Origin of the sequence: Streptomyces varsoviensis (genome assembly GCF_000718635.1) — a bacterium.
GTDB lineage: Bacteria > Actinomycetota > Actinomycetes > Streptomycetales > Streptomycetaceae > Streptomyces > Streptomyces varsoviensis.
The window spans coordinates 1-53,690 of the sequence record NZ_JOBF01000036.1; the positions used below are offsets into that span (position 1 = coordinate 1).

The 53,690-nt window shown below is 71.7% G+C and carries 47 protein-coding genes and 1 tRNA gene; 19 read left to right on the plus strand and 29 right to left on the minus strand.

The window, feature by feature from the left end; translation table 11 throughout:
- Positions 1–1,491 precede the first annotated feature (1,491 nt).
- The 5 genes from IF55_RS33465 to IF55_RS33485 all read right to left on the minus strand — a co-directional run bounded on the left by IF55_RS33465 (position 1,492) and on the right by IF55_RS33485 (position 5,854).
- Entirely contained in the window at positions 1,492–2,511 is a 1,020-nt protein-coding gene (locus IF55_RS33465) for an AraC family transcriptional regulator (RefSeq protein ID WP_063764088.1), read from the minus strand.
- 99 nt (positions 2,512–2,610) lie between these two features.
- A complete protein-coding gene (locus tag IF55_RS33470) occupies positions 2,611–3,447 on the minus strand; it encodes an NmrA family NAD(P)-binding protein (protein ID WP_037966052.1) in 837 nt (278 codons plus the stop codon).
- A gap of 216 nt (positions 3,448–3,663) precedes the next feature.
- Entirely contained in the window at positions 3,664–3,873 is a 210-nt protein-coding gene (locus IF55_RS33475; RefSeq protein WP_030886354.1) for a tautomerase family protein, read from the minus strand.
- A 98-nt stretch (positions 3,874–3,971) separates the two neighbouring features.
- The gene (locus tag IF55_RS33480) at positions 3,972–4,916 is read right to left on the minus strand and encodes an SDR family oxidoreductase (RefSeq protein WP_048832992.1); all 945 of its coding nucleotides are present in this window, start codon (positions 4,914–4,916) and stop codon (positions 3,972–3,974) included.
- Positions 4,916–5,854 (minus strand): SDR family oxidoreductase, encoded by a 939-nt coding sequence (locus IF55_RS33485; protein WP_169767304.1) that lies wholly within the window; start codon positions 5,852–5,854, stop codon positions 4,916–4,918. The genes IF55_RS33480 and IF55_RS33485 overlap by 1 nt, the downstream gene beginning before the upstream one ends.
- A 78-nt stretch (positions 5,855–5,932) precedes the next feature.
- Here IF55_RS33485 and IF55_RS33490 point away from each other — a divergent pair, with 78 nt between their 5' ends.
- The 3 genes from IF55_RS33490 (at position 5,933) to IF55_RS33500 (ending at position 10,825) form a co-directional block, all read left to right on the plus strand.
- Positions 5,933–6,802 carry a helix-turn-helix transcriptional regulator gene (locus IF55_RS33490; protein ID WP_030886361.1) on the plus strand — a complete coding sequence of 290 codons (870 nt, stop codon included), beginning with the start codon at positions 5,933–5,935 and terminating at the stop codon, positions 6,800–6,802.
- 546 nt (positions 6,803–7,348) lie between these two features.
- Positions 7,349–9,814 carry an SdrD B-like domain-containing protein gene (locus IF55_RS33495; RefSeq protein WP_245661618.1) on the plus strand — a complete coding sequence of 822 codons (2,466 nt, stop codon included), beginning with the start codon at positions 7,349–7,351 and terminating at the stop codon, positions 9,812–9,814.
- 285 nt (positions 9,815–10,099) lie between these two features.
- Positions 10,100–10,825: a hypothetical protein gene (locus IF55_RS33500; protein WP_037966057.1), complete on the plus strand. Its 726-nt coding sequence runs from the start codon at positions 10,100–10,102 to the stop codon at positions 10,823–10,825.
- An 18-nt stretch (positions 10,826–10,843) separates the two neighbouring features.
- On the opposite strand, the gene IF55_RS33505 is transcribed toward IF55_RS33500, so the two are convergent.
- The gene (locus IF55_RS33505; RefSeq protein ID WP_030886370.1) at positions 10,844–12,091 is read right to left on the minus strand and encodes a right-handed parallel beta-helix repeat-containing protein; all 1,248 of its coding nucleotides are present in this window, start codon (positions 12,089–12,091) and stop codon (positions 10,844–10,846) included.
- A gap of 234 nt (positions 12,092–12,325) precedes the next feature.
- Here IF55_RS33505 and IF55_RS33510 point away from each other — a divergent pair, with 234 nt between their 5' ends.
- Positions 12,326–13,525, plus strand: a complete 1,200-nt coding sequence (locus IF55_RS33510) for a Dyp-type peroxidase (RefSeq protein WP_030886372.1) — start codon at positions 12,326–12,328, stop codon at positions 13,523–13,525.
- 51 nt (positions 13,526–13,576) lie between these two features.
- Here IF55_RS33510 and IF55_RS33515 read toward each other — a convergent pair whose 3' ends face one another.
- Positions 13,577–14,482, minus strand: a complete 906-nt coding sequence (locus tag IF55_RS33515) for an alpha/beta hydrolase family protein (RefSeq protein WP_030886373.1) — start codon at positions 14,480–14,482, stop codon at positions 13,577–13,579.
- A 1,064-nt stretch (positions 14,483–15,546) separates the two neighbouring features.
- Here IF55_RS33515 and IF55_RS33520 point away from each other — a divergent pair.
- Positions 15,547–16,371, plus strand: a complete 825-nt coding sequence (locus IF55_RS33520) for an SAM-dependent methyltransferase (RefSeq protein ID WP_030886376.1) — start codon at positions 15,547–15,549, stop codon at positions 16,369–16,371.
- Positions 16,372–16,591: 220 nt separating this feature from the next.
- Complete coding sequence (locus IF55_RS41545; protein WP_398243691.1) at positions 16,592–16,858, plus strand: DinB family protein; 267 nt, start codon at positions 16,592–16,594, stop codon at positions 16,856–16,858.
- Between the two features lie 289 nt (positions 16,859–17,147).
- Here the strand turns inward: IF55_RS41545 and IF55_RS33525 are convergent, their stop codons facing one another.
- Positions 17,148–17,699, minus strand: coding sequence for a hypothetical protein (locus IF55_RS33525; RefSeq protein ID WP_169767308.1), 552 nt, complete (start codon positions 17,697–17,699; stop codon positions 17,148–17,150).
- Positions 17,700–18,165: 466 nt separating this feature from the next.
- Here IF55_RS33525 and IF55_RS33530 point away from each other — a divergent pair, with 466 nt between their 5' ends.
- The gene (locus IF55_RS33530; RefSeq protein WP_030886382.1) at positions 18,166–19,695 is read left to right on the plus strand and encodes an NHL domain-containing protein; all 1,530 of its coding nucleotides are present in this window, start codon (positions 18,166–18,168) and stop codon (positions 19,693–19,695) included.
- Between the two features lie 68 nt (positions 19,696–19,763).
- On the opposite strand, the gene IF55_RS33535 is transcribed toward IF55_RS33530, so the two are convergent.
- The gene (locus tag IF55_RS33535) at positions 19,764–20,249 is read right to left on the minus strand and encodes a hypothetical protein (RefSeq protein WP_030886385.1); all 486 of its coding nucleotides are present in this window, start codon (positions 20,247–20,249) and stop codon (positions 19,764–19,766) included.
- Positions 20,250–20,291: 42 nt separating this feature from the next.
- Positions 20,292–21,386 (minus strand): hypothetical protein, encoded by a 1,095-nt coding sequence (locus tag IF55_RS33540; protein ID WP_030886386.1) that lies wholly within the window; start codon positions 21,384–21,386, stop codon positions 20,292–20,294.
- 291 nt (positions 21,387–21,677) lie between these two features.
- On the opposite strand from IF55_RS33540, the gene IF55_RS33545 reads away from it, so the two are divergent.
- The 4 genes from IF55_RS33545 to IF55_RS33560 all read left to right on the plus strand — a co-directional run bounded on the left by IF55_RS33545 (position 21,678) and on the right by IF55_RS33560 (position 25,152).
- A complete protein-coding gene (locus IF55_RS33545) occupies positions 21,678–22,397 on the plus strand; it encodes a hypothetical protein (protein WP_030886389.1) in 720 nt (239 codons plus the stop codon).
- A gap of 66 nt (positions 22,398–22,463) precedes the next feature.
- Complete coding sequence (locus IF55_RS33550) at positions 22,464–24,293, plus strand: FG-GAP-like repeat-containing protein (protein WP_030886393.1); 1,830 nt, start codon at positions 22,464–22,466, stop codon at positions 24,291–24,293.
- Between the two features lie 137 nt (positions 24,294–24,430).
- Positions 24,431–24,757, plus strand: coding sequence for a hypothetical protein (locus IF55_RS33555; RefSeq protein ID WP_030886395.1), 327 nt, complete (start codon positions 24,431–24,433; stop codon positions 24,755–24,757).
- 92 nt (positions 24,758–24,849) lie between these two features.
- On the plus strand, positions 24,850–25,152 hold the full coding sequence (locus IF55_RS33560; RefSeq protein ID WP_030886398.1) for a hypothetical protein: 303 nt from the start codon (positions 24,850–24,852) through the stop codon (positions 25,150–25,152).
- A 235-nt stretch (positions 25,153–25,387) separates the two neighbouring features.
- Here IF55_RS33560 and IF55_RS33565 read toward each other — a convergent pair.
- The 4 genes from IF55_RS33565 to IF55_RS41045 all read right to left on the minus strand — a co-directional run bounded on the left by IF55_RS33565 (position 25,388) and on the right by IF55_RS41045 (position 27,247).
- Positions 25,388–25,477, minus strand: a tRNA-Ser gene (locus IF55_RS33565).
- A gap of 67 nt (positions 25,478–25,544) precedes the next feature.
- Complete coding sequence (gene tadA / locus IF55_RS41040) at positions 25,545–26,111, minus strand: tRNA adenosine(34) deaminase TadA (RefSeq protein ID WP_398243693.1); 567 nt, start codon at positions 26,109–26,111, stop codon at positions 25,545–25,547.
- 136 nt (positions 26,112–26,247) lie between these two features.
- Complete coding sequence (locus tag IF55_RS33575; protein WP_030886407.1) at positions 26,248–26,769, minus strand: tRNA adenosine deaminase-associated protein; 522 nt, start codon at positions 26,767–26,769, stop codon at positions 26,248–26,250.
- A 232-nt stretch (positions 26,770–27,001) separates the two neighbouring features.
- Entirely contained in the window at positions 27,002–27,247 is a 246-nt protein-coding gene (locus tag IF55_RS41045) for a hypothetical protein (protein ID WP_398243695.1), read from the minus strand.
- 400 nt (positions 27,248–27,647) lie between these two features.
- On the opposite strand from IF55_RS41045, the gene upp reads away from it, so the two are divergent.
- A complete protein-coding gene (gene upp / locus IF55_RS33580; RefSeq protein WP_030886410.1) occupies positions 27,648–28,283 on the plus strand; it encodes a uracil phosphoribosyltransferase in 636 nt (211 codons plus the stop codon).
- Positions 28,284–28,444: 161 nt separating this feature from the next.
- On the opposite strand, the gene IF55_RS33585 is transcribed toward upp, so the two are convergent.
- The 6 genes from IF55_RS33585 to IF55_RS33610 form a co-directional block, all read right to left on the minus strand.
- Positions 28,445–29,098 (minus strand): LytR C-terminal domain-containing protein, encoded by a 654-nt coding sequence (locus IF55_RS33585; RefSeq protein WP_037966028.1) that lies wholly within the window; start codon positions 29,096–29,098, stop codon positions 28,445–28,447.
- A gap of 224 nt (positions 29,099–29,322) precedes the next feature.
- On the minus strand, positions 29,323–29,619 hold the full coding sequence (locus tag IF55_RS33590; RefSeq protein ID WP_003955420.1) for a type II toxin-antitoxin system VapB family antitoxin: 297 nt from the start codon (positions 29,617–29,619) through the stop codon (positions 29,323–29,325).
- A 329-nt stretch (positions 29,620–29,948) separates the two neighbouring features.
- Positions 29,949–30,569, minus strand: coding sequence for an HhH-GPD-type base excision DNA repair protein (locus IF55_RS33595; protein WP_030886417.1), 621 nt, complete (start codon positions 30,567–30,569; stop codon positions 29,949–29,951).
- A gap of 116 nt (positions 30,570–30,685) precedes the next feature.
- Positions 30,686–32,296: a glycosyltransferase family 39 protein gene (locus IF55_RS33600; protein ID WP_078645694.1), complete on the minus strand. Its 1,611-nt coding sequence runs from the start codon at positions 32,294–32,296 to the stop codon at positions 30,686–30,688.
- Positions 32,297–32,418: 122 nt separating this feature from the next.
- On the minus strand, positions 32,419–34,074 hold the full coding sequence (locus IF55_RS33605) for a hypothetical protein (protein ID WP_030886425.1): 1,656 nt from the start codon (positions 34,072–34,074) through the stop codon (positions 32,419–32,421).
- A gap of 67 nt (positions 34,075–34,141) precedes the next feature.
- On the minus strand, positions 34,142–35,062 hold the full coding sequence (locus IF55_RS33610; RefSeq protein WP_030886428.1) for a LysR family transcriptional regulator: 921 nt from the start codon (positions 35,060–35,062) through the stop codon (positions 34,142–34,144).
- A gap of 145 nt (positions 35,063–35,207) precedes the next feature.
- On the opposite strand from IF55_RS33610, the gene IF55_RS33615 reads away from it, so the two are divergent.
- Positions 35,208–36,668, plus strand: a complete 1,461-nt coding sequence (locus IF55_RS33615) for a DHA2 family efflux MFS transporter permease subunit (protein WP_030886433.1) — start codon at positions 35,208–35,210, stop codon at positions 36,666–36,668.
- A gap of 153 nt (positions 36,669–36,821) precedes the next feature.
- Here IF55_RS33615 and IF55_RS39015 read toward each other — a convergent pair whose 3' ends face one another.
- Positions 36,822–37,280, minus strand: a complete 459-nt coding sequence (locus tag IF55_RS39015; RefSeq protein ID WP_030886437.1) for a hypothetical protein — start codon at positions 37,278–37,280, stop codon at positions 36,822–36,824.
- A 540-nt stretch (positions 37,281–37,820) separates the two neighbouring features.
- On the opposite strand from IF55_RS39015, the gene IF55_RS33625 reads away from it, so the two are divergent.
- Positions 37,821–39,422, plus strand: a complete 1,602-nt coding sequence (locus IF55_RS33625) for an ABC-F family ATP-binding cassette domain-containing protein (RefSeq protein WP_030886441.1) — start codon at positions 37,821–37,823, stop codon at positions 39,420–39,422.
- A 38-nt stretch (positions 39,423–39,460) separates the two neighbouring features.
- Here the strand turns inward: IF55_RS33625 and IF55_RS33630 are convergent, their stop codons facing one another.
- The 5 genes from IF55_RS33630 to IF55_RS33650 form a co-directional block, all read right to left on the minus strand.
- Positions 39,461–40,222, minus strand: coding sequence for a class I SAM-dependent methyltransferase (locus tag IF55_RS33630; protein ID WP_030886445.1), 762 nt, complete (start codon positions 40,220–40,222; stop codon positions 39,461–39,463).
- A gap of 214 nt (positions 40,223–40,436) precedes the next feature.
- Positions 40,437–41,285 (minus strand): bifunctional 5,10-methylenetetrahydrofolate dehydrogenase/5,10-methenyltetrahydrofolate cyclohydrolase, encoded by an 849-nt coding sequence (locus IF55_RS33635; RefSeq protein WP_030886448.1) that lies wholly within the window; start codon positions 41,283–41,285, stop codon positions 40,437–40,439.
- Positions 41,282–41,902, minus strand: coding sequence for a cyclodeaminase/cyclohydrolase family protein (locus tag IF55_RS33640; protein WP_030886451.1), 621 nt, complete (start codon positions 41,900–41,902; stop codon positions 41,282–41,284). The genes IF55_RS33635 and IF55_RS33640 overlap by 4 nt, the downstream gene beginning before the upstream one ends.
- 82 nt (positions 41,903–41,984) lie before the next feature.
- Complete coding sequence (locus IF55_RS33645; protein WP_030886453.1) at positions 41,985–42,317, minus strand: helix-turn-helix domain-containing protein; 333 nt, start codon at positions 42,315–42,317, stop codon at positions 41,985–41,987.
- Complete coding sequence (locus IF55_RS33650; protein WP_030886455.1) at positions 42,317–42,700, minus strand: type II toxin-antitoxin system RelE/ParE family toxin; 384 nt, start codon at positions 42,698–42,700, stop codon at positions 42,317–42,319. Before IF55_RS33650 ends, IF55_RS33645 begins: the two co-directional genes overlap by 1 nt.
- 323 nt (positions 42,701–43,023) lie before the next feature.
- Between IF55_RS33650 and IF55_RS41050 the strand changes: the two genes are divergently transcribed.
- Positions 43,024–45,477 carry a HelD family protein gene (locus IF55_RS41050; RefSeq protein ID WP_030886457.1) on the plus strand — a complete coding sequence of 818 codons (2,454 nt, stop codon included), beginning with the start codon at positions 43,024–43,026 and terminating at the stop codon, positions 45,475–45,477.
- A 97-nt stretch (positions 45,478–45,574) separates the two neighbouring features.
- Positions 45,575–46,309 carry a class I SAM-dependent methyltransferase gene (locus tag IF55_RS33660; RefSeq protein ID WP_030886460.1) on the plus strand — a complete coding sequence of 245 codons (735 nt, stop codon included), beginning with the start codon at positions 45,575–45,577 and terminating at the stop codon, positions 46,307–46,309.
- Positions 46,310–46,402: 93 nt separating this feature from the next.
- On the opposite strand, the gene IF55_RS33665 is transcribed toward IF55_RS33660, so the two are convergent.
- Complete coding sequence (locus IF55_RS33665) at positions 46,403–46,801, minus strand: winged helix-turn-helix transcriptional regulator (RefSeq protein ID WP_048832996.1); 399 nt, start codon at positions 46,799–46,801, stop codon at positions 46,403–46,405.
- Between the two features lie 123 nt (positions 46,802–46,924).
- Positions 46,925–48,331: an aminotransferase-like domain-containing protein gene (locus IF55_RS33670; RefSeq protein WP_169767312.1), complete on the minus strand. Its 1,407-nt coding sequence runs from the start codon at positions 48,329–48,331 to the stop codon at positions 46,925–46,927.
- A gap of 170 nt (positions 48,332–48,501) precedes the next feature.
- On the opposite strand from IF55_RS33670, the gene IF55_RS33675 reads away from it, so the two are divergent.
- Together IF55_RS33675 and IF55_RS33680 are read left to right on the plus strand one after the other, a co-directional pair.
- Positions 48,502–49,770, plus strand: a complete 1,269-nt coding sequence (locus IF55_RS33675) for a Tm-1-like ATP-binding domain-containing protein (RefSeq protein WP_030886468.1) — start codon at positions 48,502–48,504, stop codon at positions 49,768–49,770.
- Between the two features lie 243 nt (positions 49,771–50,013).
- A complete protein-coding gene (locus IF55_RS33680) occupies positions 50,014–50,835 on the plus strand; it encodes a phosphoenolpyruvate hydrolase family protein (RefSeq protein ID WP_030886472.1) in 822 nt (273 codons plus the stop codon).
- Between the two features lie 123 nt (positions 50,836–50,958).
- On the opposite strand, the gene IF55_RS33685 is transcribed toward IF55_RS33680, so the two are convergent.
- Positions 50,959–51,867: an NmrA family NAD(P)-binding protein gene (locus tag IF55_RS33685; protein WP_030886475.1), complete on the minus strand. Its 909-nt coding sequence runs from the start codon at positions 51,865–51,867 to the stop codon at positions 50,959–50,961.
- Between the two features lie 240 nt (positions 51,868–52,107).
- Here IF55_RS33685 and IF55_RS33690 point away from each other — a divergent pair, with 240 nt between their 5' ends.
- Positions 52,108–52,992 carry a LysR family transcriptional regulator gene (locus IF55_RS33690; RefSeq protein WP_048832994.1) on the plus strand — a complete coding sequence of 295 codons (885 nt, stop codon included), beginning with the start codon at positions 52,108–52,110 and terminating at the stop codon, positions 52,990–52,992.
- Positions 52,993–53,690: the final 698 nt, after the last annotated feature.

Consider the following 53,690-nt stretch of genomic DNA (forward strand, 5'->3'; position numbering starts at 1 on the left):
GGGGAGGGGGCGGGGCTGGGGCGGGTTGGCCCGCTGCGCTGTGCTCCACCGCCGTGTGCTGCCGCAGGGGCGCTGTCGAGGAGGCCGTGGGCGTTACTCCTAGGTAGAGGCAGTTGCCACCCGATATAAGTGCCTTTTCGGACGCAGAATCGGGCGGCAGTCCCACCCCGTTGCCCGTTCAACCTCCCGGGCCGGGCATATCGGGCACGCTGGCCGTCGGAGGGGGTGGCCTGGGGTGAGGCGTGCGCCGCTGCGCTGAGCCGCTGGTCGCCGCAGCGAGGGGGCTGAGATTGGAGCGCTGTGGCAGGGCTTTGAGGTCTACTCGCAGGTAGGGTTGGTTTGCCGTCCGACGAAAGCGCCATTTCGGACGCAAAGTTGGGCGGTAACCCAACCCGGTTGCCTATTCAACCTCCCAGGCCGGGCATATCGGGCGCGTTGGGCATCGGAGGGGGCTTCCCCACCCTCACCCCCCGCCCCTTGTGGGCGGAAACGGCACCCGAACGGCCAGCGCCCCCGGCGCAGCGCAGCGCGCCGCCCCATCGGACTGCCGTGGATCACAGGCGAGCGCCTCTCCCCGAGCCGCACCCGACGGTCTCGCCGTGACCATTTCGCGGCAGCAGCCAGCGGCGAAGCGCAGCGAGCCTTCTTTGACCTCAGGCACCCACCGGCCGGCGGGCAGCGAACCGGACCTCAGCCCGGCCCCCTCCCCCCGCCGCTGCTAGCGCTTTGGACCCGGAGGGTCCGAGACGAAAGCCGCAGCCAACCGGGCGCAATACCGCCCCACCCAGCGACAAGCCGTGACACCCACCCCTCCCCGAACCGCAGGCAGCGAGCCAACCCCTGCCCACCCTTCGTCGCCGCTGGCCTGAACCTCAAGCCACAACGCACCCGCGCTCACAACCACCGGCGCAGCGCAGCGCGCCGCCCCCTGCCGGACTGCCGTGGATCATAGGCCCGCGCCCTCCCCCGAGCCGCGCCCGAACACCCCGCCGCGGCCACTTCGCGGCAGCAGCCAGCGACGAAGCGCAGCGAGTCCTCTCTGACCTCAGGCACCCACCGGCCGGCGGGCAGCGAGCCGGACCTCAGCCCGGCCCCCTCCCCTCCCGCTGCCAGCGCCTTGGGCCCGGAGGGTCCGAGACGAAAGCCGCACCCAGTCGGGCGCAATACCGCCCCACCCAGCGACGATCAGTGACGCCCGCCCCTACCCAAACCGCAGGCAGCGAGTCAACCTCTGGCCGCTGCTGGCATGAACCTTCAGCAGCAACGCACCCTGCAATCACCGGCGCGGCGCAGCGAGCATTCCCTGACCTCAGCTACAGCCCCACCTGCAGGCAGCGAACCGAGCCCAGCCCTGCCCCTCCCGATGCCGTTCTCCTCCACCCCCGGGACCTGCGGCGAATGCCGGGTGAGGCTGCTCAGCGAGGCGACGAGCTGGCCCGGTCCACGTGCCTGACCGCACAACAAAGGGCGGACGCCATCACCCCAAGGCGTTCACGCGCCCAACACCACGGTCTCCCCCGAGGAGGAGCCCTCCCCCAAAACGCCGCCCCCGCGCACCTGCGCGGAAACCTCCCCGCCCTCCTCCCGGAAGTGCCGCGGGCTCATTCCTCGGATGCGTTTGAAGGCGGCGCTCAGGGCGAAGGCCCCGCTGTAGCCGACGCGGTGGGCGGCTGTCTCCAGGGTCGTGTCCGGGTCGCGCAGCAGGTCGGCGGCGAGGGAGACCCGCCATTCGGCGAGGTACGCCATGGGCGGGTGGCCGACCAGTTCGGTGAACCGGCGGGCGAGCCCGGCGCGGGAGGCGCCGACGGCGGTCGCGAGCGAGGCCACCGTCCAGGGGTCGGCGGGCCGGTCGTGGAGCAGTCGCAGGGCCGGCCCGACCACCGGGTCGGCCTGCGCGCTGTACCAGCCGGGCGCCCCCGAACCCGGCGCGGCCAGCCAGGCGCGCAGTACGTCGACGAGCAAGAGGTCCAGCAGCCGGTCGAGTACGAGCCCCTGGCCGATCTCGTCCTTCCCGATCTCGTCGGCGAGCAGCCGCACCAACGGGCTGTCCGTCGCCCCCGCGGGCCGTACGAGCAGCGCGGGCAGCGCGCCCAGCAGCCGCCGCCCGACCTCGCTGGGCCCCTGGTACGTACCGCTGAGCATGACCGACGCCCCGGCCCGCTCCGCCTCGCCCCAGGTGCGTACGCCCAGCGCCGTGCTCTCGGTGACGTCCTTGCCGTCCGCGACGGTGCGGCAGCGCTGGTCGGGGCCCACGACGATCTGTACGGGCGTCCCGGGCCGGTCGGCGATGGTGTAGGCGTCGGGCCCGCGCAGCAGGGCGACGTCACCGGGGCGCAGCAGGCAGGGACGCGCGCGGTCCGGGTACACCCAGGCGTCGCCGCGCACCATGGTCGCCACGGAGATCGGCGCACGGTCCTCGATCCGGAGGGACCACGGCGGATGGAAGACCGTCTTCATCATGAACGCGTCACGGGCTTTTGGGCCGCCGAGCAGGCCCGCCATCGTGTCCATGCCGCCAGCCTAGACGGGGCGCGATCAGACGGGGCGCGATCAGACAGGGCGCGATCAGACAGGGCGCGAGCAGACGGGGCGCGAGCAGACGGGGCCCGCCTACGCCCAGGCGCCGGCCGCCGCCGCGTCGCGCGCGTACGCGGAGAAGTCGCGGGGCGCACGCCCCAGGACCTCCTCGACCCCGTTCACGAGATGGGCGTTACGGCCGTCGGTGATCAACGAGAACAAGTCGGCGAACTCGACCGGCACCCCGTGTTCCGCCAGGGCGGCGCGGTACGCGTCGAGGGTGACCGGCACGTAGTCGATCCGGCGGCCAGCGGCCTTCGACAACTCGGCGGCCACCTCGCCGAAGGTCAACAGTCGAGGGCCGGACAGTTCGTACGTCCTGCCGACGTGCCGGGCGTCGGTGAGCGCCGCCACCACCACGTCGGCGATGTCATCGGCGTCCACGAACGCTTCGGCGGCCTCCCCGGTCGGCAGCGCCAGCTCACCGGCGCGCACCGCGTCCCGGAAGAAGCCCTCGCTGAAATTCTGGTTGAACCAACTACCCCGTACGACCGTCCAGTCCGCCCCGGACTCCTTCATCCTCTCCTCGCTGACCCGCGCGCCCTCCTCGCCCCGCCCGGACAGCAGAACCAGCCGCCCCGCGCCCCGTTCCACCGCGAACCGCGAGAATTCCCCGACGGCCTCGGCCGCCCCCGGAAAGGCGAGGTCCGGGAAGTAGGTCACGTAAACACTCCCCACCCCCTCCAGCGCCGCACCCCAAGAACCCGCGTCCTCCCACACAAAGAGCCGGTCCCCTTTCCGGCTCCCCACCCGCACCTCGCGCCCCTGCGCGGCAAGCCGCTCCACGACCCGCCGCCCGGTCTTGCCCGTACCGCCGATGACGAGGGTCTTCGTCGCCGGCTGCTCCGCTGTCTGTTCCGCATTACGCATCATGACCACAGTCAATCCCCGCCCCCTGAGCCGGAACATGGCCCCGAATCTCAATCCCATACGCGCGCGTCCACGGCCTCACCGCCGATACGGCCTCACCGCGTCCACGACCTCACCTCGGATACGGCTTCGGTGGGCCCCGGCACCACGTTCAAGTGCAAGTGGTGCCGGGACCCACCCGGCGGAGGACGACGGTCAGACGTCAGACCTTAGGCGTCACGCTTCGCCGTTGAGCATGGCGGCGGTCAGCACGTTGCCGCCGACGCCCCAGCCGCCGTCGACGACCTCGTCGATCAGGACGACAGTGGTGGGCCGGGCGCGCTCACCGTAGATTTCCGCGTAGAGGTCGGTGGTGCGCTCGACGATCTTCTTCTTGTCCTCGGCGGTGACAGTGCCGGCGGGAACCTTGAAATTGGCGAAAGGCATGGCTTTTCTCCTTGAGTGGTTGATCAAAATGAGATCGGTGACCGATGGTCTGTGGGTGTTTTTTCTTCTGTTGGCGGAAGAAAACCGCTCCTCTTTGATCAGAGGCTCGCCTGCGGCGTCAGCAGTTCTTCGATGCCGACGCGGTGGTAGAACTCCGCGCGGACGCGGTCGTACACCGCCGACACCACCTCGCTGCCGTCGCGGCTGGGGTCGATATGGGTGCGGAAGGGGCGCTCGCCGTGCGGCAGGCCGACCACCCGGACGATGTCGTCGGCGACCTCGTCGGCCCCGTGCCCCGCCGGGAAGATGTCGCTCAGGGTGGTGGTCATGGTGTCCCTGAGTCGGCCGTACGGGGCGTCGTACGCGGTGGTCCGCGCGGTGTCGGCGGGGGTGCTCGCGTTGGCGAAGTGGTTGGTGCCGCTGGGGTACGCGCCGGGGACGACGATGGTCGTCTCGACGCCGAACTTGATCAGTTCGGCGGCGTAGCTCTCGGCGAGGGCGTCCATCGCGGCCTTCGCGGCGAAGTAGGGGCCGAGGAAGGGCGGGTGCCCGCCGCGGGTCGAGGACGAGCCGACCCAGACGAGCAGCCCTCGCTCCTGCTGCCGCATGACCGGCAGCACGGCCCGGTTCACCCGCTGCGTGGACAGCACGTTGATGTCGTAGACCTCGGCGAGCTGCTCGACGGTGAACGCCTCGGCCGGCCCGAGGACCATATGGCCGGCGTTGTGCACCACCACGTCGACGCGCCCCTGCTCCGCCAGCACGCGGTCGACGGCGCCGTCCACCGATCCCTGGTCCTGTACGTCCATCTCCACGGCGGCTATCCGTACGCCGCGGTCCTCGCCGAACCGGGCGAGCGCGGCGACGGCGGGCGCGTTACGGCCCGTGGTGGCGCGCATCCCGGCGTACACGACGTGGCCGGCCTCGGCCAGGGCCCGCGCGGTGAGGGCCCCGAAGCCGCTGGACGCGCCGGTGACCAGCACGACCTTCGGCTCCGCGGCCTCCCTGCCCGGCCGCTCCGCCCCTCCCTCACCCTGTGTCATCACACCATCCCCCCGTTCGCCCGCAGGGTCTGGCCGTTCACCCAGTGGCCCGCGGGGCTGGTGAGGAAGGCGACGACCTCGGCGATGTCCTCCGGGGTGCCCAGCCGCTCCAGCGGCGGGGTCTTCGCGAGCTGGTCGATCAGTTCGGGCGTCTTGCCTTCGAGGAACAGATCCGTGGCGGTGGGGCCGGGGGCGACGGTGTTCACGGTGATGTCCCGGCCGCGCAGCTCGCGGGCGAGGATCATCGTGAGCGTCTCGACGGCCGCCTTGCTCGACGCGTACGCGGCGTAGGCGGGGAACTGGGTGCCGACGACGGAGGTCGAGAAGCCCACGAACGAGCCGCCCGCGCGCAGCCGCCGGGCGGCCTGCTGGGCGACGGCGAAGGTGCCGCGGATGTTGGTGCGGTACACGGCGTCGAGCACCGTGAGGTCGAGGTCGGCGACCGGCGAGAGGGCGAGCCGGCCGGCGCAGTTCACGACGGCGTCGACGCCGCCGAACTCCTGCTCCGCCCGGTCGAAGAGCGCGGCGACCGCGTTCTCGTCCGCCACGTCGGCCCGTACGGCGATCGCCCGCCCGCCGGCGGCGGTGATCGCCGCCACCGTCTCCTCGGCGGCGGCCGCGTCGCTCGCGTAGTTCACGACGACGGCCAGGCCGGCCTGGGCGAGCTTGAGGGAGACCGCCCGGCCGATGCCGCGCGATCCGCCGGTGACGACGGCGACGCGCCCGGCTGCCGGGGGAGGGCTACCCGCCCGCGATGCCGAGGCCCCGGCTGCGGCGGAAGGGCTACCGGCCCCCGCCGCCGAGGCCCCCGCCGCCGGGGCCCCCGCTGTCGAAGCCCCCGCCGCCGAGGCCCCCGTCGCGGAAGGAATGGGATCGGACTGATCGGGCTGATCGGGCTGATCGGGCTGATCGGGCTGATCGGGCTGGTTCGTAGTCATGTCCTCCACGGTGCGCGGGGTCGGCCGGCGGAACCAGGGGATCTCATCCCCTGTGTCGCCGGCCCTGCCGGACGCAGAATGGGAGACATGGGTTCTGTTAAGTACGCCGAGATGGGCGCGTTCCTGCGCTCGCGGCGCGAGCGCATCCGCCCGGCCGACGTGGGGCTGCCGCACGGCCCCCGCCGCCGGGTGCCCGGGCTGCGCCGCGACGAGGTCGCCCACCTCGCGGGCGCCTCGGTGGACTACTACAACGAACTCGAACGCGGCGCCGGCTCGCAGCCCTCCGAGCAGATGATCGCCGCGCTGGCGAGGGCCCTGCGGCTGACCGCCGACGAGCGCGACTACCTCTACCACCTGGCCGACCGCCCGGTGCCCGTGCACGGCGGGCCCGCGTCGCACGTCCACCCCGGCATGCTCGACCTGCTGGGCCGGCTGACCTCGACGCCCGCCCAGGTGATCACCGACCTGCACGTCACCCTCGTGCAGAACCCGCTGGCCGTCGCGCTGCTCGGGGATCAGTCCGGCTTCCGCGGCCCCCGGGCAAGCTTCATCCACCGGTGGTTCACGGAGCCCGAGGCCCGGCTGCTGTACCCGGAGGCCGACCACGCGGACCAGTCCAGGGCCTTCGTCGCCGACCTGCGGGCCGCCGCTGCCCGCCGCGACGCCAAGGACGCCGAGGCCGGCTCCCTGGTCCGTACGCTGCTCGCCGTCTCCGACGAGTTCGCCGCACTGTGGGCCGAACACGACGTGGCCTTCCGGCGCGACGACCGCAAGCGCATCAACCACCCCGCCCTCGGCCTGGTCGAGGTCAACTGCCTCAATCTCTTCAGCGAGGACGGTCGCCAGCGGCTCCTCTGGTTCACCCCCGCCGTGGGCACCGACAGCGCCGACCTCCTCGACCTCCTCGCCGTCCTCGGCACCCAGGAAGTCTCCGGCCTGCCCCACTGAGAGCCAGAACCAGGGCCCAAGGGCCCAGGCCCCGGGGCCTTCTCCTCCCCCCCCGTCATGTGGCCCGTGGCGCGGAAAGTACGCGGAAAACCACAGGCATAACGGAGAAATCCACCGCCGTCGCAGATCTCCCGATGAATACCACGGATTCTGCTGGTGACGGTGGGGTCCAGCGGCTAAGATTCGCGCGCTCGTGGTGATGATCGGCGAGGTGGGCAGGGGGCGAGGGCGCCGTGATTGAGCTGCAAGAACCAGCAATTCAGGGCATTCTGCCCGATATGGCGAACGCGCGCTTACCTTTCCTGGCCCGCGGTGCCGGTAACGCACACGCATGTCCTCATATGACCATCACAAAGCGGTCCACGCAACGGCGCTGGGCCGCTTTTCTTCCCTGGGTAGCGAGAGACACGAGCAGCGAGAAGCGAGCGCTTCGTTTTCACGACAAGAGAACACGACAAGAAAACACCACAAGAGAAGAAGAGAAGTGTGGAGTGTGATGCCATGAACCGAGGCAGTAGAGACCCGCGCCGGTTAGCCGGGCGGCTCATGGAGCCGTCGGCGCGCATCGGTCTGTCTGTTCTGCTGCTGGCGGGCGGCGCCCTGGGGGCGACGGCCGGCCCGGCCGCCGCCGCGACCGCCGACGGCACGCTGACGGTCGAGGTGCTCCGCGACTTCTTCGGCACCGGCGTGATCAACGCGACGATGGACGTACCGCAGCGCGGCATGAAGGTGGCGGTCACCGACCCCGCCGGGCACGTCGTCAGCGGCGTCACGGATGCCACCGGCAAGGTCGTGGTGGAGCCGTCGGCCGCGCTGAGCGGCGGCCAGTACCGCGTCGACGTCAGCATTCCGGCCCCGTACAACGGCTATCTGCGGGCGGCGCCCGCGTCGACGAAGGAGAACCACTTCAGCAGCTTCACGTCGTTCGTCGACGTGTCGGACGGCAAGAACGCCTCGGTGGTGACGGGCGTGTGGAACCCGGCCGACTACACGCTGCCGGAGTCGCGGTACTTCGTACCGGTCCACAACGGTGCCAACGGGACCGACAAACGGGCGTTGGTGGCGTTCGGGACGGAGGTCCGGGGCACGTGTCCCACCAAGACGGCGTGTCCGGCCACGCTGGCCACGCAGGACCAGGTGGGCACGACGTTCGGGCTGGCGTACGACAAGGACCGGAGCCGGCTGTTCCAGAGCGCGTTCGCCCGCCGGTACGCCCCGTACGGGCCTCAGGGCGGGGGCGCGATCTACACGGTGCCGGTCAACGGCTCGGGCGCGCCGAAGCTGTTCGCGCGGGTGCCGGACGCCGCGGAGACGCGGCACGACACCGGCAACATGATCAAGGACGCCGGGTTCACCGACGTGCCGGGCAAGGAGAGCATCGGCGGCCTGGCCCTGTCGGAGGACGGCTCCACGCTGTACGCGGTGAACCTGCGGACCCGCAGCCTGGTGAGCTTCGACGCGACAGGCGGCACCGCCGGGGCGCCCCAGTCGACGGTCCCGATCCCGGACCCGGGGTGCGCGAGCCCCGAGGACTGGCGGCCGTTCGGGCTCCAGACCCACGACAACAAGCTGTACGTCGGCGGCGTGTGCAGCGCGGAGAGCACGCAGAAGCGCTCGGACCTGAAGGCATTCGTCTCCACCTATGACGGCAAGCGGTTCAGCACCGTCCTGAGCCACCAGCTCACGGACAAGCGCGGCAGCGTCTTCGGCGCCGGCGACAAGGCCACCCACTGGAACCCGTGGAACACCAGCCTGGACACGTGGGAGGACCGTAAGTCCGGCAACGTCTTCATCGACCCGCAGCCGGAGCTGTCCTCCCTCGCCTTCGGCCGCGACGGCTCGATCATCCTGGGCTTCCGCGACCGGTTCATGGACGTGATGAGCTGGGGCGGGCTGGACCCCCGACCGGGGAACGGCACGGCGGAGAACGGCATGTCCGGCGGTGACATCACCATGGTCTGCGCCACTCCCACCGGCGAATACCAGTGGGAAGGCACCGGGAGCTGCCCCAACCACGCCACCCCCGCCAACAGCGGCGGCCAGCCCGCCGACGTCGTCGAATACTTCCCGGGCGACTCCTTCGGCGGCGCGCACCAGGAGACCGCACTGGGGTCGGTGGCCTACATCCCGCGGCAGGAATGGGTCGTCAGCACGGAGTTCGACCCGGTCGCCGACGTCGCGACCTCCGGGACCGGGTACCACAACATCACCACCGGCGCGGGCCCGGGCAACGACCCGACCCACAACGGCTTCCAGTTCGTCAGCCGGGAACAAGGCGGCTTCGGCAAGGCCGGCGGGCTCGGCGACATCGCCTACGCGGCGGCGAACGCCCCGATCCAGATCGGCAACGTCGTGTGGTTCGACGGCGACCACAACGGAATCCAGGACCCCGGGCACGTACTGCTCCCCGGGGCGACGATCAACCTGCTGGACGCGGACGGCAAACAGGTCGCCACGACCAAGACCAACGCCGAGGGCGAGTACTACTTCGGCGGTGTCGGCGCCGCGTACGAGCTCACGCCCGGCGCGAAGTACACGGTGCAGTTCGACGTGTGCACCGCGGACACCAGCCGGGTGCCCGAGCAGCCCCCGGCGAGCGCGCTGAGATTCACGCTCCCGCGGGCCGGCGGCGACCGCGCGCACGACTCCAATGTGACCCCGCCGACCACCGGACGGCTGTGCAACGGCTACGCGCCCGTCACGGCGCCGGACAAGCCGGGCGGGGTCGACCACACCATCGACGCCGGGGTCTACATCCCGAAGGAGACCCCGACCCCGACGCCGACCCCCACCCCCACACCCACCCCGACTCCGACGCCGCCCGCGGCCTCCGTTCCGCCGTCGCCCGCGCCGCCCGCCAACCACCCGAACCCGGCTGGCGGCAGCGGAGGTTCGCTGGCACACACCGGTACGCCGGGGCTGGCGGAACTGATCGGCGCCGCCGGTCTGCTGGTGGGCGCGGGCCTGGTCATCGCGTACGTGACCCGGAACCGCCGCGCTCGGCAGCACTGACCGAACCGCGCAGCATTGAACGAGCCGCGCAGCACTGAACGAACCACGCACCACTGAATGAACCGCACAACGGTGGTCTGCCCGTCCGCGATCCGAAAGGTGCGGGCGGGCAGGCCGTCTTCAGGTGTGGTGATCGATCGGCGATCGGAAGGATGGATACGGAGCGTGCCAGCGTCGTACCGCGTACGGAGTGCGAGAACCCGGCAGGCCCCACCGGGTCGTACGGCTGACCGGCGCCGATGGCGTCCGCGGTCGCGCCGGGCCGCGGCCGTCATCGGCATCGGCATCGCGGCCGTCGCGGCGGCCGGGGCAGCCGCGTTCTTGATCGCCGACAGCGGCAACGGCTCCGGGGGCGGCTCCGGCGGCGATCCGCGCCCGCTGACCTCGGATGAGGCGGGCCGGCTCGCGCTCACGCGTTTCCTCAACTACCAGGCGCGAGGCCGCGCGGTGACGGTCACCGTGCCGGGCACCGGGGGCACGCTGACCGTCACCGGGTCCGTCGACTACCGGCGCAAGGCCGGTTACGGCGTGGTGCACGGCACCGGGCGCGACAAATCCAGCGACGGGCTGATCCAGTGGACGCCCGCCTCCGTGCGCGTCCTCCCGATGGCCAACGCCCCGGCGCAGGCGCCCGCCTCTCCGCCCCGCTCCGGCTGGTACGAACGCCCGCTGCTGTCGGCCGGCAGCACACTGGACACCTCCCTGTCCATCGCCCTCGGCCTCGGCGGCGACCGGCCGGACAACGCCCAACTGCTGTCGCAGAACGGTGCCTCCTGGCAGGGGCGGGAGCAGTTGGACGGGCACCGGGTGGACGTCATGACCGGCCCGTCCTCCCCTGGCCACTCCGGTACGGCGGGCACCGTGCGCTACTGGCTCGGCTCCGACGGCACCATGTACCGGGTACGCGTCAGCGTGCGTTCGCAGCCGGAGCCGGTGGTCATCGATTTCGACACCCACCAGTACGTGCCGGTCGAGCCGGCTCCCGGCACCGCCACCTCCCCGTTCAAGTAGTCTCTGCTCAGGCGCTGTTCAGGCGGCCTCCACCAGCGCGTACGCGGCGAGCAGGGACGCCTCCGGCAGCCGGATGCCGTCCGTCTTCGGCAGGTCCGGGACGGCCGGGACGACGGTGGCGCCCGCCGTGGCAGCGGCGGGGAACTGCGGCTGCTGGGGAGGCGCGGCGACCTCCGTGAACGGGATGCCGCCGGGCGCCTTCGGCGCCTCCCACGTGCCGGACGGCGAGGGCGGCCCAGTGGGGGAGGGCGACTCCCCCCGCGTAGCGGGGTCGGCCGGGGGCGGGCAGGCCGCGGTCGTCGTGAGCCGGTCGGGCACGGTCGTGCGCAGGTCGTTGTCCCGCAGGCAGTTGCCCCGGCCGCGGGTGGCGGTGGGGAACGTCCAGCCGACGTCGACGCCATTGCCGGTGAACGTGTTGTCCACGATCTGATTGCCGACCGGAGGCAGGTCGGCGGTCGCGGTGATCATCAGTCCCGCGTTGCGGTTGCCGACGACGCGGTTGCGGAGGAACCGGTTCTCGCTGCCGCCGTCGACGCCGACGCCGATGCCCCAACCGCCGTCCGCCTGCTCCGGGGTGGCCTGCTGCTGGTTGGCGGCGATCAGATTGCCCGCGATAACGGAGCCCTTCTGCGGAAGCAGCTTCTCCTGGTGGTCGGAGTTGGTGGTGAGCCCGACCCGGTTGCCGGTCAGGCGGTTGCCGACCACGTACATGTTCTCGCTGGCATTGGTGCCTTCGTAGCCGACCGCGTTGAGTTCGGCGACGTTGTCGCGCACCACGATGTTGCAGGGCTTGCACTGGCCGACATAGATCCCCGAGTCGGCGCCGCCCGACGCGTACGAGTGCTCGATGACACCGTTCTGGGCGGAGAACGCGTAGATGCCGTACAGCCCGTTGCGGGTCGCGGTCACGTGGGAGACCAGGAACGACTTCAGGAAGCTGACGGGCTCGGAGCCGGTGTCGTATCCGCCGCTCCCGCCCGGCAGGCCGGCCGCCGCCTTCGCCGAACCGGTGACCAGCACCCCGTTCTGCGTGTTGTTCCGCACGGTCAGGTTCTCCACGGACACCCCGGGCGCCGAGACGACGACGCCGTTCGGCTGGCGCAACCGCCCGTCGATGACGACCTTGTCCCGGGACAGCCCGCGCAGGGTGACGCGCGCCGTGCCCACCCGCACCGACTCGTGGTAGACGCCCGGAGCGACCAGCACCAGGTCGCCGGGGCGCGCCAAGGAAACCGCCGCCGAGATCGTCGGGGCGTCGGCGGGCACCCGGATCGTCACCCGCGCACCGTCCGGACGCCGACCCTTGCCCGACCCGCCATCGCCATCACCGTTGCCATCGCCGCCGCCGCAACCGGCCACCAATGCCAGCGTGCCCACTACGGCCGCCAACGCGCGAAGAGCTGATCTAGGCATGATCCCCAGTCTGGCATGGCGCCCAATTCCACACCAGAATCGCGCGGTTGAGCGCACGTACGGTTCCGGTGTGGCACTCTGCGCACCATGCGCCGAGCCGAACACCACCCGTCACGCCGTACGTTCCTCGATGTCACCGGCGCCATGATGGCCGCCGGCCTGACCGCGGGATGCGCGGCCGACACCGCCGAGCCGCCCCGGCGCACCCCTGATTCCGCGACCACACCCGTCCCCGCCTCCACCTCGACCTCCACTCCCACACCCGTTTCCGCGACGGGCCGCCACCAGGCGGGCATCACGCTTCCCCAGCCGGCCCAGCCCAACCTCCTCGCCGTAGTGGCCGACCTCGGCGCCACCGCGGACCCCGGCCCGCTGCTCGCCGAACTCGGCCAGGCCATCCTCACCCTCACCGCCGGGAACGACCCGCGGCTGATGGGCCTGCCACCGGGCGACCTCACCGTCACGGTCGGCGTGGGCCCCCGGCTCGTACGCGCGGCCGGCGCCTCCCTGCCCGGCGCGACCGACCTCCCGCGCTTCTCCCGCGAGCGGATCGCCTCCCGAGCCCGCGGCGGCGACCTGCTGATACAGATCTGCGCCGGCGACGCGCTGCTCTTACCGGTCGTCGCCGCCGCGCTCCTGGCCCAGGCCGGCGACCGCCTCCGCGAACGCTGGCGCCAGTCCGCACGCCGCGGTGCGAACGTGTCCGTCGGCAACGGCCTCACCGCGCCCCGCAACCCCCTCGGCTTCATCGACGGCATCGTGGGCCCGCACACGGCCGCGGAACAACAGCGCGACCTATGGCTGACAGGCCCCCCGGCGGTCGCCGGCGGCACCCTCGCCGTCCTAAGACGTATGGAACTCGACCTGCCGCGCTTCGCCGCCCTCTCCGTGGCCGAGCAGGAAGCGGTCTTCGGGCGGCGCCGGGCCAGCGGCGTCCCCTTCTCCGGCGGCGCCGCCGACTCGGGCCCGGACCTCGGAGCCAAGACACCGGACGGCCGCTACCTCGTCCCCGCCACCGCCCACGCGCGCCGCGCACACTCCACCGCTGTCGGAGTCGGTCTCATGCTCCGCCGCTCGTACACCACTGACGAGCCCGCCCCCGGACTGCTCTTCATCAGCTTCCAGAACGACCTGCGGACCTTCACCGCCACCCTCACTCACATGGAAACCTCCGACGCGCTGCTGCCCTTCACCACCACGACCGCCGGCGCGACCTTCCTGATCCTCCCCGGCTTCGACCGCCACCGCCCGCTGGGCTCCCAACTCTTCGGCCGACCGCCCGCGTAGCCACCGGGGGCAGGCCCCGCTGTCGGGAACGATGGCCGGGGTTTATGGAGGTCAGTCCTTGTGCCGCAGGACTGCCCCCTGCTCGGCCTCCGCCGCGGCGCGGAACGTGGACCAGGCGTCGGCGCTGACGCCGAGGGCGTCGGACAGGTAGGCGCTGACCGCGTCGGCCACCAGGACCACGCGCGCGGGGTCGGGGTCGGTGGTCTCGGCCACGGCCTCCCCGGCTATGCCGCCCAGGGTGTGCCCGCCGTTCGGTACGGTCATCAATCGCTTCGGCGCGGGGCTCAGGTGGTAGGCGTCGAGGAACCAGTCCGGGCCCCGGGTGGACATCTGCGACTGGTCCTTCTCACCGGCGATGATGAGCGCGGGGGTGCTCATGGTGCTGTAGTCCGGCCGCATGAAGGGCAGGTGCTCGACAGCGAACGGGGTCAGGGAGTCGCCCGTTCCGGTCGCGGCGATCAAGACGCCGGCCTTGACGCCGGGACGGGAGAAGTCCTCCCCGGGGTGGCCGGCGTCGTCGACGATACGGGCGCCGAGAAGCGTGCCCACGGTCTGGGCGCCCCAGGAATGCCCCACCAGCGCCACGCGTGCCCGGTCGACCCGGTCGGTGAGCCCAGCCTGCTCCATGACGTGGCCGAGGTGGTCGAGCACCCCGTGGAGGTCGGAGATCCGAACCCGCCAGATGGTGCCGGAGCGCGGGTCGTCGAACCCGATGCCGTACCGGCGGGAATCGAGATGCGTGGGCTGGACGACGACGAAGCCCGCGGCGGCCCAGCGGTCGACCAGCGGCTCATAGCCGTCCATCGACCACGCGTTGCCGTGGGAGAACACGATGACGGGCAGGTCGGCGCCCTGGACGGGGGCGGTCACCTTCACCTGAAGCTCGAATTCCCGTCCCTCGGCGGGAACGATGATCGGCTTGATCGCGATCGTCTGGTGCTGTGCGGGAGTGGACATGGGCGCTGGCTTCCTCACGACGGGACGCGTACCGCATACTCTTAGCGGAACCTCGTTCCGGAACTGTACCGGAACAAGGTTCCGCTACGCAAGAGCTTCAGCCCCGCCGAAAAAAGTTGTCCGCGCGCCACCCCCTCGCTCGCCGGAGCCCGCACGGCGCCGCGTCCACAACCCGCCTCAGACCGGACACGTCGCCCGCCTCCCGCCCGCCTCCCGCCCGCCTGGGCACCCCACCGCACCGCCGTGTTGCGCGCGCAACACGCAAACACCCCCTGGCCGCGTTCCTGCGGACGCCATCTCGCACCCACTCGTAAGGCCGCAACTCGGGTGGTGTTGTTGTGAGTCACTGAGTCCGGTTGCCCCCAGCGCGTACATCCGCTGCCCGCCGGGGTGTTGGCGGCCGGTGATACGATCATGGTTCGGCGTCTCCGTTCCCGGTCGTCCGGTGACCAGTCACTCCAATCCCTTTCCGTCAGAAACGCGAGCCCAGTGCCCGGACCTTGTCAACCATCGACAAGCCGGCTAACACCGGGTCAACTGGGGGCGACCACTGCGGGCTTCACCCGTGGCCCCTGCTCCGCCTACGCACCCTCGCGGCAACACGTACCGGTGGTGGACACCGTCCCTCCCCCGATCGGGATGAGAGTGTGCTTGGTCACCCGGTACGAGGAAATGCTGCTCGAAAACGCCGCCGGGCAGCCCGAGTTCGAGCTCGACACCGTACTGGCGCGGTCGTTATCGCCCCTGCTGTTGTGTGAGCTGTTCGGATTCCCGCTGGCCGACGCCGACGATCTGCGCGGTTGGGCGGGGGCCTGGGTGCGAAATCAACCGAGATGGCTGCGGGCTTCGTCGACGCCGGACGCACTACGCCGCGGGCCCCGCACCTGCCCACGCCGAGGACGAGATTGTGCTGGGCGAGTTGGTGACCCGGTACCCGGCGGTTCGGCCGACTTGGCGCGCCGGCGAGGTGCACCGGCGAGGTGCACCGGCAGTTCACGCTGCTTCTGCGTGGTGTGGGCAGCCTGCCCGTTCGTATCAACTAATCACTCATAGAGAAGAAGGACATGACTGATAAAGCCACCACCCAGCCGGTTTCGGACCTCTACGACGTGTTCACCCACATGCTCCTGCGGTTCTGGAGTGAGAACCTGCACTACGGCTACTGGCTTTCCGACGACGATGACAGTTCCGTGGACGTAGCTACAGATCGGCTCACCGACCTGCTCATCGAGCGTCTGGCGCTGCAGCCCGGCCAGCGGATGCTCGATGTCGGCTGCGGTATCGGCATGCCCGCGCTCCGTCTGGCCGGCACGGTCGAGGCGGACATCACCGGTGTCACGATCAACTCAGGACAGGCGCAGGAGGCCAACGCCCGCGCCGCGGCGGCGGGCCTTTCCCATCGCGTCCGGTTCGATCACGCCGACGCGATGGCGCTGCCCTATCCGGACGACTCGTTCGACGCGGTCTGGGCGTTCGAATCGCTGATGCACATGGAGCGTTCCCAAGCGCTGGCGGAGATGAAGCGTGTGCTGCGCCCCGGCGGCCGACTGGTCATCGCGGACACGTGCCAACACGAACCCACCAAGCCGGAGTACCAGGACGCACTCGACGACGCGCAGGCGAATTTCGCCATCGTCGACCTTCCCAGCATCGACGGCTACCGCGACCTGATCACCGGCGCGGGCCTGGAGTTGGACGAGCTGCTGGACGTCAGTGAGCACACCAAGCGAACGCTGGGACTCATGGCCGATGGCGCGCGAGAGCACCGTAGCGCCCTGGAGGAACAGTTCGGCGACGAGGCCCGCCAGTTGATCGAGGTCCTGGTGCACCCAGTGTCCCTGCAGCCGGAGTTCGGCTACCTCGTGGCCACGGCGCGCAAGGCGTCGTAGCCACATCGCCACCGACAGGCGCCCCCGCCGACGCCGCCATGGCAACGACTCGGCGAGCCGACACGCTCACCGCGGACGTCAAGCCCCCCGATAGCGGCAAGCCGCCCGACGACGAATCGCCCGACGACGAACCGCAGGAGAACGGGCCGAGGTCGGGCGGCGAGCGAGCGACGAGCGGGCGACGCTCGCCGAGCCGTTGCGCCGGCAACGCCTCACGCTGGTGGCGAGGTGCGCGAGTCCCGACACGGAAGCCCTGGCACGGCGCGCCGCTGAGCCGTCGACGATGCCGCTGCTCGGACTGGTGAGCCACCTGGCCGAGATGGAGCGGCCGACGTTCCGGAGGATGACGACCGGGGTAGGCCGCGCCACAACCGTTCTGCCCCGAGCACGCCACATGGGTGCAGTTGCCCCGGGTCGGGCACCCCAAGGGGCGTATCGGGGTTCCCGGCGCGGCGTCCGGGCCGAGCGATCACCTGAAAATCGATAGGACCCCCAATTCGATCCAGCCCAGTCCTCCTCAGCCCTGCTCGAACGGGATTTGTGCTGCACGTGCAGCACATGCCGCGACTGGCGTCTGGAGGCTCCGCGAACCGCGGAGGCCGCGGCCTTCCTGCTGAGGCTATGCCTGTCGTCGGGCGGCCCGCTCGTGGCGTCTCGTCGCCTTCTGGGTGGAAGTAGGTCGGCTCGGATTAGCGAGAAGTGGTCACGGTAAGTGACTGAAGTGGGTCGGTTCTCGGCAACAACGGGAGGGACCTGTCTGACGAAACCAACTTGCCCTACTTGAACGCGTTAGGGATCTTCCGGCAGCGTGGGACGGCGCCCTCGTCTCCGCCCTCACACCGATCACCCGTGAGACCGTTGTCGAGGACGATCTCGACGGCCTTGACGGCCTTGATGTTCTTCCGGTGCTCCTCGGGCATCAGCGCCGACCACTCGTAGGCGGAGCCGTAGTGGAAACCCGCTATGTCGGCCATTTCCATGTTCGCCTTCGTGGCACCGGAAGGAAGAGAAGTGGCCACTTTCAGCACGCCGCCCTCGAACGTAAACGACTTGGTGTATTTGCGGGGGTCGTAGGCGGCGGGTTGGCCCAGGGCGGCGACTTCGCCGGGGGCCTCGTCACACGCGGTCCCCTGGTCCATTGAGCAGGTTTCCTTGTCGAACGCCTTCATGGACGCGATGATCTTCTCGGGATCAGCCACCCGTTTCGGCTTGGGCGGCTTCTTGTCCTGGGCCTTGGCCCCCGCTTCCGGGGAATGTGACGAAGATTCGGCGGGCTCGACAGCTTCCTTTGTCTTCTCGTCGGAGTCGGCACACGCCGTCAGAGACACGGAGAGTACGGCGGCGGCGAGAGACGCCACAACGGCCTTGCCAGCGAAACGCAACCTTGCTCCCCCACGAGGCGACATCGGGGCCGGGGCCCCGAGAACGGCATTACGTTACTCCTTTGTGGATCAAGCCTCGGGGCTGGCCGGTACAACCGGACGGCCCGCCTCGTGAAAGCGCGAGGTGAGGAGGGGGGAGGCACGTCGGCGGCACGGGCGTGCACTGCCGTGGGCCGTGTGTCGGGTGTGTCGGCAGGTACCGGCTTGGTTGGTAGTGCCACTGGACCACTCGAAAGGCGGGTTTGCCCATCGGCGGGTCGGGCGGGGGCTGATGGGCCCCAGCATGGGAGCAGCGCACCACCGGTGGTCCGGTGCCTCGGTGGTGCGGGCTATGTGCAGCCGGCCGGGGCCAGGTGGCCGGCAGCGAGGACCCGCGAAGGGCTGCGGGTGGGCGAACGGTGGAGGGACAACGATGAGTACTGCCGTCGAGACAGGCACGGGTGGCGAGGGCCTTCCGGCCCCTTCGATCAGCACGGTCGCGGGGACCGGGGAGGCGGGCTTCAGCGGGGACGAGGGGTTTGCCCTGTCGGCTCGGTTGAATCATCCGTACGGGGTGGCGGTGGACAGGGCGGGCACCCTGTACCTGTCCGAATTCAGCAACCACCGGATCCGCAAGGTCGCGTCCGACGGCAAGGTCGGTACGTACGCGGGGACGGGAGGGGCGGGCGGCGGGGGTGACGGCGGGCCTGCTGTCTCGGCCGAGCTCAACTGCCCTCGTGAGGTGGCGCTGGGTCCTTCCGGGGCCCTCTACATCGCCGACGCAGGCAACCACCGGGTCCGGAAAGTCGCGGCCGACGGGACCATCAGCACCTTCGCGGGCACTGGCGCGGCAGGCTTCAGTGGTGACGGCGGCCGCGCCACCGCCGCCCAGTTGGACCGTCCGTACGGGGTCGCGTTGGACAGCGTCGGTGCGGTCTACATCGCTGAGTACAACAGCCACCGGGTGCGGAAGGTGGCGGTGGATGGAACGATCAGCACGATCGCCGGCACGGGCGTCCCGGGCTTCGCCGGTGACGGCGGTCCGGCCGTTTCGGCCCAGCTCAACCATCCGTACGCGGTGGCGGTGGACAGCGAAGGCGTCGTCTACATCGCCGATGCCGATAATCACCGGGTCCGGAGGGTCGTGGCCGACGGGACGATCAGTACGGTCGCCGGTACGGGCGCTGCGGGCTTCGGCGGTGACGACGGCCCGGCCGCCTCGGCCGAGTTGAACACCCCCGTGGCGGTGGCCGTGGACGGTTCCGGCGGCCTCTACGTCTCGGACCAGTACAACCACCGGGTCCGGAGGGTGGTGGCCGACGGGACGATCAGTACGGTCGCCGGTACGGGCGCTGCGGGCTTCGGCGGTGATGACGGCCCGGCCGCCTCGGCCCAGTTGAACAATCCGTTCGGACTGGCTGTTGACCGAGCCGGCGGCCTTTACATCGCCGACCACGTCAACGACCGGGTCAGGAGGATCGAGCCGTCGAAGGTGGTCGTGCTGCCCGTTTCGGGCACGGTGGTCTCCTGGGCCAACGTCCGCAGTCGGCTGCGCATGGCGGTGCAGCGCGAGTCCTTGAGGGACGGAGCCGAGGTCCACCAGTCGCTCGCCTCCTCCAGGAGCAGCCAGCGGTGGCGGCTGGTCTCGGCGGGCCAGGACGAGGGCGAGGCTCTGTACCGCTTCGAGAATGTGCGCAGCGGCAAGGTCCTGGAGGTGCTCGAAGCCCAGCAGATGGCGGGTGCGGTGGTCGCGCAGCGCGCCTACGAAGGCGACGACGCGCATCACCAGCACTGGCGGCTGATCCCGGTGGACTCGGCGACGGACGGCCCGCAGGTGTTCGAGATCGCGAATAGGCACAGCGGTCTGCTGCTGCGGGTCGACACCAATGCCCGGGCGGCGATCAAGCAGCACGAGGCGGAGGGCGACCACCGGGAACGGCAGTGGCAATTGCTCCCCGTGTGACGCATGCGGTGCGTGTGATGCACGGGAGGGGCAGGGTGTCTTGACCCTGCCCCTGGCCGGCCCGTTGCTTACGGGGCGCCCGAGTCCTCGTCGGTTGGTTCGGTGGCCTTCGGTGACTGCGGAGTCTTGGGGGCTTTGGTGTAGTCGCTCTTCTTCGGCCTGTTCTTCAGGTCCTCGTCCTTCTGGAGGTCACTGTGCTCCGTCACCGTCGCACTCGCCTCCTGCATGCCGGCGGAGGCCGACTTGGCCACTGCGCCGGGATCCTGGGCGTACTGGGCCTGCGCGTCCGCGGACGCCTGGGTGCTCTCGATGAAGGAGCCGAGGAGACCCAGGAGGACCCGCGCCTCGGGCGACTGCTCCTGCACGATCTTCGCGCGGGAGGAGGCACCGTGGATCGCGTTGTTGAACAGCATGGTGCTGGTGTCGTCGTACGTCCCGTCGTCGGCATCCTCGAAGTCGACGTCCTCGCCGGGCTGGGGCCTCGTGCGGTCGGTGGACACGGAGAAGATCCCCGCGCCCTGACCCGCGGTACGGAAGATGTTATCGAACACCATGGTCGTCTCCTCTGCTCGTCATCACGGCGCGGTGCCGCTCGGTCAGGGCTGCTTGTGCAGCGTCTGCTGGCTGAGGGCCAGGCTCTCGCCGTCGAGCATCGTGTGGTGGACTTCGAGGGCCGAGACGACCTCGGCCAGCCCCTGCATGCGAAAGCCGCCCGGTGCCAGCTCGATGTCGCCGATGTCGCGGGCGACCAGCGGTTGGATGCCGGGGTAGTTCCCGGGCTGCGGAGGGGACAGCTCCGGCGCCGGGACGTCGTACTGCACCGCGATCAGCCCGGAGAAGGTCACCGGGATCTCGTAGACGTACTGCTTGCGGGTGCGCCGCTGCGTGACGAGGGTCTCCACCCGGGAGTTCGGCGGGACCTTGCCGGAGATCTGCGACTTCGAGGCCCAACTGGTGGTCAGGGAGCCGCCCACAGTAGCCGCGATTCCCAGGGCGAGTTGGGCGTTGAGGGACGCGTTGCCGGTCGCGCTGCCCGTGGTGGTGAACCCCACTGAGTTCGTCACCGTGTTCGACGAGGAGTTCGACGCGGAGTTCCGTGTGGACGTCTCGGTGGCGTGAGCGGTGTCCGTGCCCTGGCTGTCCTTGCTGTTCTTCTTGGTCGTGGTGTCGGTGTTCCGGTTCGCCGTCTCGTTCTGGGACTGCGACTGGAGCTGCGACTGAAGGTCCATGCGGAGCTGGTTTTGCAACTGGAGTTGGAGTGACGCGCCGACGCTGCCGCCGAAGGTGAGTTTGGCGTCCCCGTGAAGTGACCATGTGACCCCATTCGACACGGTGAAGTCGACCGAGTCGGTGAAGTTCATTTCGGTCTGGCTGCGATTGACGTAAGTCCGTGAGGAGAAGGTGTCGGGCGGTGGCTGGCCGATGTTGCCCCGTACCTCGATCAGTGGCTCCCCGAGATTCATGTAGGCGAACCACCCCCTCTGGGACGCGGTGCCGGAAAAAGTACCGAAGCTCGACTTGTTCACGGAGAACCCGACGGGTTTGTGCTGCACGCCGTAGTCGTCGACATAGACCAGGTTGGGGTGGTCCAGGATGGCCTGCCAGTTCTGCTCGATGTTGAGTTCCCGCAGGTTCTTCTTGGTCAGCGGCTGGCGCTTGGCCTGCTCCAGGCTATACGCGTTGGAAGGCATGTATCCGTCCTCAACTAAATCCCGACCGTACCAGGCTCAGTGAATTGCAAACAGAAGTGCGCACCATTTCCAGCAGTCGAAATTACCACCGCTACCATCGGCCTGGAAGCCCCTCCCGTGCATCGCACTCAATCGAGTGATATAGGCCCAGCGGCCGCACTTAACTTCATGGATGGCTTTTCATCGGGCCTGCCCCTGGGTAGCTTTGGCTCACTCCTTGGCGTGAGCGGCGTATTTGATTCGGACGCCAAAAAATTACCCTTCGCATGCGAAACAGGTGAGGTATCCGCCATGTACACCCAAGAACGCACGACGATGTCCAACCTGGTGGTCGGCGGCCCGGTGGCGGTGAACAGCTACGACAACGCAATCGTGGCGGCGCTGGTCGAGAACCGGCCGGTCATGCTCGTCCACGCCTTCAACGGCGGCTATCTGCGGCCCGCCGCGCTGAGCGAGGAGAGCCACGATGAGGGCGTCAAACTGGCCACTGCGCTGGACCCGGACACCAAGGAGGCCCAGGGCCACCTCTGGTACGTCACTCCAGCCGGCTTCTTCGGACAGCGCCCGCTGTACGTGCTGGAGAGCGCCTCGGGCCAGGTCTCGCCCCAGCCCGCCGGCGCGGGTGAGACCGACGCCGGCCGCGGCGACGACGGTGCGCCCAAGCCGCAGCGCAGGCGCATCACCGTCCACCAGGAGGCGCCGAAGAGCACGGCCGACGCCGTCCAGGTGGGCCTGCCCGACAAGGTCGGCGACAAGTGGCGGGGGAAGAACGGCGCGCCCGAGGACACCCAGCTCTGGGTCGTCACCGTGACACCGTGGGGCGGGATCACGTTCGTGCCGATCACCCACCCCGACGCCATCCTCGGCTTCAAGGACCACGCGGTGACGGCCGACAGCGAGGTGCGCCTCACCTACAACTGGGGCGGGGACTTCACCGGGACGGTCATCAACACGTTCTACCCGCGGCTGCCCAACGAGTGGAACGTCCCGTACCACCACGTCTTCACGTGATCCGCGGCCACCCCGCACCACACCCGTCCCGCACCGACGACCGTACCGCCCGGAAGGGGCAGCACGATGCCCGTACCCATGGAAGAACTGAAGCTGGAGATCGTCAACGCCGCCACGGGGAAGACCCTCGGCGTCGAGACCACGCCGGGCGCGGAGGGGGCCCTCGTCGTCCGCGACTTCCCCGATGACGGGCCGAGCCCGGAGCAGTGGCAGCTCAGCCCCGTGCCGACCACACAGGACGAGCAGACGTACGTGATCCGTAACGTGGTTGGCGGCAAGGTGCTCGACGACCCCGCCACCGGGGATCGCGGCGTCCGGCAGCGGGACGCCGCCGCCGGCCGGGAGAGCCAGCAGTGGCACGTCGTCCCCGTCGAGGGCGAAGCCGACCTCTACTTCATCGAGGGCGCGACCGACCGAGCCGTCCTCGACCTCGCCGACCCCGGCGAGGAGGACACCCGGGCCGTGCTGCGCGAGTACGACGACAGCGCGGAGAGCCAACGGTGGCGGTTCGTTCCAGCGGAGCCCGAGCGGCTCAGCGACCTCGTGCTGCGCTGGGGGGCGTTGAGCCACTGGAACGGCCGCCGGTCCTGGCGGCTGGTCCGCTCGCCCGCGCTGCGGCCGGCCCCCGACGCGACGCCCTCCTACAGCGACATGCTGCTGGTCATCGATCAGTTCGGAAGCGACCAGGACGCCGGCGGCTGGAAGAGCGAGAGCGCCACCCGCCCTGCCGGCGGGCAGCCGGGCGGGTGGGCCGGGCTCGGTGCGCGGTTTCTCGCCGACACCACGGGAACGGGACGACAGGACATCATCGCACTGGCGCCCGCGAAGGGGGCCGTGACGGCAACCTGCAGGGGCGACGGGACCTTCGACGACGAACGCACCTTGCACCAGCCCGACCCGTCCGCGGACCCTGCGGACCTGTGGACCCTCGCGGACACGACCGGTGACGGCACACCTCACCTCGTCGTACTGGCCGCCGACGGTGTCCGCGTGTCCACCCCGGACGAGGACAAGACATTCACCCCCGCAGGCGGCGAGCCGGTACTGAAGGCGTTCGGACACGGCGAGCAGGCCGGCGGATGGCTGGCCGACAAGCATCCCCGCTTCCTGACCGACACCACCGGCGACGGCCGCTCCGACCTCGTCGGCTGTCACGACGACGGCGTCTGGATCTCCCTCCAGGACGAGGAGGGGAAGTTCGCACCGGTCGCCGACGAGCCCGTTCTCCGGGCGTTCGGCCATGGAGAGGAGGCGGGGGGCTGGCGGGTCGACAAGCATCCCCGCTTCCTCGCCGACACCACCGGCAACGGCCGCACAGACCTCGTCGGCTGCCATGACGACGGCGTCTGGGTGTCGCTCCACAACGAGGACGGAACGTTCGCCGAACCCCTGTACGTCCTCGACAGTTTCGGGGCCGATCAAGGGTGGACCTCGGTCGAGGAACACCCCCGCTTCCTCATCCGGAGCACCAGCGACGGAGCGACGGACCTCGTCGGGTTCGGCCCTCAGGGCGTCGTCATCTCCCGCGGACGCGGTGACGGCACGTTCGAGCCCGCCGAGCTCGTCCTGAACGACTTCGGGGCCCGCCAGGGCTGGACGGGCAAGAAGCACCTCCGCATCCTCGCCGACGTCACCGGCGACGGCACCCCCGACATCGTCGGCTTCGGCGACGAGGGGGTCTGGGTGTCCCACAATCGCGGCGAAGGCCGTTTCGACCAGGCCCAGTTGGTCTGCCGTGGCTTCGGGTACGGCGACGACGCCGGCGCCTGGCGCATCGACCGCCACCCCCGCTTCCTCGCCGACGTGACCGGAGACGGCCGCCTCGACATCGTCGGCTTCGGCGGACCGGGCGTGTACGTGGCCCGGAACCTCTACCGCCGCTTCCGCACCCGGTAGCCAGCGAAGGCCGCGGACGCGGCGGCGGAAAGGCCCCTGCCATCTGGTCGGACGCCCGGCACAGACCCCTCTCCACACGAGGACGCGCCGCTCCCCGCCGGAACGGCCGATACCAACAAAGGAATGAGCAACGAGCTGTGAGCGACCCGTCCTACCCACTGGCCATCGTTCCCTACGCCCAGGCCGCGGCCGTGATCGAGGGCGACGGCACCATCCTGCGGGCCCTCGGCATCGACGAGGTCCGCAAGACCGCAGACGGCAGCTATGCCGTGAAGGTCAGCGGAGAAGTCGACCTGGAGAAGAGCGTGCCGACAGCCACCTTGATCGCCCGGGCCGACCCCTCCGTGCCGGCCCAGATCTATCTCGACCTCCAGGCGGACGGCGGCGACCCCCATACCTTCGGTGTGACGACGTACGCGGGCGCCGCTCGGGTGGACAGCCCCTTCACCGTGATCGTGCCCTAAATGCCGCCTCCTCCTCAGCGCCGCGGTCCACCCGGCCCACCACAACACGAGAAGCGCCACCCTCGCCAAGACAGCAGTCCGGAGGACCCACCATGGCCGATCCCATCCCGATGCACGCCCCCTACGCCCGCGCTGCCGCCGTGGTCGCCCGCGACGGGACTCTGGAAAAGACGAAGAACATCCTCAGCGTGGAGAAGACCGGCGGGGGCACCTACAAGGTGACCGTCGCCGAGACCGTCGACGTCACGCACGCCGCGCTTCAGGCCACCGCGCACAGCAGCGCCAACTGGGGAACGGAGGTCTACGCCAAGAGCCTGGACGCACATGCGGTGCAGGTCCTCACCGGCGCGAACGGCAAGGAATCGGCGCAGCCGTTCCACATCGCCGTCCTGTAGCGGCATCACACGAGCAGGACCGTGATGTTGGCAGGGCTGGAGGACTGATCGATGCCGGCGGTGAGGCTACGGATAGTTGTTCGTGGAGCGCGCGCAGCTCTGGCCGCGGGGACCGGCCATCCTTCGGCGGCAGTCCGCCGCGGCGAACACGTCATCTGTGCAACACCGCTGTGTTGCACGTGCAACACGCAAAACACCCCCCTGATCGCGTTCCCGCGGATCAGGGGGGTGTTACTGGCGGTAGCGGTGGGATTTGAACCCACGGAGGAGTTGCCCCCTCACACGCTTTCGAGGCGTGCTCCTTCGGCCGCTCGGACACGCTACCGAGATGAAGCTTAGCGGACGGGGGGCCGTGGGCCGAAATCGGTTACCCGGTGGGGGTACCGGAGGGGTCAGTGGGAGCGGAAGAAGGTGGTGAGGAGGGCGGCGCAGTCGGGGGCGAGGACGCCGGGGATCACTTCGGGGCGGTGGTTGAGACGGCGGTCGCGTACGACGTCCCAGAGGGAGCCGGCCGCGCCCGCCTTCTCGTCCAGGGCGCCGTAGACCACGCGGTCCAGGCGGGAGAGGACGATCGCGCCCGCGCACATGGTGCACGGCTCCAGCGTCACGACCAGCGTGCAGCCCGTCAGCCGCCACTCGCCCACCGCCCGCGCCGCCTCCCGTACCGCCAGGACCTCCGCGTGCGCCGTCGGGTCGCCCGTCGCCTCGCGTTCGTTGCGGCCGCGCCCGATCACCGCGCCGTCCGGGCCCAGCACGACCGCCCCCACCGGTACGTCGCCCGTCTCCGGCGCCCGTACCGCCTCCGCCAGAGCCAGCCGCATCGCGGCGCGCCAAGGCGCCCGGACCGGGTCGTGGTCCGGGGCGTCGTCGGAGGCGTCGTCCGGAGCGTGGTCGGCTGCGAAAGGTCCGGCGGAGGGCCCGGCGGAGGGCCCGGCGGAGGGCCCGGCGGAGGGTTCGATGGCGGGCTGGGCGGCGGGCTCGGCCGAGGGTTCGGCGGCGGGCTCGGCCGAGGGGCGGGCGGCGGATGCCTCGGCGGGGGGCCGGTGGCCGGGTGCGGTCATGTCACCAGTGTGGGCGACGCCCGCGCTACGGCCGTCAGCGCACCGCCTCTAGCACCTCGGCGCAGCCCAGCATGTCCGCGATCTCGCCGAGCGCGTCGTCGCTGAGGCCCTTCAGCCGCTGCTCCGGCATCCCGAGGTCGGCGAGGATCTCGCCCTCGCCGAGCGGGCCCGCCGGCACCGGCTCCTCGGCGGCCTCGGCGTCGACCTCCTCCTCCGCCTCGGGCTCCCCGTCCTCCGTGCCGTCGAGGTCCAGGGTGTCGAGTTCGTCCACCTCGTTGTTGCGGCCGAGCAGCTCGTCGGCGAGCATCGCGCCGTACGAACTGCGGGTGGCCGCGGCGGCGTCCGAGAGGTACACGCGTGGATCGTCCTCGCCGTCCACACGCACGACGGCGAACCACGCGTCCTCCTGTTCGATGAACACGAGGACCGTGTCATCGTCCACTGCCGACTCACGGGCCAGGTCGGCCAGATCGGACAGCGTCTCCACGTTGTCGAGCTCTGTGTCGCTCGCTTGCCACCCGTCTTCGGTGCGCGCGAGCAGTGCGGCGAAGTACACCGTGACTCTCCCACTGGTCATAGGCGGTGCCGGCTGGACGGGAAGCGCACCCCGCCCACTCGGAATCGTGGCAGAAAGCGACGCGTTGCGAGAGGTCTTCCGCGCTGCGTCGTGCAGTAGTCCGAAGAGATGTCCCTCACGCCCCGCCCGTACGGACCTGTGGGCGCGCCCTTCCGAGGCCCCTCGGCGCATCATCCGATCAGCATCCGATCGCCCGCGGCGCGCCATCTGATCACCATCGGAACGTACGCATCCGCATCTGCTGGCGCATCCTGGCGGCCCTGGCCCGGCGCGGCTGCACCCGGTCGCGCAGCTCCTTGGCCTCGTTCAGCTCACGGAGAAACTGCGCCCGTCTGCGCCGCCGGTCTGCGTCCGATTCGGGGGTTTCAGGCGGTTCGGGGGTTTCGGGCTGTTCAGGCTGTGCAGGGGTTCCGGTGGACTCAGGGGGCTCAGGGGGCTCAAGGGCTATCGGGGCTATGGGGTCTTCGAGTGCGGGAGTTTCGGCTTCAGCCTGGGTCTTCTCCCGGATCTGGTCCCGGAGCGCATCGCGAATGTCGCCCCGGACTTCTTCCCGCCGATCGTCTCGGCGACCATCCGGCCGTTGTTCTCGGTGTTCTCGGTCAGCCAATGGGACACACCACCTCGGGCCGAGGTTCCCGCCCGGTGCGACCGACCGGGCCTACGTGGCCACTTTCGCCATTCCTTCCCCCTTTTCCCGCCCCTTTCTCTTCCCCCTGCCGTCTGTCGCCGTCTGTTTCCTCGTGCAATTTTTCCCCCGATCAGCGGGTTGATGCCAGCGCGGCCGACGTACGGACGCCCCGCCACCGATGCCTGACCAGGGAGCGACGCCCCTTCTGGCCTCGGTTACTGTCGATGTCATGCGGATTCACGTCGTCGACCACCCCCTGGTCGCGCACAAACTCACCACGCTGCGCGACAAGCGCACCGATTCCCCCACCTTCCGGCGCCTCGCCGACGAGCTGGTCACACTGCTCGCCTACGAGGCGACCCGTGACGTGCGCACCGAACAGGTCGACATCGAGTCCCCGGTGATCGCCACCACCGGCGTCAAGCTCTCCAGCCCGAAGCCGCTCGTGGTGCCGATCCTGCGCGCCGGGCTCGGCATGCTCGACGGCATGGTGCGGCTGCTGCCCACCGCCGAGGTCGGCTTCCTGGGCATGATCCGCAACGAGGAGACGCTCCAGGCGTCCACGTACGCCACCCGGATGCCGGACGACCTCTCCGGCCGGCAGGTGTACGTGCTCGACCCGATGCTCGCCACCGGCGGCACGCTCGTCGCGGCGATCAAGGAACTCATCTCGCGCGGCGCCGACGACGTCACCGCGATCTGCCTGCTGGCCGCGCCGGAGGGCGTCGAGGTCATGGAGCGGGAGCTGGCGGGCACCCCCGTCACCGTCGTCACCGCCTCCGTGGACCAGCGCCTCGACGACTCGGGCTACATCGTCCCCGGCCTGGGCGACGCGGGCGACCGCATGTACGGGACCGCCGGCTAGTCCGGCCGCGCCGTTCGCTTACGGGGCCGTTCACCGCTCACCGGTGAGCGGCCCCGCCCATGTTCCGCCCATGTTCCGCCCACGCGTCCGGGCCGTCGCCGTGCCCGGTTCAGCCGCGCGCTTACGCCCGTACGTGCCCTCAGCGCCCCCTCAGTACCGCCTCAGCACTTCGTCGCAGCGGACGCCGAAGGGGTCGGCCGGGGCTTGGTCAGCGCGGCCAGGCTCCGCTCGGCGTCCTGCTTGGCGGTGAGGTTCTTGAACTCCGAGCCGATGATCAGGTCGACGTCGCCGCCCTTGCGGCCGTCGCTCTTGATCTCCGCGCCCGTCAGTTGGGTGCCCAGCACCTTGAGCGCCCCGTCGGCCGCCGCGGGGGCGCCCAGCAGCAGTCCGCTGCTCTTGACCTTCTTGTCGTACTCGGCGGGGGCGTTGCCCACCTTCCCGACCTTGAAGCCGCGGCTCTTCAGCTCGTCCGCGGTGGTCTTGGCGAGGCCGCCGCGCGGTGTCGCGTTGAGGACGTTGACGGTGATCGCGTCGGGCTTGGGCAGCGCCGCCGGGCGGCTGCGGGGGCCTTCGCCGCTCTTCGCGCTCTTCCCGCAGTCCTCGCTCTTGCCCGGCGCGGCCTGCGCCGTACCGTTCCCGCCCGTGAAGACCCCGATGAGCTGCGCCGTCCCCCATCCGACGAGGCCGAGCGCGGCGACCGCGCCCACCACGGCCAGAGCGATCCTGCGGCGGTTTCTGGGGCGCCGCATGTGCGGGTAGCGATTGCCCGTGATGCGGTACTTGCCGCCCATGCCGGGAGGGGTGAGCATGCTCATGGCCGCAGCGTAGTGCGGGCCCGTACCAATGCCTACTAAATGATCAATGGGTGGCGTTGAGCCCAACCCGAAAGGGCCAATACCAGTCTGAATGCCGGTTTGAACACCGGCCTGATGCGCAAGTGCCTGACGGGAAGTCAGCTCGGTCGGGCTGCGGTCGGGCTGCGGTCGGACCGGTCGGCCGGCAGCCGGCCTCGCCGGGGAGGCCGGGGCGTCCTACGCGCTCAGCCGAGTTCCAGCACGCGGGCGTGCAGCACTTGGCGCTGCTGGAGCGCGGCGCGCACCGCGCGGTGCAGCCCGTCCTCCAGGTACAGGTCGCCCTGCCACTTCACGACGTGGGCGAACAGGTCGCCGTAGAACGTCGAGTCCTCCGCGAGGAGCGTTTCCAGATCGAGCTGGCCCTTGGTGGTCACGAGCTGGTCGAGGCGTACCGGGCGAGGAGCGACATCCGCCCACTGGCGGGTGCTCTCCCGGCCGTGGTCGGGGTACGGCCGCCCGTTTCCGATGCGCTTGAAGATCACACGGAAAGCCTACCGGGCGAGCGGTACCCGGCGCAGCCATGGCGCAGGAGCGCGAAGCCGACAAACGGCCGCATACCAGGAGCGATGCCTGGGCGAGGGGCGTGACCGAGGGCCCCTGGCCCACCGTCGAGGCACCGCCGTCCGCCGACGGTGCCCCCGGCTCCCGCTCCCACTTGCCCCGCCGGACGCCCCCACCGCCCCTGTCCGCTCCGGTCGCCGCCCCTGTCCGTTCCCGCCGCCGCCTCTGTCCGCTCCGGCCGGCGCCCGCCCGTGGCCGCCGCTGAGGCGGCCCCGGTGGCGCGGCCGGTGTTCGCCGCCCCGCGCGCGGGTCAGGACTTCTCGGTTCCGGTCGCCGCTCGCTTGGCCTCGGCCGCCGCCCGTTTGGCCTCCTGCTTGAGGGCCTGCTTGTGGGCGCGGACCTTGCGCAGCGTCTCGGGCCCGGTGATGTCGGCGGCCGAGCGGTACGCGCCCTCCTCGCCGTACACCCCCGCCGCCTCCCGCCACCCCCGCGGCCGTACGCCGAGCTGCTTGCCCAGCAGGGCCAGGAAGATCTGGGCCTTCTGCTTGCCGAAGCCGGGCAGCTCGTTCAGCCGCTTGAGCACCTCCTTGCCGCTGTCGACCCCGCGCCATACGGCTTCCGCGTCGCCGTCGTAGTGGTCGACGAGGTACTGGCAGAGCTGCTGCACGCGCCCCGCCATGGAGCCCGGGTAGCGGTGCACGGCGGGCTTGGCCGACAGGAGTTCGGCGAACGCGTCCGGGTCGTACGCGGCGATCTCGTGGGCGTCCAGATCGTCGCCGCCCAGCCGCCGCGCGATGGTCAGCGGCCCGGAGAACGCCCACTCCATCGGGACCTGCTGGTCGAGCAGCATCCCGACGAGGGCGGCCAGCGGGCTGCGGCCGAGGAGTCCGTCGGCCTCGGTGTCCTGGGCGATCCGAAGGGTGATGTCCATGGGAATGGCCAGGGCCGCGTATCCGGGCGTCGGAGCCGCCTCCCTGCCTCCTTTCAGATGCTTTGCCCCAGTTTGCACGACCATGTGTATGTGCGAGGTCTTATCCGAAGCCGGGCTTATCTGCCGACCGGGCGCCCGGCTGGCTGCTTCTTCTCGTACACCTCCACCCGCCGCCCCCGTACGACCGTGTCGCTGCTCCGTACGAAGTGGTCGGCGAGGGTGTCGCGCTTGGCGGCGTCGCGGCGGGCGGCGCCGGAGGCGGGCTTGGCGTCCGTGATCAGCACTATCCGGGAGGACTTCAGGATCGCCGACCGTATGTGCGCTGGGCTGCCCTCCTCGCCCTTGAGCGTGCGCGACTGGAGCGGGGACTCGGTGAGGGCGAGGTCCTTGAGGCCGTCGAAGCGGGCGGGCGAGACGAGTGCCGTGTCGCGCCGGGCGGCCGGCAGGAAGAGGACGCCGTCGCCCGGCCGGGAGACCGCCGAGACCACTTCCGCTGGTGCGAACACGTCGTCCACCCGGCTCGCCGGGGCGCGCAGCCCCGTCTCCACCGGCAGCAGCGCGAGCACGGCGGCTCCGCACACGGCGGCGATCGGCGCCCAGGGCCGTACGAGCGGCCACCGCGCGTGCGCCGCCGTGGCCCCGACGCCCAGGATCAGGCCGATCATCAGGGCCGCCCCGATCTGCGCGAACACCACGTACCGGTCCACGTACACCGGCTTGACCAGCGATATCAGCACCAGCGCGGACTGCGGTACGAGCAGCAGCGGCAGGGCCACCGAGGCCGTCGACGCCGGGCCGGAGCGTGGGTGCGGCAGAAAGGCGGCGGCCACGGCGACCACCGCCATGGCGAGCAGCCCGATCAGCGTCGCGGGCGTGGGCGGCTTTATCCAGGAGACCTGGTCGGCCTGGGAGCGGCTGGCGAGGATCAGCGGCAGCGACCCGAGCACGACGACGGCGAGAGGCAGTGCCCAGGCCCGTGCCGTACGCCGCGCGCCCCGCCGCGCCGCGATCGCCACGGTCACGGCGAAGGCCGGCAGAGCGAGCAGCGAGAACCAGTTCAGCAGTCCCGCCGTCAGCAGCAGCGCCGCGCAGCCCCACCAGTACCGACGGCGCTTGCGCTGAAGGGCCGTGACCAGCATCCAGGCCGCCCCCGCCACGCACGCCGTGACCAGCGCGTACGAGCGTCCCTCCTGCTGGTACCGCTGGACCACGGGCAGCACGGTGAAGGCGAGTCCCGCCGAGAGCCCCGCCCAGTTCCCGGCGAGCCGGCGGCCGGTCGCCGCGGTGAGCGCGGTGGCCGCGACCACGCCGAGCACCGACGGCAGCCGCAGGGTCAGCAGGGTGCCGCCGAATATCTCGAAGAGGGCGTGCATGAACAGGTAGTAGAGGCCGTGCACGACGTCCGTGGTGCCGAGCAGCCGCACGATGTCGGCGGCGGACCGGTTCGCGACCTGCCAGGTCGCCGCCTCGTCGCGCCACATGCTGTGCTCCCGGCCGAGCCCCCACAGGCCGAACGCGAGCGACAGCAGCGCGGGGACGGCCGGTACGAGGACGGCCGGTACGAGCAGGCGCGCGAAGGGGCGCGCGAGGGGGCGTACGGCGGGCTGTCCGGCCGGTCGTCCGGGGGGCCGTCCCGTGGCGGGTGAGGCGGGAGGGGCGGAGTCCGGCGCTCGGGGCGCGTGGTGCTCAGGGGCAGCATTGCGTGCCGATGCGTCGGAAGAGGACATGAGAGACGACTATACGCAGCGCGTATACGCACGGATGTCCGACGGGTGTACGTGCGCATGTGCGTCCGGGTGCGCGTCCGCGTGTACGTACGCGCGCCGTGGGGCTCCCTCCGCTGAGTCCTTCAGGCCGCCGGGGCGCTGCCGTCCAGGTTCGCGATGCGCTGCCGTACGGCCTGGAGCGCCCCTTCCTTGCTTCCCGGCACGCGGGTGCGCAGGTCGATCAGTTCGGGGCCCAGCGCCCGTACCGCCCTCGGGTCGCTGACCTGCTGCCAGCAGTGGTGGGCGCGGTCGGCGGCGGCCTGCACCTCCGGGTGGGTCTCCGGCTGCCCGGCGTTCATGCGCTGCACGGCCGCGTGCATCCACAGCCCGCACGCCTTGGCCGGCTCCCCGGCGAGGCGGGCGAGATCGGCCCGTACCTCGGTCCAGTGGATGACTTCTAGGGAGCCGGGGCCATGGGCCCGCCACGCCTCCTGCTCCCACGCGGCGGCCATCGCGGCGGCCTCGCTGTGCCGCCCCGCGTGCGCGGCTTCGAGTATGGCCGGGTGGGGGTCGGGGTGGGGGTGGCCGGAGCGACCGCTCCCGGCGCGGGGGCCTTGGGCGGCTTCGGCGCGCGGCTCGGTGCGGGGGCGCGGCACCGGATCGGAGGCGGAGCCGGAAGCGGGGGCGTGAGCCCGGTCGGGGGTGGGCGCGGAGACGGTCGCCGGTGCAGAGGGAGGAGCCGCTGCGGAAGGAGGAGTCGGCGCGGAGACGGTCGCCGGTGCGGAAGGGGGAGTCGGTACGGGGCCGGGCTCGGCGGGCGGCAATGGTTGGCCCTCTGGTCGGTCCTCTGGTCGGACAGCCGGTCGGGGGGCAGCCGGCCCGGACTCCGCTCCGGCCTCCGGCTGAGGGGGTTCGGGCCGGGGCTCCGGGTGCGGTCGCGGCGGGGCGGGGTCAGCAGCCGGAGCCGGAGCCGGGGCAGGGGGCCCGGCCGGGCCCCGGGCCGACCCCGAGGTCGTCGATGAAGTGTGTGCCTGGGCCGGGATCGGGGCCGGGTCGGGGAGCCGCTGCGTCTGGTCGGGGGCGGGCTCCGGGTGGCGCGGTGTCGGTTCGGACTCGGTGGGCTCCGGGGCCGCGTACGCGTGCGGGGCGCTGGCCAGGAGGTACACCGCTCCTGCGGCGAGCCCGGCCTGCTGCGCCGCCTCGTGGTGCAACTGCTCCACCGGAGGGCGCTCGGGTCTCGTACGCAGCAGCGTGGCGAGGGCCTGGCTGTAGACGGGCACCGGGCGGTCGCGGCGGCGGGCGGGCGGCGGGGCGACGGTGCCGTACAGCGCGTACGGGCCGGAGAGGTAGCCGGGTTCGGCGGTCAGCCGCTGCCAGACGGCCTCTTCGGCGACCAGGTCCGCGAGGACGGTGGTGCTGCCCGGGGGCCGCTCGCGCAGCTCGGCGGCGAGCCAGTGCCAGGGCAGCCCGGTGTAGCGCACGGTGCTGGCGGTCGTACGGGCCAACGCGAGGTGCGGGAGCTGCTGTTTGCGGTCGAGCTGGAGGTGGCCCGCCAGGTAGAGCAGCAGCGGGCCGGGCGCGGCGGCGGCCGTCCGCAGGTGGGTGAGGACGGTGTTGGGCGCGTCGGGGCTGACGAGCTGGACGACGGACGCGAAGGGCGTGCCGAGCAGCACGGTGGGCGGCACGGCCGCGAGTTGGTGCAGCGCGCCGGTGGCGTCCATGGGCTGTTTCGAGGGTGGCACCGCGGCCATCAGCAGCCCGTACCCGTGCTCTTCGCTCCCGGCGCGGTCGTTCACCATGCGAGCACCGTATCCGTTCGACCCCGGTCCTCGGGTAGGACGGGGGTAACGGTTTTCGGGGGGCGAATCACTGAATTCCGGGGCGTACGGGCGCGGTCGCCTGGGCCGAGACCTCGGCGAGGACGGTGCGCAGCCACTGGTGGGCCGGGTCGGCGTCGACGCGCAGGTGCCAGGCCATGGCGATGGTGCTCTGGGGGAGGGACAGCGGGATGTTCCAGATGACCAGGGGCAGGCGCCGGGCGGCGCGGGCGGCGAACGCGTCCGGGAGCAGGGCCAGCGCGTCGGTCTCCAGGGCGAGGAAGCAGGCCGCGCTGTGGGTGGGCACGGTCGCCAGGACATCGCGGCGCAGGCCGAGTTCGCGCAGCCGGTCGTCCACGACGCTGTGCGCCCGGCCGCGGCGGGTGACCGTGATGTGGGGGATGGCGGCGAACCGGTCCACGGTCAGCGGCTGGTGCGCGTACGGCGCGTCGGCGCGGGCCGCGGCGACGTAGTGGTGGTGCAGCAGGAACTCGCTGCGGACGTCGTGCGGCAGCTCCGGCATCGCCCCGATGTCGAGGTCGACGCGGTCGCGCAGGTCGGCGGGGTCCTCGTCGCCCTCGGGGAGGAGGCGCAGCCGTACGCCGGGGGCCTCGCGCGCGGCGTGGGAGGTCAGCGCGGAGCCGAGCACGACGGCCAGCCCGTCGTTGGTGCGGATGGTGAACTCCCGCCGCATGGTGGCGATGTCGACGGGGCGCGGCGGGCGCAGCGCGGCCAGCGCCTGGTTGAGCGCGGCCTCGACCTGCGGCTGGAGCGCGCGGGCGCGCGGGGTGAGGACGAGGCTGCGCCCGGACGGTACGAGCAGCGGGTCGCCCACGACGCGGCGCAGCCGGCCCAGGGTGCGGCTCATCGCGGAGGCCGAGACGTTCATCTCCGCGGCGGCTCCGGTCACGCTGCTCTCGCGGAGCAGGGCGTCCAGGGCCGGCAGGAGATTCATGTCGGGTAGTTGCATGGCAAGCAATGGTAGGCAGCCGTACGTCCCGGGCCGGCGCTTTCATTGATGCGTCGCACGCAATGCTGGCTTGTCAATTCGGACCTTGTGGTTCATGGTCGCCCGCTTTGACGATGGAGGGAATTCAAGAAAGCGACGGAACCCAATGATTCACGCACAGCATCGCAACACCGCTCTCCTGGTGGCGGGCTGCTTCTTCATGGAGAACCTGGACGGCACCATCGTGTCGACCGCGGCCCCCCGGATGGGCGCCTCGCTCGGCGTCGCGCCGACGGCGATCAGCCTGGTCATCACCGCCTATCTGCTGACGCTGGCCGTGCTGATACCGCTCAGCGGCTGGCTGACCGCGCGGTTCGGGGCGCGGCGCGTCTTCCTGACGGCCATCACCGTCTTCACCCTCGCCTCGCTCGCCTGCGCCGCCGCCACCGACCTCGGCGTGCTGGTCGCCATGCGGGTGCTCCAGGGGGCCGGCGGCGCGATGATGGTGCCGGTCGGCCGGCTGATCGTGGTGGCCAAGGCCGAGAAGCCGGACCTCCCGCGCGTGATGGCCTACATCACCTGGCCCGGCCTGATCGCGCCCGTCATCGCGCCGCTGATCGGCGGGCTGATCACCACATACGCGAACTGGCGCTGGATGTTCCTCATCAACATCCCCCTCGGCGTCGTGGCCTTCGCCGTCGCCTGGCGGCTGATCGAGGCCGCGCCCGCGGCACAGACCCCGCCGCGCCTCGACTGGCTGGGCGTGGCCCTGACCTCGACCGGGCTCGGCGCGCTGACCTGGACGGCCCATCTGCTCTCCGAGACGTCCGCGGGGACGGGCCCGGTGCTCGTCACCGGTGCGGCGGCGGTGCTGCTGCTCGGCGCGGCCGTGTGGCATCTGCTGCGGAGCGACAACCCGCTGGTGGACCTGAGCACCCTGAAGGTGAAGACGTTCCGGGCCTCGGCGTCGGGCGGTTCGCTGTTCTGGATAGCCGTGGGCGCGGTGCCGTTCCTGCTGCCGCTGCTGTTCCAGGAGGCGCTGGGCTGGAGTGCGGTGAAATCCGGCGTGGTGGTGCTGTTCGTGTTCATCGGCAACATCGGCATCAAGCCCGCGACGACGCCGCTCCTCAAGCGGTACGGCTTCCGGCCGCTGCTGCTGGCCGCCGGGTTCGGGCTCGGGGCCTCGATGGTGGCGAGCGCGTTCATCGACGCCGCGACGCCGCTCGCCGTGATCGCCCTCATCGCGCTGATCAGCGGCGTCGCCCGGTCGCTGGGGCTGACCGCGTACTCCACCATCGCCTTCAGCGACATCCCGGGGGAACGCCTCCGGCACGCCAATACGCTCCTGGCGACCGCCCAGCAGATGGGGGCGGGCCTCGGCGTGGCCGCCGCCACGGTCGCGCTGCGCGCCGGCGGCCCCATCGGCGACTGGCTCCCCGGCCGCACCACGGCGACCACCGCCTACGGCGTGGCGTTCTGTCTGCTGGCGCTGGTGTGCGTGGGCACGGTGGCGGGGGCGCTGCGCCTGCACCCTACGGCGGGAGACGCGGTACGCGGCCCGGCGCCGGCTTCGGATCAGGGCCCGGCCCCGGCTCGTACGGAGGGGAACAGTCGGGCGGCGAGGTAGGTCGTACGGGCGGGGGCGGGCGAAGGCTCGTACGGAAGAGTGGGGCTCGTACGGACCGGACGGCGGGGCAGACCGTACGGGCAGGGGGAGCGGGGGCTCGTACAGGCGGGCAGATGGGCAGGCGGGCAGACGGGCAGGCGAGGCGCGCCGGGTTCAGCAGAACCGTCGGGCCAGCCGGGCCTGGAGGGCGCACAGCGCGTGGAGGAACAGCAGGCTGCCGGCCCAGAAGGCGGCGCCGACGGCCGCGTGTGCGGCCCAGGCCCCGACCAGCGTGGGCCCGCCCCAGGAGGCGTGGAACATCGGGTCGGCGGAGAACGGGTGGCCGATGGCGGCGATGGCGTCGGGCCGCAGCGGATACAGGAAGCCGAAGTACACCGAGTAGGCGCACAGCGCGACCAGCAGGAGGGCCACCAGCGCGGGCAGCAGTGAGAGCAGGGCGTACCCGAACACCCGGCGGGCCTTCGGCCGCCACGCCCGTTCGGCCTCTCCGGTTCCGGTTCCGGCCCCCACCCCGGCCAGCGCCCGCTGCCAGCCCGCCGCCGCCCGAGCCGCGCCGACCAGCGCGGCCGGTGCCGCGACCGTGGCCAGGGGCAGCCAGAGCGCTCCGCGCACGAGGGGGCGTACGACCCAGCGGTGCGCGCCCGGCGTCAGGCCGCGTACAGGCCGACGGCCGCCGCGTACACGTCGACGGTCGCCGCGTACAGGTCGACGGCCGGCGCGTACAGGTCGACGGCCGGCGCCCGACTGGCGCGCGGGGTCAGTGGTCGGGGGCTGGGTGACGACGGTCAAGGCTCGGCGCTCCTGGCGGTATCGCAACGGCAACTCGGCGGTATCGCTGCTGGTCAGCGACGTGTTCACGCTACGGCGCGAGGGGCCGGGCGGAATCACCCCGCGGGGGCGAATCCGAGGTGATACCCAGGTATGACGGGCGGGGCGTGACACGCCGGGTGCGACACACAGGTGCGACACGCCAGGTGCGACGTGCCAGGTGCGACAGGACAGGTGCGAGGTGCCAAGCCTCCGGAAATCAGATGCGGCTCGCGCGAGGGCGCGCTTAGAGTGAATGGCATGTCTACGCCCCGCATTTCCTAGCTCGGGACACACGCTTCTCCGCCATCTGTGTGTCCTTGAGCTATTCCGGAGCGTAATCCCATGATCACCGTGCGCGGTGTCGACGTTCGCGTCGGCGCCCGACTTCTGCTGTCCGACGTTTCCTTCCATGTCGCTCCCGGCGACCGCATCGGCCTGGTCGGCCGGAACGGCGCGGGCAAGACCACCTTGCTGGAGACCCTGGCCGGGCGGGTGCGGCCCGCCGCCGGGACGGTGACCAGCCTCGGCCGCCTCGGCTATCTGCCGCAGGATTCGCGGGCGGCCGACCCGGCCGTCTCCGTCACCGACCGCGTGTTGTCCGCGCGCGGTCTGGACCGGGCCGTACGGGCGCTGCGGGCCGCCGAGTCGGCGATGGCCGCGGCGGCCGAACCGGGCGCGGTGGAGCGGGCGATGGGCGCGTACGCCCGTGCCGAGGCCGAGTTCCAGGCGCGCGGCGGGTACGCGGCCGAGGCCGAGGCGGCGCGGATCGCCGCCGGGGTGGGGCTGCCGAACCGCGTGATGAACCGGCCAGTCGGCGACCTGTCCGGCGGCCAGCGCCGCCGGGTCGAACTGGCCCGCATCCTCTTCGCCGACCACGACACGCTGCTGCTGGACGAGCCCACCAACCATCTCGACGCCGACTCGGTCGGCTGGCTCCGCGCGTTCCTGATGGGGTATCGGGGCGGGTACGTGGTGATCAGCCATGACACGCAACTGCTCGCCGACACCGTCAACCGGGTCCTGCACGTCGACCCGGCGCGCGCCGCCGTCGACGCGCACAACACCGGCTGGCACGGCTACCTCGCCCAGCGCGCCGCCGACGAGCGGCGCCGCACCCGCGAGCGCGCCAACGCGGAACGGAAGGCGGCGGCGCTGCACGCCCAGGCCGACAAGATGCGTTCGCACGTGTCGACGGCGGTGGCGGCGAAGAACATGGCCCGCCGCGCCGACCGGATGCTCGCCGGCCTCGAACCCGCCCGCCGCACCGAGAAGACCGCGCGCATCCGGCTCCCCGAGCCCGCGCCGTGCGGCCGGCTGCCGCTGGCCGCGATCAGCCTGGCCAAGGCGTACGGCGAGCAGCGCGTGCTCACCGGCGTCGACCTGGCGCTCGACCGCGGCAGCCGGCTCGTCGTCCTCGGGCTCAACGGCGCGGGGAAGACCACCCTGTTGCGGCTGCTGGCGGGGCGCGAGGAGCCCGACTCGGGGCGCGTCGTGCCCGGACACGGGCTGCGGCTCGGCTACTTCGCGCAGGAACACGACACGCTCGACCCGGCCCGTACGGTCCGCGAGAACCTCGCCGCCGCCGCGCCGCACCTGACGGACGGCGAGGCCCGGCACGTACTCGGCTCGTTCCTCTTCACCGGGGACGACGCCGACAAGCCGGCGCGGGTGCTCTCCGGGGGCGAGAAGACCCGGCTGGCGCTGGCGGGGCTCGTGCACTCCGGCGCGAACGTGCTGCTCCTGGACGAGCCCACGAACAACCTCGACCCGGCCTCGCGCGGCGAGGTGCTGGCGGCGGTCGGCTCGTACCCCGGCGCGATCGTGATGGTCACGCACGACGAGGGCGCGATCGAGGCGCTGCGCCCGGACCGGGTCCTGCTGCTGCCGGACGGCACGGAGGACCTGTGGGGCGAGGAGTATCTGGGGCTGGTGACGCTGGCGTGAGAGTGGGCTCCACGGCGGACCGTGGAGCCCACCTCTCCTCAGCCGGGCTTACGGGCCTCGATGAGGAAGCGCGTGGTGTGCGCGACGAACGGGCCCTCGGTGCGGATGCGTTCGTCCAGTTCCCGCAGCTTGTCCCGGTATTCCGCGACGGTGAACCCGGGCACCATCCAGATCACCTTCCGCAGGAAGTAGATCACCGCGCCGATGTCGTGGAACTCGGTCCGCAGCGACTCGTGGCGCAGGTCCACGATCTCCAGCCCGGCGGCCTCGGCGTCCCGGCGGGCGTCGTCGGGGTGGCGGGCCCGCCGTGTGCTCTCCGGCTGCGGGCCGAGGAAGTACTCGACGAGCTCGAAGACGCTGGCCGGGCCGACCTGTTGGGAGAAGTACGTGCCGCCCGGCCGCAGCACGCGGGCGATCTCCGCCCACCACACGGTGACCGGGTGCCGGCTGACGACGAGGTCGAAGGCGTCGTCGGCGAACGGCAGCGGCGGCTCGTCCTCGTCCGCGACGACCGCCACGCCGCGCGGGTGTAGCAGGGCGGTCGCCTTGGCGACGTTCGGCGGCCAGGATTCCGTGGCCACCATCAGCGCGGGCAGCTCCGGCGCCCCGGCGAGCACCTCGCCGCCGCCCGTCTGAATGTCCAGCGCGGCCTCGGCGCGAGCCAGCCGCTCGCCCATCGCGCGCTGGTACCCCCAGGAGGGGCGCTGCTCGGTGGCGCGCCCGTCGAGCCAGGAGAAATCCCAGCCCTCGACGGATACGGACTCGGCTTCGGCGACGAATTCTTCGAAGGTACGGGGCATGGGGCGAGCATCACAACAAAAGGGCGGGAGGGCAAAGGAATTCGCGGGGGCTCGCGGAAGAAGCCGCCCGGAAATCCCCCGGGAAGGCCCGCGGAGCTCCCGGGAAGCCCGGGGGAAGACCTCGGAAAGCCTTCGGAAAACCCTTGGAAAGCCCCGGGAATCCTGCGGAAAACTCCGGGTCGGGCCCTCGTAAAGGACGTCAGGGAGCAGACCGTCAGGAGGTGCCCGCTGCCGCCCGTACGGTGTGCTGGAGCAGCAGAGCGGTGGTCACGGGCCCCACTCCGCCCGGCACGGGGGTGAGCGCGCCGGCGCGCTCGGCGACGGAGGCGGCGTCCACGTCGCCGGTCAGCCCGCCGTCCTCGGTGGGGTTGGTGCCCACGTCCACGACGACGGCCCCGGCCCGTACGTGCTCGGCGCCGAGCAGGTTGGCGCGGCCCACGGCGGCCACCACCACGTCGGCGGCGGAGGTGACGGCCGCGAGGTCCTTGGTGCGCGAGTGGCAGACGGTGACCGTGGCGTTCTGGTCGAGGAGGAGGTGCGCGGCGGGCTTGCCGACGACGTTCGAGCGGCCGACGACGGCGATGTGCCGGCCGGTCAGCTCGACGCGGTGGTGGTCCAGGACGCGTACGACGGCCTCGGCGGTCGCCGGGGCGAACGCGGGCAGCCCGGCGGCGAGCCGGCCGAGGGAGAGCGGGTTGGCGCCGTCGACGTCCTTCTCGAACGCGATGGCCCCGGCCAGCTCCTCCAGTGCGGCACCGTCGGGCAGCGGCGTCTGGAGGATGATGCCGTGCACGCCCGCGTCGGCGGAGAGTTCGGCCAGCTTCGCCCGGATGGCGCCGGGGGCGGCGTGCTCGCCGAGATCGACGATGTCGCAGCCGATGCCGGCCTTGGCGGCGGCCCTGGCGATGGACCGTACGTACCAGGCGCTGGACTCGTCGGCCGTGGCGACGACGACGGCGAGCTTCGGCGGCGTACCGGCGGCGGTGAGGGCGGCGGCCTCGGCGGCGGTGTCGGCGCGGATGGCGGCGGCGAGTTCCTTGCCGGACAGGGGTGTCGCGGTCACTTGGCGATCTCCTGGCGTACGGCGTCCGTGAGTTGCTCGGCGCGGACGGCGAGGGCGTCGACGCGGGTGGCCTCGGCGGCGAGTTCGGCGCGTACCCGCTCGTCCTTGATGCCGCCGAGGTTGATCTCGACGTTCACGCGGGCGGTGGTCGCGGCGGCGCGGGCGGCCTCGGCGGCGGCCGCGACATCGGTGACGACGTTGCGGTTGCCGGCCGGCAGCAGCTCCTCGGCCAGGTCGATGACGGCGGCCGCAACGGAGATGACGGCGGCCGGCGCCCGGCCGGCGCCGACGAGCGCGTCGGCGATCGCGGCGGAACGTGCGGCCTTCGCCGCGTCGTCGCCCCTGGGCAGCTTGTACGCCTCGGTGACCGCCGTGAACGCCGCCGCGTCCTCCTCGGCGAGCCGCAGCGCCCGCTCCCGCAGCTCATCCGTCTCGGCGGTGACCCGGGCGACGAGATCCGCGTGCGCGGCGTACTTCTCCCCGGTGCTGTACCGCGCCACCATCCCCAGCAACGCCGCCCCCTGCGCCGCCTGCAACGCCGCCACCGCACCCCCGCCCGGCGCGGGCACCCGCCCCGCCAGCCGCTCCAGAAACCCACTGATCGTCTCGTCGCGCATCACCATTCGCCCTTCCGCTCGGGGACGAAATAGTCCCACGCGCGGGCGGGCGGACGGCGCTGCCCGCTGCCCCAGCGCGCGCCTAGGCGGCGTGCGGGGTGAAGGCGACGGTGGAGACATCGCCGTCCAGGGCGATGTTCAGCGACGCGTCCAGCGCCTTCGCGAGCCGCGCCAGCAGGGGGAGCGTCGGGACGGTCCCGCCGAGTTCGAGCTTGGAGACCTGAGGCTGCGTCATGCCGGCCCGCTCGGCGAGCCCGGCCTGGGAAATACCCAATTCGGTGCGCCGGTCGTACACGGCCTGCCCGAGATCGAAAGCCAAGCGGATCTCCGTCCGCGCCGCCTCGACCTCGGGGGACTCCACATGCCCCTCCGCGATCGCGCGCTCCCGCGCGAGCTTCCAGCGTGCGTGGCTCATCAGCCTTCTCCCTTCGTGAGGTTACGAGTGAACACTTCGTGCGCGGCTTCGTGCTCTGCTTCGCAGGACTTGCGAGCCTGCCGCGCACGATCGACTTCGGCTTCCTCGCGCATCCTCGTCTTGCGGAAGACCGTCAGGAAGACAATCCGCCGTCCGGGGGCCAGCCAGTAGGTCAGGCGCATGGCGTTGCCATCGTGGCCCAGGGTGAATCGCAGTTCGCGCAAACCATCGCCGAGGTGGCGGCCGAACGGCTCGGCCAAAGTGGTCGGCGCGTCCAACAGGCGTTCTGCGGCGTGCTCGGCTTGGAGGTAATCGCGATTGGACAGGTTATCCAGCCAGTGCCGGACCTCCGGTTCGATCTCGATCACCCATCGCTCATCCATATAGCTGAGTGTATAGATAGTCGAGTATCTAAGCCAGGCACGGACAAGCATCCTTCGCGGGGTAGCTGCGTAGCGTGGCGTGTATGCGAGGGCCCGAGTGCCAGACGAGGGGCGTCGGGGGCGGGGAGATAGGAAAAGGCAAGGAGGAAAACGCACCCCTTGCCACTCTCAACATATAGCGCACTGGGGGGCTTGCGGCAAGGGCCCGGGGGTGGGGCAGAATCCCCGGACCGAGGCCGGAACCTTGCTAAATGGGGGATTTGAGAAGTGCGTATTTTGTTGTCGGCTCATGGGGTACGGGATAACGCCGCGGCGGTGACGGCATGAGCACTTTGGCCACCAGTGCCTTCGACCTTCCCGACCACCTTTCCGCCAAGGCGGACCCGGCGCTGATCGACGGGGACGAGCGGCACTTCGCGGCCGTAGCGGCGTGCCTTGAGGAGACGATCGCCGAACTCTCCGCCCGGCTCGACGACGCGCGCAAAGCGCCCGGCGGCATCGGGCGCGCGGCGATGGACCGGGACGCCGAGGTGCACCGGCTGACCGCGCGGCTGCGCACCCTCCGCCGGTTCGGGCTCGACCTGTGCCTGGGGCGCATCGTCCCGGCGGGTGGGGCGGGGGACACCGGCGGTGCGGGGAGCGCCGGAGGGGCGGGGGACGGCGACGGGGCGGGTGACGGCGACGGGGCAGGTGGTGCTGGGCCTGCGGGGCCGGCCGAGCCCGTTTACATCGGGCGGCTCGGGCTCACCGACAGCACCGGGCGCAGGCTCCTGCTCGACTGGCGTTCGCCCGCCGCCGAGCCGTTCTTCGCGGCGACGCACGCCAACCCCCTGGGCCTCATCAGCCGCCGCAGGTACCGCTGGACCCGCGGCCGTATCAGCGACTACTGGGACGAGGTCTTCACCGCCGACGGCCTCCAAGGGCACGCCGCGCTCGACGACCAGTCCGCGTTCATCGCGAGCCTCGGCGGCCACCGCTCGGACCGGATGCGCGATGTGCTCGCCACCATCCAGGCCGACCAGGACGCCATCATCCGGGCGGGTTCCCGCGGCGCGCTCGTCGTGGACGGCGGCCCCGGTACGGGCAAGACCGTCGTCGCCCTGCACCGCGCCGCCCACCTCCTCTACTCCGACCCCCGCCTCGGCCACCGCCGCGGCGGCCTGCTGTTCGTCGGCCCCAGCCGCCCGTACCTGGCCTACGTCTCCGACGTGCTGCCCAGCCTCGGCGAGGAGGGCGTGCGGACCTGCGTCCTGCGCGACCTCGTCGAGGAAGGCGCCGCGGCGGCGGTCGAGGCGGACCCTCGCGTCGCCGCTCTGAAGGCCACCGCGGACCTGGTGAAGGCGGTCGAACCGGCCGTCGCCCTCTACGAGGAGCCGCCCACCGAGGGGATGACCGTCTCCAGCCACTGGTCCGACATCTGGCTGAGCGCCGCCGACTGGGCCACCGCCTTCGCAGCGGTGGAACCGGGCACCCCGCACAACGAGGCCCGCGACCAGATCCTGGAGGCCCTGCTCTCGATCCTCGTCGACAAGGCGGGCATCGGGGAGGCGGGCGTCGAGGAGGAAGGCATTTGGGGAGGTGGCTTCGGAGGGGAGCAGTTCGGCGATGAGCGCTTCGGAGGTGAGGGGTTCGGCGACGAGCGCTTCGGTGGCGACGGTTTCGGAGAACAGGGCGGCAGCGGCGGTGACGGCCCGGCGCCCTCTCCCGACCTACTGCGGAGGTCCCTGCGCCAGGACCGGGGCCTCATCCAGGCTCTGCACCGCGCCTGGCCGATGATCGAGCCCGCCGACCTCGTCGGCGACCTCTGGTCCGTCCCCGCCTACCTGCGCAAATGCGCCCCTTGGCTCAGCCCCGACGAGGTCCGCGCGCTCCAGCGCCCGGAGGCCCAGGCGTGGACGGTCTCCGATCTGCCGTTCCTGGACGCCGCCCGGCAACGGCTCGGCGACCCGCACGCGTCGGCGCGCGAACGCCGCCGCGCGGCCGCCGTCGCCGCCGAACGCGCCCGCAGGGCCGATGTCATCGCCCACATCCTGGAGGACAGCGACATCGACGAGAGCCAGGGCGCGGTGGGGATGCTGCGCGGCCGGGACATCCAGGACACCCTCATCGACGAGGACGCGCTGCTCGGCACCGAACCGGACCTGCTCGCCGGCCCGTTCGCCCACATCATCGTGGACGAGGCGCAGGAACTGACCGACGCCGAGTGGCAGATGCTGCTGCGGCGCTGCCCCTCCCGCAGCTTCACCATCGTCGGCGACCGCGCCCAGGCCCGGCACGGCTTTACGGGGCCGTGGCGGGAGCGGCTGGCACGGGTCGGCCTCGACCGGACCACCGTGGCCACCCTCGGCATCAACTACCGCACCCCGGAAGAGGTCATGGCGGAGGCCGAACCGGCCATCCGCGCCGTCTTCCCGGACGCCAATGTCCCAACCTCCATCCGCGGCAGCGGCATACCCGTCGCCCACGGCTCCGTCGCGGACCTCGACGCGGTGCTCGACGCCTGGCTCGCCGAGCACGCCGACGGCGAGGGCATCGCCTGCGTCATCGGCGCCCCCGAGCCCCGGCGGGCTGTCCAGGCCGTCCAAGCGGCGTCCCGGGTTCTCCGGACGACCCCGCGCGTACGGTCGCTCACCCCTGAACTCTCCAAGGGGCTCGAATTCGACCTTGTCGTCCTCCTCGATCCGGACGGATTCGGCGACGGCATCGAAGGGGCCGTCGACCGCTATGTCGCGATGACCCGCGCGACCCAGCGGCTCGTCATCCTCACCAGCGCGTGACGCGGGCGGGGCGTGCGGTAGCGGTAGCGGTATACGGAAGGCGGAGCACGAACTGAAGAGGAGGCGGCACCACATGGCGGAGGAGCAGCAGGACCCCATGCCGTACGGCCTCGTACCGTACGACTCCACCCCGTACGACCTCGCCGGCGCCCAGCGCGCCCACTGGCAGCGTACGTACGGCGCCCACCCGGGCATGTACGGGCCGGAGCCGTCCGCCGCCGCCGTCCACGCCGCCGCCGTCTTCCGTACGGCAGGGAGCGGCGGCGGGGCCGGGGGCGGGGGCCCCGCCCGTACGGAGGCCCGGAAGGTGCTGGAGCTGGGGGCCGGGCACGGGCGTGACGCGCTGTTCTTCGCGCGCGAGGGCTTCACCGTGCACGCCGTCGACTTCAGCCCCGCCGGGCTGGAGCAGTTGCGCGACGCCGCCCGGGCCCAGGCCGAGGACGTGCGACGCCGGGTGACCACCGGGGTGCACGACGTCCGCGAGCCGCTGCCGCTGCCGGACGCGTGCGTGGACGCGGTCTTCGCGCACATGCTGCTGTGCATGGCCCTGTCCACGCGGGAGATCCACGCCCTGGTCGGCGAGGTCCGGCGCGTCCTGCGGCCCGGCGGCGCCTTCGTCTACACGGTGCGGCACACCGGCGACGCGCACTACGGCACGGGCAGGGCGCACGGCGACGGCATCCACGAACACGGCGGCTTCGCCGTGCACTTCTTCGACCGCGGCCTCGTCGACGCCCTCGCCGAGGGCTGGGTCCTGGAGGACGTCCACGCCTTCGAGGAGGGCGAACTGCCCCGCCGCCTGTGGCGCGTCACGCAGCGTCTGCCGCGCTGAGGACGCGTACCGCGTACCGCGTGCCGGGCGCCGGGGACCGGGGGAGGCCCGTCCGTGTGCCGGGGGTGTCGGAGGAGGGCCGGCCGCGGTTCGTTACGCGCTCGCGGCGTCGGCCGTCTCCGGTTCCCGCAGGGACGGACAGCCGCCCTGCTCGGATTCCGGGAGGAACCGCCCGGCCCATTGGGTCAGCTCCTCCAGGGCCGGACGCAGCGCCTCGCCCGCGGGGGTGAGGCGGTAGGAGACGCGCAGCGGGGGACCGGCGTCGACCTCGCGGCTGACCAGGCCGGCCGTGCCGAGTTCGGCGAGGCGGTCGGAGAGCACGCGTTCGCTGATCCCGTTGACGGCGCGGCGCAGCTCCACGAAGCGGCCCGGGCCGCTCATCAGGCTGGCCAGGATCACGCCGTTCCACCGCTTGCCCAGCAGGGCGAAGACGCGCTCGACCGCGCTGCCCGCCGCCGCGCACTGTCCCGCGTCCCGCTGCTCCTGTGTCATGCGTTCCATGCTACCGTCCCCCTGATCAGTTGCTGCGTAAAAGTATGTTGCTTTTGTTTTGTGAGTACCTTAAGTGGCCTATGGAGCTGCTGCGCCCTTGCGTCCTCGGTGAGGGCCGCGTCGTCAGCCGCTCCGCGCCGCGCGGTCCGCCAGTACGGGCAGGGCCTTCTCCAGCCGCCCGTCCTCGTCGGCGAAGGGTAGCCGCAGATGGTGGCGGAAGCCGTCCACGGCGGAGAAAGCGGGGCCGGGGACGACGAACACCCCATCACGACGGGCGAGTTGTGCCGTGGCCTCGGTGTCGGCGCCGGGGATCTCCACCCACAGCGCGGAACCCCCGGCCGGGCGTTCCCAGCGCCAGTGGGGGACCCGCGCCCGTAGCAGCCGCTCGGTCTCCGCCAGCCGGTCGCGCAGCCGGGCGCGGCGCAGGGCGCGGGCCTCGGGCAGACGCTGGAGCAGTTGTACGGCCACCAGTTGCTCCACGACCGGGCAGGCCAGGTCCACGGACTTCTTGATCTCGGCGAGCCGGGCGACGACGGTGGGGGTGGCCCGTACCCAGCCGAGCCGGAGGCCGCCCCAGAACAGCTTGGACAGGGTGCCGACGGTCGCGGTGGCGGCGGGCGGCAGCCGGGTGGCGAGGGAGGCCGGCGCGGCGTCGTCGCGCAGGTCCAGCTCCGCGTAGGAGTTGTCCTCGACGGTGTAGAGGCCGTGTTCGGTCAGCACGTCCGCCCACGCCTGCCGGGACCGCGCGTCCAGGGACCGCCCGGTGGGGTTGTGGACGGCGGGCTGCAGATAGACCAGCCGGGGGCGGAGATGGCCGACGAGGCGGCCGAGGGCCGCGGGTTCGGCGCCCGCCGCCACCGGTACAAGCCGCGCCCCGCGCGCCCGCAGCGCCTCCAGCGCCCCGCGGTACGTCGGGTCCTCCACGATCACGCTGTCGCCCGGCTGCACCAGCCCCTGCGTGATCAGCCATACGGCCTGCTGGGAACCGGCCGTGACCAGGATCTGGTCCGCCGTGGTCGGCAGCCCCGCCGCCCGGTGGTACCCGGCGATCGCCTCGCGCAGCGCCGGCAGCCCGTACGGCAGATAGCCGTCGTGCAGCAGCGCCGCCGCGAGGTCGCGGGCGGGCAGGCCGCGTACCGCGTCGGCCACCGCGGGCAGGCCGTCCAGCGCGCCGCTGGACAGGTCGATGCCGCCGTCGCGGGCCCCGAAACCGGCCAGCCGCCCCTCGCTCGCGGGCGCGTCCGGCGCGCCCGCGCCGCGCAGCCGCGACCCGCTGCCCCGCCGGCTCTCCAGCCAGCCCTCGGCCTCCAACTGCCCGTACGCGGCCGTCACCGTCGAGCGGCTGACGCCCAGCGCCGCCGCCAGCACGCGCTGCGCGGGCAGCATGGTGCCGGCCGGCACGTCGCCGCGCTGGGCCAGCTCGCGCAGGGCGTCCGCGAGGAGACGCGGCAGGGGCTCCGCGCCGCCCTTGGTCCAGCCGGTGAGCAGCCGCGAGAGCCTGGTGGGCGGAATGCGGTCCATTCGGTCCATGCCCGACATCATCTCCGGCTTCTCCGCCTCCGTATTGCGGAGGTATGTGCATTGCGGAGGTGTCCGCGCACCACAGGCCAATTCGCCCGAAGTGGTCTTTGGGGGCGGTCCGCGGCCGGTCGATGATCGGAGCACTGACCGTCCACTCAGTCCGTTCAAAGGAGAAGGACATGGCGAGCGTGGTGCTGCTCGGGACGCTGGACACCAAGGGCGCGGAGTACGCGTGGCTGGCGGAGCGGCTCCGCGAGACCGGCTGCGAGGTGGTGGTCGTGGACGCCGGGGTGATGCCGCTGCCCGACGGCGCGTTCCGCGGCGACGTCGACGCGGCCACCGTCGCGAGCGCCGCCGGACACGAGCTGGCGGAGCTGCGCGCGGGCGGGGACCGCGGCGCGGCCGTACGGGCCATGGCCGAGGGCGCCGACCGGGTGATCGCCAAGCTGCACCGGCAGGGCCGGCTGCACGCGGTGCTGACGGTGGCGGGCAGCGGCGGTTCGTTCATCGCCGCGCGGGCCATGCAGTCGCTGCCGATCGGGGTGCCGAAGCTGCTGGTGTCCACGATGGCCGCCGGCGACGTCGGCCCGTATGTGGGCAGCAGCGACATCACCCTGATGTACAGCGTCGTCGACATCGCGGGCGTCAACTCCGTGTCCCGGCTGGTCATGGGCAACGCGGTGGCGGCGGCGGCCGGGATGGCCGCCCGGTACGAGCGGAGCTTCAGCGCCCCGCCCACGCCGGGCCGCGAACTGATCGCCGCCAGCATGTTCGGCATCACCACGCCCGCCGTCGACGCCGCCCGCGCCCGCCTGGACGAGCTGGGCTACGAGGTGCTGGTCTTCCACGCCACCGGCTCCGGCGGCCGGGCGCTGGAGAAACTGGCCGCGGGCGGGTTCCTCGCCGGCGTGCTCGACCTGACCACCACCGAACTCGCCGACGAACTGGTCGGCGGCGTCCTCAGCGCCGGCCCCGACCGCCTCACCGCCGCCGGCCGCGCGGGCGTACCGCAGGTGATCGCGCCCGGCGCGCTGGACTCGGTCAACTTCGGCCCCGCGGACACCGTCCCGCCGCGCTTCGCCGACCGCCGCCTCCTGGTGCACAACCCCACCGTCACCCTCATGCGCACCACGCCCGAGGAGATGGCCGCCCTCGGCGACACCATCGGCCGCAGACTGGCCGCCGCGGACGGCCCGGCGGCCGTCCTGTGGCCGCTGGACGGCGTCTCGGCGATCGACGCCGAGGGCGGCCCGTTCCACGACCCGGCCGCCGACGCGGCGGGCCTCGCCGCGCTGCGCCGGGCCGTCGAGGGCAGCGCGGTCGAACTGCGGGAGGTGCCGGCGCACCTCAACGACCCCGCGTTCGCGGTGGCCGCGGCGGAGCTGCTGGACCGGATGATCAGGACGCGGCGGGAGGCGGAGGAGGCGGTCGACACGACGCGGCCTTGATACGGCGTGGCTTTGGTACGGCGTGGCTTTGGAACGGCGTGGAGGGAGGCGGAGGAGGCGGTCGACACGGCGTGGCTTTGGTACGGCGTGGCCTTGGAACGACGCGGCCTTGGAACGAAGCGGCCTTGATACGGCGCGCCGCCTGCCGCCTGACGTAGGAGCATCAGCACCAACCCCACCTGGCACTGGCACAACACGAACAGCACTTGGCGCAGTACCCGCAGAACCGATGGAGGACCCACCATGGACCGCACTACAGCCCTGGCCCGTCTGATCGGCCAGGTGAGCGCCGGCCGCGCCGTCATCGGCGCGGGCGCGGGCACCGGCCTGTCCGCGAAGTGCGCGGAGGCCGGCGGCGTCGACCTGCTGATCATCTACAACTCCGGCCGCTACCGGATGGCCGGCCGTGGTTCCCTCGCGGGCCTGCTGCCGTACGGGGACGCCAACGCCATCGTGCTGGACATGGCCGGCGAGGTACTGCCGGTCGTACGGGACGTGCCCGTGCTCGCCGGGGTCTGCGGCACCGACCCGTTCCGGATCATGGGGAACTTCCTGGACCAGTTGAAGGCCGTCGGCTTCACGGGCGTACAGAACTTTCCGACCGTCGGCCTCTACGACGGAAAGTTCCGCGAGAACCTGGAGGAGACGGGGATGGGCTTCGGCCTGGAGATCGACATGATCCGCCAGGCCCACGAGCGCGAACTGCTCACCGCCCCCTATGTCTTCGACGCCGACCAGGCGGCCGAGATGGCGCGGGCGGGCGCGGACGTCCTCGTACCGCATGTGGGGCTCACGACCAAGGGCTCCATCGGCGCGGCCACCGCCCTGACGCTCGATCAGGCGGCGGCGGCCGTACAGGAGATGCACGACGCCGCGAAGCGGGTCAACCCCGACATCATCGTGCTCTGCCACGGCGGCCCGATCGCGGAGCCCGAGGACGCGCGGTACGTCCTCGACCACACCTCCGGCATCGCGGGCTTCTTCGGCGCGTCCTCCATGGAACGGCTGCCCACGGAGCGCGCCATCACTGACCAGGCGCGCGCTTTCAAGTCGCTGGCGCTGTAACGGGGGTGGCGGTTGGGGGCCGTACGGGCGGGTGGACTCTGGATTCCACCGCCCGTACGCCCGTACGCCGGTATGCCGGTAAGCCTGTCCGTACGGCCCGAAGCCAGGCGAGATGGCGGGGGGTCAGGCGGCGGCGACGGCCGGCTTGAGGACCTCCTCGCACCACTGCCGGAAGGCGGTCGGGGTCGTCGACTCGGCGGTGCGGGGCTCGGCGAGGTCCAGCCCCTGGTTCTTGGCGTCGAACATGTCGACCATGCCCTGGGCCATGGCGTCGCTCATCCCGAAGCCGGTGAGGCGGTCCTTGAGCGCGGCGCCCGGGAGCTGCTGGTAGCCGACCTCCGTGCCGAGGACGTCGGAGATGATCTGGGCCATGTCGTTGGGCGACAGGTTCTCGGGGCCGAGGCAGGCGACCTGGCCGGACCCGTTCCATGAGGGGTCGAGCAGCAGCCGGGCGGCGGTGGCGGCGATGTCGCGGGTGGCGACGGTGGGGTTCTTCAGGTCGGGGGCGGCCATCATGAAGAACATGTTCTTCTCCTTGATCGCCTTGGCGTGGTTGAGGAGGTTGTGCATGAACGACGGGCAGGCGACGGCCCGGAAGGCGACGCCGGAGGCGGCGATGAGGTCGCACATCGCCAGCGACGCGGTCACCATGCCGGCGCGTTCGCCCAGCGATGTGCCGCGGCCGAGCGCCGAGATGGCGACGACGCGCTGGACGCCGTGCCGGGCGAACGCGTCGCACGCGGGCCGGGTGAAGTCGACGTAGGCGGCCTGGAGGCTGGGCGCGGTCGGCTCGTCCGGCGCGAGCCAGAAGACGGCCTCGGCGCCGGCGCACGCCTGGTCGATGACGGCGGGGTCGCCGTGCGAACCCTTGACGACCTCGACTCCGGGGTGGTTCCGGACCTCGGGGTCGAGTCGTTGGGGGTCGCGGGCGACGAGCCGCAGGCGGGCGCCGCTGTCGAGCAGGTCGTCGGCGAGCAGGTCGTTGACGAGGATGCGGCCGATGGTGCTGGTGGGGGCGGTGATGACGATCATGAGAGTGCTGTTCCTTCTGGTTTGCTCGCCGGCTCTCTTGTCCTGCCGGTGCCGGTGCCGCCGGCGACCCCGTGAGCAGTCCTCGATCGGAGGGCTGGGGCTGGGCTGTCGCACATTCCGGCGGACGTGTTCACTGTCGGCTTCACTGTCGTCGGTGAGGGGGCCCGGTAACAATGCAAAGATAGGCACCTAATCATTGACTCAGACGTAAAAGCGCAGTTCAGAGGGGTGAATGGGTTGATGGACCTCAACCTGCTTCGGGTGCTGGACGCCCTGCTCCAGGAGAACAGCGTCACCCGGGCCGCGGAACGGCTCGGTACGTCGCCCGCGGCGACGAGCCGGACGCTGGCGCGGCTGCGCCGTGTGGTCGGCGACCCGCTGCTGGTCCGCGCCGGCCAGGGGATGGTCCCGACGCCGAGGGCGCTGGAACTCCGGGAGGAGGTCGGGGCGTTGCTGCGCGGCTGCGACAACGTGCTGCGGCCGGGAGCGGGCTTCGAGGCGGTGCACCTCCAGCGCACGTTCACCGTGCAGACCACCGAACTGCTGCTGGTGGGGGTGGCCGGGGCGCTGACCGACCGCATCCACCGGGAGGCCCCGCTCGTCGACGTGGTCTTCCTGCCGGAGGCGGTGGAGGGCGGCCCGGCGCTGCGGCAGGGCTGGGTGGATGTCGAACTGGGCGTACTGGGCGACTTGGACCCGGAGATCCAGACCCGGCAGCTCGCCCAACGCCCGTTGGTGGGCATCGCGCGCAGCGGCCACCCGCTCTTCGACGGGCGCATCGACGCGCGCCGCTTCGCCGCAGCCGACCACATCGGCATCTCCCGCCTCGGCAAGCGCTACGGCCCCATCGACAGCGCCCTGGCCGAACGCGGCCTGCGCCGCCGCACGGCGGTGGTCGTGCCGAGCCATACGAGCGCGATGATGCTGGCCCGCACCACGGACCTGGTGGCCCTGACCCTCACCGACTGGCTCCCCGACACCACGGCGGCCCTGGGCCTCCGCACCTTCCCCATCCCCCTCGACCTGGACCCCATCCCCCTAGGCATGGCCTGGCACCCCCGCAACGCAACAGACCCAGCCCACCACTGGTTCCGCGAGCACTTGGCGGCGGCGGTGGGGGGGTGAGGGGGGTGAGGGGCGGGGGAGCAGGGGTTGATTTGCCGCCTGGGGGCCGGTGGGGGCGGGCGTCACGGCTTGTCGCTGGGTGGGGCGGTATCGCCGGCGGCCGGGTGCGGCTTTCGTCTCGGGCCCTCCGGGCCCAAGGCGCTGGCAGCGGCGGGGGGAGGGGGCCGTCCTGAGGTCCGGTTCGCTGTCCGTCGGTCGGTGGGTGTCTGGGGTTAGAGAGGGCTCGCTGCGCTTCGCCGCTGGCTGCTGCCGCGAGGTGGTGGTTGTGCTTGTTCGGGTGCGGGGGCTCGGGGAGTTGCGGCCCAAGGATTCAAGGGCGGCGGGCGGGGTGGCTCGGGGCGGGTTCGCTCCGTGCGGGCGGGGTCGGGCTGGGGTCAAGACGGGCTCCGCTGCGCTCCGCCGATGCGGCTGCGGGGTGCGTTGCGGCTTGAGGTTCATGCCAGCGGCGGCCAGGGGTGGGCAGGGGGCGACTCGCTGCCTGCGGGTATGGGGAGGCAGCCGTCACAGCCGGTCGCTGGGTGGGGCGGTATTGCGCCCGACCGGGTGCGGCTTTCGTCTCGGACCCTCCGGGTCCAAGGCGCTGGCAGCGGGAGGGGAGGGGGCCGGGCTGAGGACCGGTTCGCTGCCTACGGGTGGGGTTATGGCTGAGGTCAGAGAGGGCTCGCTGCGCTTCGCCGCTGGCTGCTGCCGCGAAGTGG

Excerpts from the sequence above, each read along its gene's own strand:
- IF55_RS33465 (WP_063764088.1), bottom strand. The coding sequence starts at position 2,511 with ATGGACACGATGGCGGGCCTGCTCGGCGGCCCAAAAGCCCGTGACGCG.
- IF55_RS33470 (WP_037966052.1), bottom strand. The coding sequence starts at position 3,447 with ATGCGTAATGCGGAACAGACAGCGGAGCAGCCGGCGACGAAGACCCTC.
- IF55_RS33475 (WP_030886354.1), bottom strand. The coding sequence starts at position 3,873 with ATGCCTTTCGCCAATTTCAAGGTTCCCGCCGGCACTGTCACCGCCGAG.
- IF55_RS33480 (WP_048832992.1), bottom strand. The coding sequence starts at position 4,916 with ATGACACAGGGTGAGGGAGGGGCGGAGCGGCCGGGCAGGGAGGCCGCG.
- IF55_RS33485 (WP_169767304.1), bottom strand. The coding sequence starts at position 5,854 with ATGACTACGAACCAGCCCGATCAGCCCGATCAGCCCGATCAGCCCGAT.
- IF55_RS33490 (WP_030886361.1), top strand. The coding sequence starts at position 5,933 with ATGGGAGACATGGGTTCTGTTAAGTACGCCGAGATGGGCGCGTTCCTG.
- IF55_RS33495 (WP_245661618.1), top strand. The coding sequence starts at position 7,349 with ATGGAGCCGTCGGCGCGCATCGGTCTGTCTGTTCTGCTGCTGGCGGGC.
- IF55_RS33510 (WP_030886372.1), top strand. The coding sequence starts at position 12,326 with ATGCGCCGAGCCGAACACCACCCGTCACGCCGTACGTTCCTCGATGTC.
- IF55_RS33515 (WP_030886373.1), bottom strand. The coding sequence starts at position 14,482 with ATGTCCACTCCCGCACAGCACCAGACGATCGCGATCAAGCCGATCATC.
- IF55_RS33520 (WP_030886376.1), top strand. The coding sequence starts at position 15,547 with ATGACTGATAAAGCCACCACCCAGCCGGTTTCGGACCTCTACGACGTG.
- IF55_RS33530 (WP_030886382.1), top strand. The coding sequence starts at position 18,166 with ATGAGTACTGCCGTCGAGACAGGCACGGGTGGCGAGGGCCTTCCGGCC.
- IF55_RS33535 (WP_030886385.1), bottom strand. The coding sequence starts at position 20,249 with ATGGTGTTCGATAACATCTTCCGTACCGCGGGTCAGGGCGCGGGGATC.
- IF55_RS33540 (WP_030886386.1), bottom strand. The coding sequence starts at position 21,386 with ATGCCTTCCAACGCGTATAGCCTGGAGCAGGCCAAGCGCCAGCCGCTG.
- IF55_RS33545 (WP_030886389.1), top strand. The coding sequence starts at position 21,678 with ATGTACACCCAAGAACGCACGACGATGTCCAACCTGGTGGTCGGCGGC.
- IF55_RS33550 (WP_030886393.1), top strand. The coding sequence starts at position 22,464 with ATGCCCGTACCCATGGAAGAACTGAAGCTGGAGATCGTCAACGCCGCC.
- IF55_RS33560 (WP_030886398.1), top strand. The coding sequence starts at position 24,850 with ATGGCCGATCCCATCCCGATGCACGCCCCCTACGCCCGCGCTGCCGCC.
- upp (WP_030886410.1), top strand. The coding sequence starts at position 27,648 with ATGCGGATTCACGTCGTCGACCACCCCCTGGTCGCGCACAAACTCACC.
- IF55_RS33585 (WP_037966028.1), bottom strand. The coding sequence starts at position 29,098 with ATGAGCATGCTCACCCCTCCCGGCATGGGCGGCAAGTACCGCATCACG.
- IF55_RS33595 (WP_030886417.1), bottom strand. The coding sequence starts at position 30,569 with ATGGACATCACCCTTCGGATCGCCCAGGACACCGAGGCCGACGGACTC.
- IF55_RS33600 (WP_078645694.1), bottom strand. The coding sequence starts at position 32,296 with ATGTCCTCTTCCGACGCATCGGCACGCAATGCTGCCCCTGAGCACCAC.
- IF55_RS33605 (WP_030886425.1), bottom strand. The coding sequence starts at position 34,074 with ATGGTGAACGACCGCGCCGGGAGCGAAGAGCACGGGTACGGGCTGCTG.
- IF55_RS33610 (WP_030886428.1), bottom strand. The coding sequence starts at position 35,062 with ATGCAACTACCCGACATGAATCTCCTGCCGGCCCTGGACGCCCTGCTC.
- IF55_RS33615 (WP_030886433.1), top strand. The coding sequence starts at position 35,208 with ATGATTCACGCACAGCATCGCAACACCGCTCTCCTGGTGGCGGGCTGC.
- IF55_RS33625 (WP_030886441.1), top strand. The coding sequence starts at position 37,821 with ATGATCACCGTGCGCGGTGTCGACGTTCGCGTCGGCGCCCGACTTCTG.
- IF55_RS33630 (WP_030886445.1), bottom strand. The coding sequence starts at position 40,222 with ATGCCCCGTACCTTCGAAGAATTCGTCGCCGAAGCCGAGTCCGTATCC.
- IF55_RS33640 (WP_030886451.1), bottom strand. The coding sequence starts at position 41,902 with ATGCGCGACGAGACGATCAGTGGGTTTCTGGAGCGGCTGGCGGGGCGG.
- IF55_RS33645 (WP_030886453.1), bottom strand. The coding sequence starts at position 42,317 with ATGAGCCACGCACGCTGGAAGCTCGCGCGGGAGCGCGCGATCGCGGAG.
- IF55_RS33650 (WP_030886455.1), bottom strand. The coding sequence starts at position 42,700 with ATGGATGAGCGATGGGTGATCGAGATCGAACCGGAGGTCCGGCACTGG.
- IF55_RS41050 (WP_030886457.1), top strand. The coding sequence starts at position 43,024 with ATGAGCACTTTGGCCACCAGTGCCTTCGACCTTCCCGACCACCTTTCC.
- IF55_RS33660 (WP_030886460.1), top strand. The coding sequence starts at position 45,575 with ATGCCGTACGGCCTCGTACCGTACGACTCCACCCCGTACGACCTCGCC.
- IF55_RS33665 (WP_048832996.1), bottom strand. The coding sequence starts at position 46,801 with ATGACACAGGAGCAGCGGGACGCGGGACAGTGCGCGGCGGCGGGCAGC.
- IF55_RS33670 (WP_169767312.1), bottom strand. The coding sequence starts at position 48,331 with ATGGACCGAATGGACCGCATTCCGCCCACCAGGCTCTCGCGGCTGCTC.
- IF55_RS33675 (WP_030886468.1), top strand. The coding sequence starts at position 48,502 with ATGGCGAGCGTGGTGCTGCTCGGGACGCTGGACACCAAGGGCGCGGAG.
- IF55_RS33680 (WP_030886472.1), top strand. The coding sequence starts at position 50,014 with ATGGACCGCACTACAGCCCTGGCCCGTCTGATCGGCCAGGTGAGCGCC.
- IF55_RS33685 (WP_030886475.1), bottom strand. The coding sequence starts at position 51,867 with ATGATCGTCATCACCGCCCCCACCAGCACCATCGGCCGCATCCTCGTC.
- IF55_RS33690 (WP_048832994.1), top strand. The coding sequence starts at position 52,108 with ATGGACCTCAACCTGCTTCGGGTGCTGGACGCCCTGCTCCAGGAGAAC.